This window comes from Geodermatophilus sp. URMC 63, from assembly GCF_053502565.1.
Genome location: NZ_CP199956.1, coordinates 1,420,310 through 1,477,479 on the forward strand (window position 1 = coordinate 1,420,310; position 57,170 = coordinate 1,477,479).

Annotated in this window: 53 protein-coding genes and 1 tRNA gene (2 of these 54 running past the window's edge); 37 read left to right on the forward strand and 17 right to left on the reverse strand. The window is 77.0% G+C overall.

Annotation, left to right across the window (positions count from 1 at the left end; translation table 11 throughout):
* Positions 1 to 160, reverse strand: partial view of an FhaA domain-containing protein gene (locus ACWIZO_RS06880; RefSeq protein ID WP_448641750.1) — the 5' end (the start) only. Its footprint begins 665 nt before the window's first position; 160 of the gene's 825 nt are visible here — the first part of the coding sequence; the start codon lies at positions 158 to 160; the stop codon falls past the left edge of the window.
* 207 nt (positions 161 to 367) lie between these two features.
* On the opposite strand from ACWIZO_RS06880, the gene ACWIZO_RS06885 reads away from it, so the two are divergent.
* A tRNA-Leu gene (locus ACWIZO_RS06885) sits at positions 368 to 450 on the forward strand.
* Between the two features lie 66 nt (positions 451 to 516).
* Here the strand turns inward: ACWIZO_RS06885 and ACWIZO_RS06890 are convergent.
* From ACWIZO_RS06890 to ACWIZO_RS06900, 3 genes are all read right to left on the reverse strand, one after another.
* Positions 517 to 912 (reverse strand): nuclear transport factor 2 family protein, encoded by a 396-nt coding sequence (locus ACWIZO_RS06890; RefSeq protein ID WP_448641751.1) that lies wholly within the window; start codon positions 910 to 912, stop codon positions 517 to 519.
* A 72-nt stretch (positions 913 to 984) separates the two neighbouring features.
* A complete protein-coding gene (locus ACWIZO_RS06895; RefSeq protein ID WP_448641752.1) occupies positions 985 to 1,440 on the reverse strand; it encodes a DUF1707 SHOCT-like domain-containing protein in 456 nt (151 codons plus the stop codon).
* 97 nt (positions 1,441 to 1,537) lie between these two features.
* Positions 1,538 to 2,701, reverse strand: a complete 1,164-nt coding sequence (locus tag ACWIZO_RS06900; protein WP_448641753.1) for an acyl-CoA dehydrogenase family protein — start codon at positions 2,699 to 2,701, stop codon at positions 1,538 to 1,540.
* 95 nt (positions 2,702 to 2,796) lie between these two features.
* On the opposite strand from ACWIZO_RS06900, the gene ACWIZO_RS06905 reads away from it, so the two are divergent.
* From ACWIZO_RS06905 to ACWIZO_RS06920, 4 genes are all read left to right on the forward strand, one after another.
* Positions 2,797 to 3,384, forward strand: a complete 588-nt coding sequence (locus ACWIZO_RS06905; protein ID WP_448641754.1) for a TetR/AcrR family transcriptional regulator — start codon at positions 2,797 to 2,799, stop codon at positions 3,382 to 3,384.
* Positions 3,385 to 3,783: 399 nt separating this feature from the next.
* The gene (locus ACWIZO_RS06910; RefSeq protein ID WP_448641755.1) at positions 3,784 to 4,053 is read left to right on the forward strand and encodes an RNA polymerase sigma factor; all 270 of its coding nucleotides are present in this window, start codon (positions 3,784 to 3,786) and stop codon (positions 4,051 to 4,053) included.
* Entirely contained in the window at positions 4,043 to 4,747 is a 705-nt protein-coding gene (locus ACWIZO_RS06915; RefSeq protein ID WP_448641756.1) for a hypothetical protein, read from the forward strand. The genes ACWIZO_RS06910 and ACWIZO_RS06915 overlap by 11 nt, the downstream gene beginning before the upstream one ends.
* A gap of 30 nt (positions 4,748 to 4,777) precedes the next feature.
* Positions 4,778 to 5,218 carry a hypothetical protein gene (locus ACWIZO_RS06920; RefSeq protein WP_448641757.1) on the forward strand — a complete coding sequence of 147 codons (441 nt, stop codon included), beginning with the start codon at positions 4,778 to 4,780 and terminating at the stop codon, positions 5,216 to 5,218.
* Positions 5,219 to 5,342: 124 nt separating this feature from the next.
* Here the strand turns inward: ACWIZO_RS06920 and ACWIZO_RS06925 are convergent, their stop codons facing one another.
* Positions 5,343 to 6,557: a DUF222 domain-containing protein gene (locus ACWIZO_RS06925; protein WP_448641758.1), complete on the reverse strand. Its 1,215-nt coding sequence runs from the start codon at positions 6,555 to 6,557 to the stop codon at positions 5,343 to 5,345.
* Between the two features lie 254 nt (positions 6,558 to 6,811).
* Here ACWIZO_RS06925 and ACWIZO_RS06930 point away from each other — a divergent pair, with 254 nt between their 5' ends.
* Genes ACWIZO_RS06930 through ACWIZO_RS06960 form a run of 7 tightly spaced genes read left to right on the forward strand, consistent with a single transcriptional unit; the run spans position 6,812 to position 12,547 of the window.
* Positions 6,812 to 7,210, forward strand: a complete 399-nt coding sequence (locus ACWIZO_RS06930; protein WP_448641759.1) for a DUF3224 domain-containing protein — start codon at positions 6,812 to 6,814, stop codon at positions 7,208 to 7,210.
* A 29-nt stretch (positions 7,211 to 7,239) separates the two neighbouring features.
* Positions 7,240 to 8,163: an aldose epimerase family protein gene (locus tag ACWIZO_RS06935; RefSeq protein ID WP_448641760.1), complete on the forward strand. Its 924-nt coding sequence runs from the start codon at positions 7,240 to 7,242 to the stop codon at positions 8,161 to 8,163.
* Between the two features lies 1 nt (position 8,164).
* A complete protein-coding gene (locus ACWIZO_RS06940; protein WP_448641761.1) occupies positions 8,165 to 8,881 on the forward strand; it encodes an MOSC domain-containing protein in 717 nt (238 codons plus the stop codon).
* Positions 8,882 to 8,896: 15 nt separating this feature from the next.
* Positions 8,897 to 9,112 carry an RNA-binding S4 domain-containing protein gene (locus tag ACWIZO_RS06945; protein ID WP_448641762.1) on the forward strand — a complete coding sequence of 72 codons (216 nt, stop codon included), beginning with the start codon at positions 8,897 to 8,899 and terminating at the stop codon, positions 9,110 to 9,112.
* The gene (locus ACWIZO_RS06950) at positions 9,109 to 10,590 is read left to right on the forward strand and encodes an RNB domain-containing ribonuclease (RefSeq protein ID WP_448641763.1); all 1,482 of its coding nucleotides are present in this window, start codon (positions 9,109 to 9,111) and stop codon (positions 10,588 to 10,590) included. The genes ACWIZO_RS06945 and ACWIZO_RS06950 overlap by 4 nt, the downstream gene beginning before the upstream one ends.
* On the forward strand, positions 10,590 to 11,795 hold the full coding sequence (locus tag ACWIZO_RS06955) for a pyridoxal phosphate-dependent aminotransferase (protein ID WP_448641764.1): 1,206 nt from the start codon (positions 10,590 to 10,592) through the stop codon (positions 11,793 to 11,795). Before ACWIZO_RS06950 ends, ACWIZO_RS06955 begins: the two co-directional genes overlap by 1 nt.
* Entirely contained in the window at positions 11,792 to 12,547 is a 756-nt protein-coding gene (locus ACWIZO_RS06960; protein ID WP_448641765.1) for a nitrilase-related carbon-nitrogen hydrolase, read from the forward strand. Before ACWIZO_RS06955 ends, ACWIZO_RS06960 begins: the two co-directional genes overlap by 4 nt.
* Before the next feature lie 27 nt (positions 12,548 to 12,574).
* On the opposite strand, the gene ACWIZO_RS06965 is transcribed toward ACWIZO_RS06960, so the two are convergent.
* On the reverse strand, positions 12,575 to 13,813 hold the full coding sequence (locus ACWIZO_RS06965) for a PRC-barrel domain-containing protein (protein WP_448641766.1): 1,239 nt from the start codon (positions 13,811 to 13,813) through the stop codon (positions 12,575 to 12,577).
* Positions 13,814 to 13,940: 127 nt separating this feature from the next.
* Here ACWIZO_RS06965 and ACWIZO_RS06970 point away from each other — a divergent pair, with 127 nt between their 5' ends.
* From ACWIZO_RS06970 to ACWIZO_RS06990, 5 genes are all read left to right on the forward strand, one after another.
* Positions 13,941 to 15,635 (forward strand): CYTH and CHAD domain-containing protein, encoded by a 1,695-nt coding sequence (locus tag ACWIZO_RS06970; protein WP_448641767.1) that lies wholly within the window; start codon positions 13,941 to 13,943, stop codon positions 15,633 to 15,635.
* Positions 15,636 to 15,747: 112 nt separating this feature from the next.
* A complete protein-coding gene (locus ACWIZO_RS06975) occupies positions 15,748 to 17,055 on the forward strand; it encodes a metallophosphoesterase (protein ID WP_448641768.1) in 1,308 nt (435 codons plus the stop codon).
* A 67-nt stretch (positions 17,056 to 17,122) separates the two neighbouring features.
* Positions 17,123 to 17,863, forward strand: a complete 741-nt coding sequence (locus ACWIZO_RS06980; protein WP_448641769.1) for a GntR family transcriptional regulator — start codon at positions 17,123 to 17,125, stop codon at positions 17,861 to 17,863.
* Positions 17,864 to 17,881: 18 nt separating this feature from the next.
* Positions 17,882 to 18,343, forward strand: coding sequence for an SRPBCC family protein (locus ACWIZO_RS06985; RefSeq protein WP_448641770.1), 462 nt, complete (start codon positions 17,882 to 17,884; stop codon positions 18,341 to 18,343).
* Between the two features lie 112 nt (positions 18,344 to 18,455).
* Positions 18,456 to 18,722, forward strand: coding sequence for a GlsB/YeaQ/YmgE family stress response membrane protein (locus ACWIZO_RS06990; protein WP_446758019.1), 267 nt, complete (start codon positions 18,456 to 18,458; stop codon positions 18,720 to 18,722).
* Positions 18,723 to 18,747: 25 nt separating this feature from the next.
* Here ACWIZO_RS06990 and ACWIZO_RS06995 read toward each other — a convergent pair whose 3' ends face one another.
* On the reverse strand, positions 18,748 to 19,386 hold the full coding sequence (locus tag ACWIZO_RS06995) for an MBL fold metallo-hydrolase (protein WP_448641771.1): 639 nt from the start codon (positions 19,384 to 19,386) through the stop codon (positions 18,748 to 18,750).
* A gap of 106 nt (positions 19,387 to 19,492) precedes the next feature.
* Here ACWIZO_RS06995 and ACWIZO_RS07000 point away from each other — a divergent pair, with 106 nt between their 5' ends.
* Positions 19,493 to 19,765, forward strand: coding sequence for a hypothetical protein (locus ACWIZO_RS07000; RefSeq protein ID WP_448641772.1), 273 nt, complete (start codon positions 19,493 to 19,495; stop codon positions 19,763 to 19,765).
* Here the strand turns inward: ACWIZO_RS07000 and ACWIZO_RS07005 are convergent.
* Positions 19,762 to 22,269: a LuxR C-terminal-related transcriptional regulator gene (locus ACWIZO_RS07005; protein WP_448641773.1), complete on the reverse strand. Its 2,508-nt coding sequence runs from the start codon at positions 22,267 to 22,269 to the stop codon at positions 19,762 to 19,764. The genes ACWIZO_RS07000 and ACWIZO_RS07005 overlap by 4 nt on opposite strands.
* 47 nt (positions 22,270 to 22,316) lie before the next feature.
* The gene (locus tag ACWIZO_RS07010) at positions 22,317 to 24,332 is read right to left on the reverse strand and encodes an Hsp70 family protein (RefSeq protein WP_448641774.1); all 2,016 of its coding nucleotides are present in this window, start codon (positions 24,330 to 24,332) and stop codon (positions 22,317 to 22,319) included.
* A gap of 283 nt (positions 24,333 to 24,615) precedes the next feature.
* On the opposite strand from ACWIZO_RS07010, the gene ACWIZO_RS07015 reads away from it, so the two are divergent.
* From ACWIZO_RS07015 to ACWIZO_RS07025, 3 genes are all read left to right on the forward strand, one after another.
* Positions 24,616 to 25,965: an IniB N-terminal domain-containing protein gene (locus ACWIZO_RS07015; protein ID WP_448641775.1), complete on the forward strand. Its 1,350-nt coding sequence runs from the start codon at positions 24,616 to 24,618 to the stop codon at positions 25,963 to 25,965.
* Between the two features lie 106 nt (positions 25,966 to 26,071).
* A complete protein-coding gene (locus ACWIZO_RS07020; protein WP_448641776.1) occupies positions 26,072 to 27,931 on the forward strand; it encodes a dynamin family protein in 1,860 nt (619 codons plus the stop codon).
* Complete coding sequence (locus ACWIZO_RS07025) at positions 27,928 to 29,556, forward strand: dynamin family protein (protein WP_448641777.1); 1,629 nt, start codon at positions 27,928 to 27,930, stop codon at positions 29,554 to 29,556. Before ACWIZO_RS07020 ends, ACWIZO_RS07025 begins: the two co-directional genes overlap by 4 nt.
* Before the next feature lie 587 nt (positions 29,557 to 30,143).
* Here ACWIZO_RS07025 and ACWIZO_RS07030 read toward each other — a convergent pair.
* On the reverse strand, positions 30,144 to 30,920 hold the full coding sequence (locus ACWIZO_RS07030; RefSeq protein ID WP_448641778.1) for an enoyl-CoA hydratase-related protein: 777 nt from the start codon (positions 30,918 to 30,920) through the stop codon (positions 30,144 to 30,146).
* 265 nt (positions 30,921 to 31,185) lie between these two features.
* Between ACWIZO_RS07030 and efeU the strand changes: the two genes are divergently transcribed.
* From efeU to ACWIZO_RS07055, 5 genes are all read left to right on the forward strand, one after another.
* Entirely contained in the window at positions 31,186 to 32,133 is a 948-nt protein-coding gene (gene efeU, locus ACWIZO_RS07035; protein ID WP_448641779.1) for an iron uptake transporter permease EfeU, read from the forward strand.
* Positions 32,126 to 33,271 carry an iron uptake system protein EfeO gene (gene efeO / locus ACWIZO_RS07040; RefSeq protein ID WP_448641780.1) on the forward strand — a complete coding sequence of 382 codons (1,146 nt, stop codon included), beginning with the start codon at positions 32,126 to 32,128 and terminating at the stop codon, positions 33,269 to 33,271. Before efeU ends, efeO begins: the two co-directional genes overlap by 8 nt.
* A gap of 96 nt (positions 33,272 to 33,367) precedes the next feature.
* Positions 33,368 to 34,705, forward strand: coding sequence for an iron uptake transporter deferrochelatase/peroxidase subunit (gene efeB / locus ACWIZO_RS07045; protein WP_448641781.1), 1,338 nt, complete (start codon positions 33,368 to 33,370; stop codon positions 34,703 to 34,705).
* A 218-nt stretch (positions 34,706 to 34,923) separates the two neighbouring features.
* Positions 34,924 to 36,651 (forward strand): serine/threonine protein kinase, encoded by a 1,728-nt coding sequence (locus tag ACWIZO_RS07050; RefSeq protein WP_448641782.1) that lies wholly within the window; start codon positions 34,924 to 34,926, stop codon positions 36,649 to 36,651.
* A gap of 73 nt (positions 36,652 to 36,724) precedes the next feature.
* Complete coding sequence (locus tag ACWIZO_RS07055; protein WP_448641783.1) at positions 36,725 to 38,221, forward strand: protein kinase domain-containing protein; 1,497 nt, start codon at positions 36,725 to 36,727, stop codon at positions 38,219 to 38,221.
* A gap of 37 nt (positions 38,222 to 38,258) precedes the next feature.
* Here ACWIZO_RS07055 and ACWIZO_RS07060 read toward each other — a convergent pair whose 3' ends face one another.
* Positions 38,259 to 39,047, reverse strand: coding sequence for a hypothetical protein (locus ACWIZO_RS07060; protein WP_448641784.1), 789 nt, complete (start codon positions 39,045 to 39,047; stop codon positions 38,259 to 38,261).
* Between the two features lie 309 nt (positions 39,048 to 39,356).
* On the opposite strand from ACWIZO_RS07060, the gene ACWIZO_RS07065 reads away from it, so the two are divergent.
* Positions 39,357 to 40,640: a competence/damage-inducible protein A gene (locus ACWIZO_RS07065; RefSeq protein WP_448641785.1), complete on the forward strand. Its 1,284-nt coding sequence runs from the start codon at positions 39,357 to 39,359 to the stop codon at positions 40,638 to 40,640.
* Between the two features lie 32 nt (positions 40,641 to 40,672).
* On the opposite strand, the gene ACWIZO_RS07070 is transcribed toward ACWIZO_RS07065, so the two are convergent.
* A complete protein-coding gene (locus ACWIZO_RS07070; RefSeq protein ID WP_448641786.1) occupies positions 40,673 to 40,966 on the reverse strand; it encodes a hypothetical protein in 294 nt (97 codons plus the stop codon).
* Positions 40,967 to 41,061: 95 nt separating this feature from the next.
* On the opposite strand from ACWIZO_RS07070, the gene ACWIZO_RS07075 reads away from it, so the two are divergent.
* Together ACWIZO_RS07075 and ACWIZO_RS07080 are read left to right on the forward strand one after the other, a co-directional pair.
* Positions 41,062 to 41,457, forward strand: coding sequence for an SRPBCC family protein (locus tag ACWIZO_RS07075; protein ID WP_448641787.1), 396 nt, complete (start codon positions 41,062 to 41,064; stop codon positions 41,455 to 41,457).
* 230 nt (positions 41,458 to 41,687) lie between these two features.
* Positions 41,688 to 42,902, forward strand: coding sequence for a DUF222 domain-containing protein (locus ACWIZO_RS07080; protein WP_448641788.1), 1,215 nt, complete (start codon positions 41,688 to 41,690; stop codon positions 42,900 to 42,902).
* A 400-nt stretch (positions 42,903 to 43,302) separates the two neighbouring features.
* Here the strand turns inward: ACWIZO_RS07080 and ACWIZO_RS07085 are convergent, their stop codons facing one another.
* Positions 43,303 to 44,121, reverse strand: coding sequence for a phosphotransferase (locus ACWIZO_RS07085; protein ID WP_448641789.1), 819 nt, complete (start codon positions 44,119 to 44,121; stop codon positions 43,303 to 43,305).
* A gap of 165 nt (positions 44,122 to 44,286) precedes the next feature.
* On the opposite strand from ACWIZO_RS07085, the gene ACWIZO_RS07090 reads away from it, so the two are divergent.
* From ACWIZO_RS07090 to ACWIZO_RS07110, 5 genes are all read left to right on the forward strand, one after another.
* The gene (locus tag ACWIZO_RS07090) at positions 44,287 to 45,915 is read left to right on the forward strand and encodes an acyl-CoA dehydrogenase family protein (protein ID WP_448641790.1); all 1,629 of its coding nucleotides are present in this window, start codon (positions 44,287 to 44,289) and stop codon (positions 45,913 to 45,915) included.
* A gap of 125 nt (positions 45,916 to 46,040) precedes the next feature.
* Positions 46,041 to 48,143, forward strand: coding sequence for a putative bifunctional diguanylate cyclase/phosphodiesterase (locus ACWIZO_RS07095; protein WP_448641791.1), 2,103 nt, complete (start codon positions 46,041 to 46,043; stop codon positions 48,141 to 48,143).
* Between the two features lie 238 nt (positions 48,144 to 48,381).
* Positions 48,382 to 49,071, forward strand: a complete 690-nt coding sequence (locus ACWIZO_RS07100) for an NYN domain-containing protein (protein ID WP_448641792.1) — start codon at positions 48,382 to 48,384, stop codon at positions 49,069 to 49,071.
* Positions 49,072 to 49,174: 103 nt separating this feature from the next.
* Positions 49,175 to 50,368, forward strand: a complete 1,194-nt coding sequence (locus tag ACWIZO_RS07105) for a diguanylate cyclase (RefSeq protein WP_448641793.1) — start codon at positions 49,175 to 49,177, stop codon at positions 50,366 to 50,368.
* Between the two features lie 91 nt (positions 50,369 to 50,459).
* Entirely contained in the window at positions 50,460 to 50,696 is a 237-nt protein-coding gene (locus ACWIZO_RS07110; protein WP_448641794.1) for a hypothetical protein, read from the forward strand.
* Between the two features lie 6 nt (positions 50,697 to 50,702).
* Here ACWIZO_RS07110 and ACWIZO_RS07115 read toward each other — a convergent pair whose 3' ends face one another.
* Both ACWIZO_RS07115 and ACWIZO_RS07120 read right to left on the reverse strand, forming a co-directional pair.
* The gene (locus ACWIZO_RS07115) at positions 50,703 to 51,146 is read right to left on the reverse strand and encodes a YdeI/OmpD-associated family protein (RefSeq protein WP_448641795.1); all 444 of its coding nucleotides are present in this window, start codon (positions 51,144 to 51,146) and stop codon (positions 50,703 to 50,705) included.
* A gap of 51 nt (positions 51,147 to 51,197) precedes the next feature.
* Positions 51,198 to 51,656, reverse strand: coding sequence for an ATP-binding protein (locus ACWIZO_RS07120; RefSeq protein WP_448641796.1), 459 nt, complete (start codon positions 51,654 to 51,656; stop codon positions 51,198 to 51,200).
* A 165-nt stretch (positions 51,657 to 51,821) separates the two neighbouring features.
* Between ACWIZO_RS07120 and ACWIZO_RS07125 the strand changes: the two genes are divergently transcribed.
* Positions 51,822 to 52,514: a GAF and ANTAR domain-containing protein gene (locus tag ACWIZO_RS07125; RefSeq protein ID WP_448641797.1), complete on the forward strand. Its 693-nt coding sequence runs from the start codon at positions 51,822 to 51,824 to the stop codon at positions 52,512 to 52,514.
* 6 nt (positions 52,515 to 52,520) lie between these two features.
* Here the strand turns inward: ACWIZO_RS07125 and ACWIZO_RS07130 are convergent, their stop codons facing one another.
* Complete coding sequence (locus ACWIZO_RS07130) at positions 52,521 to 53,480, reverse strand: nucleoside hydrolase (protein ID WP_448641798.1); 960 nt, start codon at positions 53,478 to 53,480, stop codon at positions 52,521 to 52,523.
* Between the two features lie 23 nt (positions 53,481 to 53,503).
* Complete coding sequence (locus ACWIZO_RS07135) at positions 53,504 to 54,919, reverse strand: APC family permease (protein WP_448641799.1); 1,416 nt, start codon at positions 54,917 to 54,919, stop codon at positions 53,504 to 53,506.
* Positions 54,920 to 55,296: 377 nt separating this feature from the next.
* Here ACWIZO_RS07135 and ACWIZO_RS07140 point away from each other — a divergent pair, with 377 nt between their 5' ends.
* Together ACWIZO_RS07140 and ACWIZO_RS07145 are read left to right on the forward strand one after the other, a co-directional pair.
* Positions 55,297 to 56,118 carry a hypothetical protein gene (locus ACWIZO_RS07140; RefSeq protein ID WP_448641800.1) on the forward strand — a complete coding sequence of 274 codons (822 nt, stop codon included), beginning with the start codon at positions 55,297 to 55,299 and terminating at the stop codon, positions 56,116 to 56,118.
* Positions 56,119 to 56,858: 740 nt separating this feature from the next.
* On the forward strand, positions 56,859 to 57,170 hold the 5' portion of the coding sequence (locus ACWIZO_RS07145; RefSeq protein WP_448641801.1) for a SpoIIE family protein phosphatase. It continues 1,773 nt past the right edge of the window; only the first 312 of its 2,085 coding nucleotides appear in the window; the start codon lies at positions 56,859 to 56,861; the stop codon falls past the right edge of the window.

The window sequence follows — 57,170 nt, forward strand, 5'->3', positions numbered from 1 at the left end:
CGAGGACCCGGCCCTCCCCGAGCACCGAGCGCTGCTCGTCGGCCTCGCGCTGCAGCGACTTGGCGATCTCGGCAGGATGGACCTTGCCCTTGAAGATGCGCGCGAAGGCGAAGCCGACCATGCCCTCGAGTCGTCGCTCGAAGCGCTGCAGCACGCCCACAGTCGCTCCTCCACGCTCGCCCGGACCGGTGACACTCCCGATGATCGTAGCCGGGTGACGGTGCCGCGACCGGCCAGGAACGCGTGACGCCCCGAGCCGGGTCGGCCCGGTCCGCCGTCCCCTGCCGGGAGCCCGCACGGCGCGTGCGGCGCCGCCCGACCCCTGCGCCGGCCTGCGCCCGGTGGCTGCTACTGTCCTTCCTCGCCAGGGCAAGTGGCGGAATGGCAGACGCGCACGGTTCAGGTCCGTGTGTCCGAGAGGACGTGGGGGTTCAACTCCCCCCTTGCCCACACCACGACGACGGCCCCCGGGGATCCCCGGGGGCCGTTCGCGTTCCCGGCTCGGTGTGTCGCGGCTCAGGCGGTGCCGGCGGTCTCCTGGAGGAAGGCGGCCGAGTCGTAGTACGTGCGGACGCCGGTGAGCTTGCCGTCGTCGGAGCCGTCGCCCTCGATGACGGTCACGCCGCGGTAGGTGAAGGGCTTCCCGTTGCTCAGGGTGCCGCGCGACTCCCACTCCAGCGCGGCCGTCTTCTCCCCGACGGTGTTGGAGGTGAACGTCGTCTCCAGGTCACCGAAGACGTTGCGGTAGTCCTCCCAGAACCGGCGGGCACCCTCGGGGCCGCGGGCCTCGTGGGTCTGGTTGAGCTTGACCAGGTCGGCGTCCTCACCGGTCAGGTCGACCATGGGCTGCGGGTCGCGCTCGGCGTCGAGGTGGTGCAGGGCGTCGGTGAAGCGCTCGGTGAGCGTGTGCACGGGGGTCCTCCCGGGGTGGGCTGCGGTCCCCCGGGGCTACCCGGCCGGTCGCGGACGCACCCGCACCGGATCTCAGGCGGTCAGCCGCCGCCGGTCGTCGTCGCGGCCGCGGCGCTCGCCGAGCGTGCGCGCCAGCAGGACGACGCCCCAGGGGCCGATCACCCACACCGGCCACGGGTACTGCAGGTCGCCGGTGGCCAGCATCGACACCAGCCAGATGCCGACGACGATGACGGCGGTGGTCAGCCAGCCGGTCCAGGCGGCGCGCAGGTCGTGCCCCCAGGCGCCGTGCCAGGCGCCGGCGTGGACGGCCTGGTGGACCGGCGACCGCCGCGGCTCGGTGCGGGCCGGCCGGGGGAGGTCGGCGGTGAGCTCGGCCAGCTCGCCGTAGGTGCGGGCGGCGTGGGCACGCGCCGCCCGGTCCTCGTACTCGGCCAGGTCCAGCCGGCCGTCGGCGAGGGACCGGTCCAGGGTCGTCGCGACGGCGGCGCGGTCGGTGTCGCTGGCGCGCAGGTGCGGCTCGGGCATGTCGGGCTCCTCGTCAGGCGGTGTGCCCCGAGTCTTTCCCGCGGTGGTGGCCGCCACCATTGACAGACGTCACGGATCCGCCGTGCGTCCTGCACCCTCAGCCGTTGGCCGGGGTGGCCTCCTTCGCCAGGTGCTTGCCGATGACCATGCGCTGGATCTGGTTGGTGCCCTCGAAGATCTGCATGACCTTGGCCTCGCGCATGTAGCGCTCGGTCGGGTGGTCGCGGGTGTAGCCGGCGCCGCCGAGGACCTGGACGGCGTCGGTGGTGACCTTCATCGCGGCGTCGGTGGCGACGAGCTTGGCGATGCTGGCCTGCCGCGAGTAGGGGAGCCCGGCGTCCTTGCGGCGGGCGGCGACCAGGTAGGTGGCGCGGGCGGACTCGACGGCGGCGGCCATGTCGGCGAGCAGGAAGGCCAGGCCCTGGTGGTCGACGATCCGCCGGCCGAAGGCCTCGCGCTCGCAGGCGTAGGCGACGGCCACGTCGAGGGCGGACTGGGCCAGCCCGACGGCGACGGCGCTGACCCCCAGCCGGCCGGAGTCCAGGGCCGACAGCGCGATAGCCAGGCCACGGCCGGGCTCGCCGACCATCCGGCCGGCCGGGACGGCGACGTCGTCGAGGCGCATGGCGGCCGTCGTCGAGCCGGTGAGGCCCATCTTCTGCTCGGGCGGCGCGGCGCCGAAGCCGGCGAGGTCGGGGGTCAGGTGGAAGCAGGAGATCGCGCGGTCGCCGTCGTCAGGGGTCCGCAGGAAGGTGGAGTAGAAGTCGGCGTGCCCGCCGTGGGTGACCCACGCCTTCTCCCCGGTGGCGACCCAGCCCTCGCCGTCGCGGACGGCGCGGGCGCGCATCGCGGCGGGGTCGGAGCCGGCGTGCGCCTCGGACAGGCAGTAGGCGCCGAGCAGCCGGCCGCCGACCATGTCGGGCAGCCACTGCTCGCGCTGCTCGGTGGTGCCGAAGCGGTCGACCGGGCCGCAGGCGAGGGTGTGCACGCTGACGCCCAGGGCCACGCTGGCCCAGCGCACGGCCAGCTCCTCGACCACCTGCAGGTAGACGGCGTAGGGCTGACCGCCACCGCCGACGTCCTCGCCGAAGGGCAGGCCCAGCAGGCCGACGTCGCCGAGCGTGGCGAACACCTCCCGCGGGAAGCGCTCCTCGCGCTCGTACTCCGCGGCCCGCGGCGCCAGCTCGGCGTCGGCGAGCTCGCGGGTGAGCGCGATCAGGTCGGCGGCCTCCTGTGTGGGCAGCTCCCGGTCGACGGCCACGGTGTCCCCCTCGGTGCGGACGGTTCGACAGTACCAATGACGGTACCTCAGTACGGTCTCCCGTCCAGGCGCATGCTGTCCGACCGGGAGGTGCGGTGACGACGACGGACAGCGGTGAGCGGCAGTTGACCGCCCGGCAGGCGCAGCTGCTCGACCAGCTCGAGGAGCTCTTCCTCGCCGAGGGCTTCGCCCGCTTCACCCTCGAGGACCTCGCCGTCCGGCTGCACTGCTCGAAGACGACGCTGTACGCGCTGGCCGACAGCAAGGAGCAGCTCGCCGTCCGGGTGGTGCGGCACTTCTTCCGGCGGGCCACCGAGGCGGTCGAGGCGCGGACCGCGGGGGAGGGTGACCCCGCGCGGCGGGTGACCGCCTACCTCGAGGCGGTGGCCCGGGCGCTGACACCGGCGTCGCGGGTCTTCCACCGCGACCTGGAGGCCTTCCCGCCGGCGCGGGCGGTGTACGAGCACAACACCGCCGTCGCCGCGCAGCGGGTGAGCGCGCTGATCACCGACGGCGTGGCCGCCGGGCGGTTCCGGGAGGTGAACGCGGCCCTGGTGGCCGACACCGTCACCACGCTGATGCTGCGCATCGGCCGTGGGGACACCGCCCGCGCCACCGGCCTGGACGACGCCGCCGCCTACCGCGAGCTGGCCGCGCTGCTGCTGCACGGCATCAGCCGGTGACCTGAGCCTCCCCGCCCCACGCCGGCCGGGCGCCGTGACCGTCGTCCCCGCCGGCGTAACGATCGGCCGGAGCCGGACATGAGGGGGTGTGATCGCGATGCACGGGCCGCCGCCGGCCACCGACGACCTCCCCGTGTCCGCGGGGGAACGCCTCGAGGCGGCCTACCGTGCCCCGGGCACCGCCGTGCTGGGCTTCGCGCTGCGGCGGGCGGCGTCCCGGGAGGGCGCTCGACGTGGTGGCCGAGACCTTCGCGACCGCCTGACGGCGGCGGGCCGACCTATCCACCGGCGTACGACGAGGTCCGGCCGTGGCTGTTCGGCATCGCCCGGCTGTGCCTGGCCAACGCCGCCCGCAGCAGCCGGCGCGCCGACCGCCTGGGGGAGCGGCTGGCGGAGGCGATGACCGACGTCGTCGTGCCCGACCCGGCGGCGGTGCACGAGGACGGCGCACAGCGCCGGCGGGTGCGCGGAGCCCTCGGCCGGCTCTCCGCCGAGGACCGGGAGCTGGTCACGCTGGTGGCCTGGGAGGGCCTCACCCCCGCGCAGGCCGCCGTCGCCCTCGGCATCGCGCCCGGTACCGCCCGGGTCAGGCTGCACCGGGCGCGGACGAGGCTCCGCGCGCTCCTCGGCACGCCCGACGACGTCCAGGAGGGCGACCGTGACAACTGACCGAGAGCTGGACGTCCTGCTCGCCGGTGCGGCCGGGGTGCGCGACGCCGACCTGCCCGACCTGCCCGAGGAGTTCCTCGACCTGGTGACGGCCGACGCCGGCCTGTCGCTCGTGGCGGACGAGCCGGCGTCGGTGGTGGCCGCGCGCCGGCTGGTCGCCGACGCACAGGCGGCCCGCAGCACACCTCGGCGGCGCCCGCGCCGGGGGACGCTCGTCCGCGTCACGACGGCGGTGCTCGTCCTCGCCGCGGCGTGGGCGACGGCCGTCCTGGTGGGCTCGCCGGGGACGCCGGCCGGACCCACGGCGACGCCGACCGCCCCGGCGCCGGGGACCCCGGGCGGGCTGCACGGCCGGATCGCACTGGTGGCGGCCGAGGAGGTCACGTTCCCGCTGTCCCTGGCCGAGGTGCCCGACGGCCTGACACCCCTGTTCAGCCGCCGCGGCGGGCTGCCGCGGTACGGGAGCACGCCGCCGTTCTTCGTCGCTGACTACGAGCCGACGTCCCTGGTGTCCGGGGACACCGGTCCCGCGGTGGCCGACCCGGGGCGGGTCCTGCTCGGTGTCTACCCCGAGGACCCGCGGTCGTCGGGGGAGTACGGCTTCCGGCCGGAGGGGGACCCCACCGGGACGGCGACGGTCCAGGGCGCCGAGGCCGGGGTGTGGCGCGAGCGGGGGACCGTCAGCCTGCTGTGACAGCGGCCGGACGGGCGGTGGGTCTCCCTGGTGGGGGAGGGCGCCCAGGCCGACACCGCGACACTCGTCGGGCTGGGCGGGTCGGTCGTCGACCGGCCGCAGCCGGTGGGCCTGCAGTTCGGGCTGGCGCCGGCCGGCTGGTCGGTCGGCGGCTACGGGGAGAGCCGGAGCCTGGACCTGGTCAGCGACACCGACCCTGACTCCCTGCTGCGGCTGAGCCTCGTCGGCCCGCAGTACGCCGGCACGCTCGACGAGCTGCTGGAGGGGACCCCGCTGGCCGGCCCGCCGGAGCCGGTGACGGTCCAGGGGCTGCCGGGTCTGCTCGCTGCCGTCGGCGACGCGGGCGGTCCGGGCTCCTGGACGCTGGCCGGCCAGCTCCCCAACGGCCGGTGCTTCCTGCTGCTGGCGCCGCAGGAGCTGACCCGGGAGCAGGTGCTGCAGATCGGTGACCAGGTGACCGCGCGCTCCTGACCGCGCGCTCCTGACCGCGGACTCCTGACCGCGGACTCCTGACCGCGGACTCCTGTCCGCACACGTCGACCCTCCCGCCGTTCCACGTGCAACGGCGGGAGGGTGCGGGACTGCGGGTGGGGGCTCAGGCGGCGGGTCGCAGCAGGGGTGGGCCGGTGCGGATCTCGGTGCCGTCGGGGCGCCAGGTGCGCCAGCGGCCGCCCGGTTGTCGTTCGACCCGGAACCCGTGGTGCACCTTCGTGTGGTGCCGTTCGCAGAGCAGGGCGGAGTTGTCCAGGTTGGTCTCGCCGCCGTCGAGCCAGTGCACGAGGTGGTGGACGTCGCACCAGTGGGTGGGGGCTCCGCAGCCGGCGAAGACGCAGCCGCGGTCGCGCAGCTCGGTGGCCTTGCGGAGGTGGCGGTTGGCCAGGCGCTGTTCGCGACCCAGCTCGATGGGAGCCCCGTCGGGGCCGAACACCACCCGGGACACCGCACCGTCGCAGGCCAGCCAGCGGGCGCGGGCAGCGGAGATCACCGCGCCGAACCCCATCCGCGCGGTGGCCGGGCCGGTGGTGGGGTCGGCCAGGTCGTCGAGGTCGATCACGACCGCGACGTGCGGCTTGACCGTGCGGAGTACCGGCAGCGTGCCGGACGCCAGCCGGTTGTCGCACAGCTGCACGAGGGCATCCCCCAGCCGCTGGGCGCGGGAGCGCTCGTCCCCGGCGGGGCGGTCGGCCTGCACGTGGGACTCCAGCGCGGCCTGCACCTTCTCCCCACCCACGGCGTCGAGCTCGGCGCGGATGGTCACCGACCCGTCGGCGTGCCGGGCGATGCTCAACCGCCGACCCTCGGTGGGATCGGGCTCCGGCCCGTCGGGATCCAGCCGCGCCAGGTAGCCGGCGACCACCTGCGCCAGCTCTGCATGCGGTCGGGTGGCGGCGATGACGGCCAGCGCGGCGTCGACCTCGGCCAGGTCGACGCCCTGCGCGGCAGCGGCCGCCACGTTGTCGGGCTCGGCGACCTTCGCGATCTCCCCGACCTGCCCGGCCGTGACCGTCCCCGCGGCGAATGCCGCCTCGACCGCGGGCAGCTGCTCCAGTGCACGCCCGGTGCGCACCACCCGGGCGGCCTCCGCCGGCGCCAGGTGCCCGTGCCCGCGCAGCCACGACGCCATGCTCTTCAGCCCGTCGTGCTCGGGCGCCTGCGCCAGCTCACCCTGGCGCACCGTGCGCGCCAGCAGGGCGGCCAGCTCGTTGCTGGCGGTCAGCAGACCGCGCACGCGGTCGTTGAGCTGCGGGCCGAACATCGCCGTGAGGTCGTCATCGGCGAGGGCGTCGATGGCCGCGAGCAGCTCGTCCACGACACCTCCCGATCGATCCGAACACGTGTACGAAGGATATCGCAATGGACAGGCCTCGGCGACTTGAATCCGCAGGTCAGAGCTCTGTCCACAGATCCGCCGGACCGCTTGACGTGAGTCGGCGCGCATGGCGGGGAAGGCCGCAGGAAGAACCCGAGCGCTGCTCGAGGCGCCGCTACCGGGAGCGGCGGGACGCGGACCGTCGGTGGGCTGGGGCAGGCTGCGACCACCGTCCCGACGTCCAGGAGGTCCGCGTGGGCACCGTCGTCCGCATCCCGTTCGAGGTGACCGGCTTCGAGCCGGAGCCGCTGGCGCTCGGCGAGCCCGGTCCGGTCGCCTTCGGGCGGGTGACGCTGCGCAAGACCTTCTCCGGCGCCCTCACCGGCACCAGCGTGGTGACCATGACGTCGGTCAGCGTGGGGGAGACACCCGCCGGCTACACGGCCGTCGAGCTGGTCACCGGCGCACTGGACGGTCGCACCGGCACCGTCGTCCTGCAGCACAGCGGCGTGGTCGACGGCGCGGAGTCCCGGGCGTCCGGCGTGGTGCTGCCCGGCACCGGCACGGGGGAGCTGGCCGGGCTGCGCGGCACGGTCGAGCTCACCCACGACGAGTCCGGTGCCGTCCTCACCCTCGACTACGAGCTGGGCTGACCACCACCGGGTGTGGTGGGCTTCCTGCCATGAGCATCCCGCCGATGACCGCCTGGCCGACCACCGAGCCGGCCGACGTCGAGCTGGTCAGCGGCGGCGCGCGGCTCGCCGTCGACCTGCGGGGTGGCGGGCTGCGCGCGCTGACCGCCGGCGGGTGGGACGTCCTCGACGGCTACCCGGCTGGCACCGTCCCCGTCGGGCGGCGCGGCGGCGTCCTGCTGCCCTGGCCCAACCGGCTGCGCGACGGGCAGTGGACGTGGGAGGGCCGGCAGCTGCAGCTCGACGTCGCCGCCCCCGGCAAGCCCGCCGCGCACGGGCTGGTCACCTGGCAGCGGTGGGAGGTGCTGGCCCGCCACTCCGACGCGCTCACCGTGGGCACCGTCGTCGAGGCACGGCCGGGCTACCCGTTCCGGCTGGCGGCCGCCGTCGACACGCACCTGGCCCCCGACCGGCTCACCGTCACCGTGCGGGTGCGCAACGCCGGTGACCGGCCGGCGCCGTTCGGCGCCGGCATGCACCCCTACCTGTCGGTCGGCGCCACCGAGGACGGCGGCATCGGCGACGCCGAGCTCACCGTCCCCGCCCGCACCGCGCTCGACCTCGACGGCGGCCTGCCCACCGGCACCCGCCGTCCCTTCGACGGCGCCGTGGGCCGGATCGGCGACCGGGCGCTGGACGACGCCGTCACCGACCTCGAGCGCGACGGCGACGGCTGGGCCCGGGTGCGGCTCCGGGGCAGCGCCGGTGAGCTCGAGCTCGCCGTCGACCGGGCGTGGCCGTGGCTGCAGGTCTACAGCGGCGACACGCTCCCCGAGGGCCAGCGCCGCCGCAGCCTCGCCGTCGAGCCGATGACCTGCCCGCCCAACGCGCTGGCCGACGGCGTCGACCTCGTCGTCCTCGACCCGGCCGAGACGTGGTCGGGGACGTGGACCCTCACCTGGACGGGAGCCTGACGTGCGCGTGCAGGAGCTGTGGCGCTACCCGGTCAAGTCGCTGCAGGGCGAGCGGGTCGACGCCGCCGACGTCGGGCCGGAGGGCCTGACCGGCGACCGGCAGTGGGCGCTGTTCGACCGGTCCACCGGCCTGGGCCTCACCGCACGCCGGGTGCCCGACCTGCTGTTCGCGGCGGCCCGCCTGTGCGACGACGGCGGGGTGGACGTCGTGCTGCCCGACGGGACGGTCACCGCCGACGACGCCGTCCTGTCCGACTGGCTCGGCCGGCCGGTGACCCTGCGCGCGGCCGGGGCCGAGCGCGGCCCGCGGCTGTACGAGGTCCCGGCGGTGGTCGGCGAGGACGACGAGTCCGACTGGGACGCCTTCGAGGGGGCGCGCGGGGCCTTCCACGACAGCTCCGGCATCCGCGTCTCGCTCGTCTCCACCGGCACGCTGGGCACCTGGGACCGGCGGCGGTTCCGGTCCAACGTGCTGCTGGCCGGCGACGGCGAGGACGGGCTGGTCGGGACGACGGTCCGGCTGGGGACGGCGGTGCTCGACGTCGTCGGGCCGGTGAGCCGCTGCGTCATGGTGACCCGGCCCCAGCCCGGCGGCATCGGCCGCGACACCTCGGTGCTCAGGACCATCCACCGCGAGCGCGACGGGGACCTGGCGATCGGCGCGCTGGTGCCCGTACCGGGCCGGGTGGCCGTCGGCGACGCGCTCACGCCGGCCTGAAGGCACCATGGCCGGGTGCGCACCGTCGAGCTCCGTCCCGGTGAGGAGTCCATCCGCCTCGGCCAGCTCCTCAAACTGGTCGACGCCGTCCCCACCGGCGCCCAGGTGAAGGACGTGCTGGTCACCGGTGCGATCCGGGTCAACGGGGAGGCCGAGGACCGCCGCGGCCGGCAGGTCCGCCGCGGCGACGTCGTGTCCATCGAGGGCGCCGAGGACGTGCGCGTCGCGTGAGTTCCACGTGGAACCGGGCCGAGGGGGCGACCGCCGGGGACGACGGCGTCCCGCTGCCGCTGGCGGTGCCGCGCTGGCCCGAGGACGCGCCGGCCGGGCCCGACTTCGCCGCCATCCGCGCGGAGTTCGACGTCCCCGAGGACTTCTCGCCCGAGGTGCTGGCCGAGGCCGGGCAGGCGGCCGCGGCCCCCGACCTGCCGGGGCTCGACGCCACCGAGCTGCCGCTGGTGACCGTGGACCCCGCCGGCAGCCGCGACCTCGACCAGGCGGTGCACCTGCAGCGCGAGGCCGGCGGCTACCTGGTCAGCTACGCCATCGCCGACGTCGGCGCGGTGGTCCGGCCCGGCGGCGCGCTCGACGCCGAGGCCCGGCGCCGCGGCCAGACCCTGTACAGCCCCGACCGGCGCGTCCCGCTGCACCCGCCGGTGCTCAGCGAGGGCGCGGCCAGCCTGCTGCCCGGCCAGGTGCGCGCCGCCGCCCTGTGGACCATCCGGCTCGACGCCGACGGCGAGGTCCGCGCGGTCGACCTGCGCCGTGCCCGGGTCCGCAGCCGGGCGCAGCTCGCCTACGCCGACGTCCAGGCGCAGGCCGACGCCGGCACGCTGCCCGACCCGATCGCCCTGCTGCCCGAGCTCGGGGCGCTGCTCGAGCGGGCCGCGGCCGCCCGCGGCGCGATCGAGCTGGGCACCCCCGAGCAGCAGGTCGTCCGGACCGACGGGGGCGGCTGGACGCTCGTCGCCCGCAGCGACCTGCCGGTCGAGGGGTGGAACGCGCAGGTCTCGCTGCTGACCGGCCGCGTCGCCGCGGGGCTCATGCTCGACGGCGGCGTCGGCCTGCTGCGCACGCTGCCGCCGGCCCGGCCCGAGGACGTCGCCCGGCTGCGCCGGCTGGCGCCCGCGCTCGGCGTCGACTGGCCGGCCGGCGCGGGTCCCGGCCAGGTGCTCGCCGGCCTCGACGTCACCGACGCCCGGCACGCGGCCTTCCTCGAGGAGGCGGCGGCCCTGCTGCGCGGCGCGGCCCACACCGCGTTCGACGGCGTCGCGCCCGAGCAGACCGGCCACGCGGGGGTCGGGGCGCCCTACGCCCACGTGACCGCGCCGCTGCGCCGGCTGGCCGACCGGTTCGCCACCGAGGTGTGCCTGGCGCTGGCCGCCGGCACCGGGCCCGACCCCGCCGTCCGGGCCGCCCTGCCGGAGCTGCCGGCGCTCATGGCCGCCTCCGACCGGCGCACCCGCGCGGTGGAACGCGCCGCGGTCGACGCCACCGAGGCGTGGCTGCTCGCCGGCCGCGAGGGCGCGCTGTTCGATGCGGTGGTGGTGGACGCCGACGGCGACCGGGGCACCGTCGTCCTGCAGGAGCCGGCCATCCGGGCCCGCTGCACCGGGGTCGGGCTGCGGGCCGGCTCACGGGTGCGGGTCCGCCTGGCGGAGGCCGACGTCGACCGGCGGACGGTGCGTTTCACGGTGGAGGGGGAGTGATGGCCGAGCCGTACCTGGCCGAGCGGCTGCAGGGTTTCGGGACGACGGTCTTCGCCGAGATGAGCGCGCTGGCGGTGGCCACCGGCTCGATCAACCTGGGCCAGGGCTTCCCCGACACCCCCGGCCCGGCCGAGGTGCTCGACGTCGCCCGGGCCGCGATCGGCACCCCCGCCGACCAGTACCCGCCCGGCCCCGGCACCCCGGAGCTGCGGACCGCCGTCGCCGCGCACGTGGCGCGCTTCCGCGGCCTGACCTACGACCCCGACACCGAGGTCCTGGTGACGGCCGGCGCCACCGAGGCGCTCACCGCGGCGCTGCTCGCGCTGGTCGAGCCTGGCGACGAGGTGGTGCTCCTCGAGCCCATGTACGACAGCTACGCCGCGGCGATCGCGATGGCCGGCGGCGTCGTCCGTCCCGTGCCGCTCACCCCGCCACCGGCCGACACCGACGGAACGGCCGACGGCGGCGTGTGGACCTTCGACCCCGCGGACCTGCGGGCCGCCGTCACCCCCCGCACCCGCCTGCTGCTGCTCAACACCCCGCACAACCCCACCGGCAAGGTGCTCGACCGCGCCGAGCTGGCCCTGGTCGCCGAGGTGGCGCTGGAGGCCGGGCTGCTGGTGCTCACCGACGAGGTCTACGAGCACCTGGTGTTCGCCGGCGCCGAGCACGTCTCCCTCGCCACGCTGCCCGGCATGCGGGAGCGGACGCTGGTCGTCGGCAGCGGCGGCAAGACGTTCAACACGACCGGCTGGAAGGTCGGCTGGATCTGCGGCCCGCCGCCGCTGGTGGCCGCCGTCCGGACCGCCAAGCAGTTCCTCACCTACGTCAACGCCGGCCCCTTCCAGCCGGCCATCGCCGCCGGGCTCGGGCTGCCCGACACCTACTTCACCGGCATCGCCGCCGACCTGCAGCGGCGGCGCGACGTCCTGGTCGCGGGGCTGCGCGGGGCCGGCCTGCCGACGGTCAGCCCGCAGGCGACCTACTTCGCCACCGTCGACGTCCGCGGGGTGCAGCCCGACGGCGACGGCCTGGCCTTCTGCCGCGAGTTACCCGCGCGGGCCGGCGTGGTCGCCGTCCCGTCGGTGGTCTTCTACACGCGCGGGCACGCCGACCTCGGCCGCCCGCTGGTGCGCTTCGCCTTCTGCAAGCGCGACGAGGTGCTGGGCGAGGCGGTCGCCCGACTGGGGAGGATGGCGGCATGAGGATCGGAGTCGTCCAGCACGACATCGTCTGGGAGGACCGGGAGGCGAACTACGCCCGGTTGGCGCCGCAGGTGGCCCGCGCGGCCGCCGCCGGCGCGGAGCTCGTCCTGCTCAGCGAGACCTTCTCGACCGGCTTCTCCATGACGCCGGGCATCGGCGAGCCCGAGGACGGCCCGTCCGCGGGTTTCCTGCGGGCGCAGGCCGCCGAGCACGGCGTCTGGGTGGCCGGCAGCTGCCCGGAGGTCGCCCCGGGGGAGGAGCTGCCGTACAACTCGCTCGTGCTCGCCGGGCCCGACGGCACGGTGCACCGCTACCGCAAGCTGCACCCGTTCACCCACGGCGGCGAGGCCGAGCGGTACCTCGGCGGCGACGCGCCGGTCAGCCTGGAGATCGGCGGCCTGCGGATCACGCCGTTCATCTGCTACGACCTGCGCTTCGCCGACGCCTTCTCGAGCGCGGCGGAGACCACCGACGTCTACCTGGTGACGGCGAACTGGCCGGCCGCCCGCCGCCACCACTGGACGACGCTGCTGCGGGCGCGGGCCATCGAGAACCAGGCCTACGTCGTCGCCTGCAACCGGGTCGGCACCGGCGGCGACGGCATCGAGCACGCCGGCGACAGCCAGGTCATCGACCCGATGGGCGAGCTCCTGGCCACCGCTGCGGGCGGGGAGACCCTCGTGCTGGCCGACGTCGACGCCGCCGAGGTGGCCGCGACCCGCAAGCGCTTCCAGTTCCTCGCCGACCGCTGACGGACCCCGCGTGGGCCGCCGAGCGCCTCAGCGGATTCGCTGGGTGGGGGTCGGCGGCACGGAGCCCTGGGGCGTCGGGTCCTGGGGCGCCGGGGCCTGGTGCCTCGGGCCCTGCTGCACGGGCGGCTGCTGCCCCGGGCCCTGCTGCACGGGCGGCTGCTGTCCCGGCGGCTGCTGCGCCGGGGTCTGGTCGACGACGATCTGCTCGCGCTGCAGCTGCTCGGTGATCCGCTCCTGCCCGCCGACCAGCTCGGTCCGCAGCCGGACGCGCTCGACCGGCACCACCTCGACGGTCACGACCGGGCGCTCGGCGTGCAGCACGATCTCCTCGGGCAGGCCGGCGCCGGTCCCCATCCCGGCCCCGCTGCCCGTCCCGGTCGGGGAGCCCGGCACGGCGGCGCCACCGGCGGGGGTCAGCGACTCGCCGGGCCCGGGGTCGGGGGCGTCGAGGGGCACCTCCTCGACCCGGACCTCCTCGCGGCGGATCGGCACGGTCACCTGCACCTCCTCGGTGACCACGTACTTGACCACCCGGACGCGGGTGGCGGCGACCTGCTCGGTGCCCACCCGCAGCTGCTCCTCGCTGCGGGTCATGGCCCCGTCGGTCGACCGCCCCGGCGCCGCGGCAGCCGGGGCCGCCCCCGCGGCAGGAGCTGCCGGGACCGTCCCCGGGACGGGGGCCGCCACCGGATCGATGGGGGTGGTCGGGGCCGCGAGACCCATGGTCGCGGTGTCGTCCCGGGCGGCGCTGTGCCGGGCGGCGCTGTGCCGGGCGGTGTCGTCGCGGGCGGTGTCGTCGCGGGCGGTGTCGTCCCGGGCGGCGTACGCGTCGTCGGCCGGGCGCTCGCCGGTCGCCGGGCCGCCGGCCCCGGTCGCCGGCACACCGGTGCCGAGCCCGGTGTCGGTGCCGCTGTCGACGCCGGTGCCGACGCCGCTGTCGACGCCGGTGCCGAGGCCGGTGCCGAGGCCGTAGTGCCGGCGCAGCTCCGCCTCCTCGTCCGGCCCCAGGTGGTCACCGCCGACGGCGGGGGCGTGCCGGACGACGTCCTTGCTCACGGGCACCCGCAGCACGCCGTCGGCGAAGGTGGCCTGCGTCGCGGGGACGATCGAGTGCCGTGTGCCGAACAGGCCGGTGCTGACGGCGACCCAGGTCGGGGCGCCGGTGCGGTCGTCGACGAAGAAGCTCTCGACGGTCCCGATCTTCTCGCCGTCCGGTCCCTGCGCCGTGCTGCCGATCGCTGCGGACAGGTCTCGCTCGCTCAACACGCTGCTCGCCTCCTCGCACGTCGCCTGCTCTGGCGTCGCTCAGGCGCAGGAGTGCCCGGTCTGACGTGCCCCGACACCCCCGTCACACCTACGGTCGGTCGAGGGACCACCGGCTGAGGAGGACGGCGTGAGCAGCGGACAGCTCGAGGTGGAGCGGAAGTTCGAGGCGGGACCGGACGCCGTCCTGCCCGACCTCACGGCCGTCGACGGCGTCGCCGCGGTGGGGGACGTCGTCACCCACGAGCTCGACGCCACCTACTACGACACCCCCGACCTCCGGCTGGCCCGCGCGCGGGTGACGCTGCGCCGCCGCACCGGCGGCACCGACGCCGGCTGGCACCTCAAGCTGCCCACCGCCGTCGCCGGGTCGCGCCGGGAGGTGCACTCCCCGCTCGGCCCGCGCCGCACCGTGGTGCCGCGGGCGGTGACCGAGCCGGTGACCGGTGTGCTGCGCGGGATCCGCCCCGTGCCGGTGGCCACGCTGCGGACCACCCGGCTGGTGACGCCGCTGCTCGACGCCGAGGGCCGCGTGCTCGCCGAGGTCGCGAGCGACACCGTCACCGGCACCGCGTTCGCCCCCGACGCGGACACCGCCTCGACGACCACCACGTGGCGCGAGCTCGAGGTCGAGCTGGTCGACGGCAACGAGGCCCTGCTCGACGCCGTGACCGCGGCGCTGACCGGCGCGGGCATCGCGCTCTCCGACTCCCCCTCGAAGCTCACCCGGGTGCTGGCCGACCGGCTCGCCGAGCTCACCCCCGCGCCGCCGCGGCCGCCGGCGGCCGACCACGGGGACGGCGGACCCGAGCGCGGCAAGAGCGCAAAGGGCGGCAAGGGCGGGAAGGCCCGCAAGGGCGGGAAGCGGGCGGACGCCGGACGGGCCGCGCCGACGGCGGCCGAGGTGGTGCTCGCCGCCGTCCGCAGGCAGGTCCAGGCCCTGCAGACCGCCGACATCGGCGTCCGCACCGGCGACCCCGAGGGTGTCCACGACCTGCGGGTCGCCTGCCGGCGGCTGCGCAGCATCCTGGCCGCGTTCCGGCCGGTGCTCGACCGCGCCGCCACCGAGCCGCTGCGCGCGGAGCTGCAGGTGACCGGCGCCCGGCTGTCGGCGGCCCGGGACGGCGAGGTGGCCCTGCAGCACCTGCGCGCGGTGGTGGACGCCGAGCCTCCCGAGCTGGTCCGCGGACCGGTGGTGGCGCGCCTGCGGTCGACCACCGTCGCCGACCACGAGAAGGGCCGCAGGGCCGCCGTCCGGGCGCTGTCGGACCGCCGGCACCTGCAGCTGCTCGACGCCCTCGACGCCCTGCTCGCCGACCCGCCGCTGGCCGAGGCCGCCGGGCAGCCGGCGCCGGCCGTGCTCGCCGACGCGATCCGGCGCACCGGCAAGCGGCTGCGGCACCGCACCGCCGAGGCGCGGGAGAGGGCGCAGCAGGAGACGGGGGAGGGGACCGGGACGGGCCGGCAGGAGACCGTGCCGGGCTCCTCCGAGGCGGAGGAGCACGCCCTGCACGAGGTGCGCAAGGCCGCCAAGCGGGTCCGCTACACCGCCGAGGTCGCCGCTCCGCTGCTCGGGACCCCCGCCGAGGCGCTGGTCGCCTGCGCGAAGCAGGTGCAGGACGTGCTCGGCGAGGCCCAGGACACCGTGGTCGCCCGGGCGGTGTGCACGCGGCTGGCCGCGGCGGCCACCGGCGCGGGGGAGGACACGTTCACCTACGGCCGGCTGCACGCGCTGGAGGAGTGGCGCGCCGAGCGGGCCGACCAGGCGTTCTGGGCGCTCGAGCCGTCGCTGCGGGCCGCCGTCCGCGCCGCCGCCCAGGCGTAACCTGTCCCCCGTCCGACCGGCCCCACCGGCGGCCCGCTCGCAGGGTCCGCCGCGGGGCCGGTGACGTGCCGGAGCGGCCCCCTCGCAGGGTCCCGGCGCGGCTTCGCGAGCGGTGAGGGGCGAGGGGGTCCTGACGCTGTCCCTCATCGGTCTGCTGGGGTTCGGCACGGTCGTCCTCCTCGCCCTGCTCGTCCTGCACGGCTACGTGTGGTGGCGGCTCGTCCGCGGCACCACCCGGCCCGGCCGCACCCGCCGGCGGCTCACGCTGCTCACCGCCGTCCTCACCCTGCTGCCCATGGGCGCGGTCCTGCTGCGGCGCGAGGACTCCGCCGTCAGCACGGCGCTCCAGTGGGTCGGCTTCAGCTGGCTGGGCACCGTCTTCTACCTGTTCCTGGCGCTGCTCGCCCTGGAGCCCGTGCGCTGGGGAGCCACCCGGGTCCTGCGGCGGGCCGGGCGGCGCGACGCCGCCGAGGAGCTCCGGGCGGTGCCCGCACAGCACCCGGCCACGGACGGCGACCCCGCCGCGGCCGGCACGGCACCGGGAGGCGGTGCGCCCCGGGAGGGGGACGGCGTCCCCGACCCGTCCCGCCGGCTGCTCCTGGCCCGCGGCCTGGCGCTGACCGCCGGCGCGGTGGCGCTGGGCACCGCGGGCACCGGCGCGTACCTCGCCAACGCCGCACCGGTCGTCCGCCGGGTCCCGATCACCCTCCCGCGTCTGGACCCGGCCCTCGACGGGCTGCGGATCGTGACCTTCTCCGACGGCCACCTCTCGGCCACCTACGGCGGACGGCGCTTCGAGCGGCTTGTCGAGACCGTCAACGCGCAGCGCCCCGACGTCGTGGCGATCGTCGGTGACCTCGTCGACGGCGACGTCGACCAGCTCCGCGAGGACGTCGCCCCCCTGGCCGACCTGGTCAGCGAGCAGGGCGTCTTCTTCGTGACCGGCAACCACGAGTACTTCGTCGACACCACCGCCTGGCTGCGCCACCTGCCCACGCTCGGCGTCGAGGTGCTGCGCAACGAGCGGGTGCCCGTCACGCGCGGCGGCGCGGCGTTCGACCTGGCCGGCATCGACGACCGGACGGCGGCCGCCTCCAGCCTCCCCGGCCACGGTGCCGACCTCGACACCGCCCTCGACGGCCGCGACGACGCCGTCCCGGTGGTCCTGCTGGCCCACCAGCCGGTCATGGTCGACCAGGCGCGGGCCGCCGGGGTCGACCTGCAGCTGTCCGGGCACACCCACGGCGGCCAGCTGTGGCCCTTCGACTACGCCATCCGCCTGGACCAGCCCGCCGTCGAGGGGCTCTCGCAGTACGGCGGCACGCAGCTCTACGTCACCGCCGGCGCCGGGTACTGGGGGCCGCCGATGCGGGTCGGTGCCCGCCCGGAGGTCACCGTGGTCGAGCTGCGCGCCCCGTGAGCGGCGCGACAGACGTCTCATACGACATGACGTCCGCAGACGTCTACCTGCGCCTACCCTGGCAGCCGTGACGGCGACGACGGCAGGACCGAAGTACCTCTCGGTCCGCGAGCACCTGCGGCGGCGGGTCGGCGCCATGTCCGAGGGGGCGCTGCTGCCCCCGGAGCCGACGCTGTGCGCCGAGTACGGCGTCAGCCGGATCACCCTGCGCCGCGCCGTCGACGGGCTGGTCACCGACGGCCACCTCGTGCGCGAGCAGGGCCGCGGCACCTACGTCACCCGTCCGGCGATCCGGCACGAGTACCGCGAGAGCTTCGTGCACCGCATCGCCGGGTGGAGCTCGGTGATGGCCGAGCAGGGCGCGCAGGTGGGGACGGCGGTGCTGCAGCAGCGCGTCGTCCCGGCGACGGCGGCCGTGGCCGCGGAGCTCTCCCTCGAGGTCGCCACCGACGTCGTCGAGCTCGAGCGGCTGCGCAGCGTCGACGGCGCCCCCAACCACGTGGCGCACAGCTTCCTGCCCGCGGCGCTCTACCCGCGCGCCGTCGAGGAGGACTTCACCGAGGGCTCGCTCTACGACTTCCTGCGCCGCGAGTACGGCGCCGACCTCGCCCACGCCCGGATCGTCGTCGACGTCGGCACCGCGGCCGCCGACGAGGCCGACCTGCTCCGGATCGCCGCCGGGTCACCGCTGCTCGTCGTCCGCACCACCGTGCGCGACAGCGCCGGCCACCCCCTGGTGCACAGCTTCTCCCGGCTGCGCCCGGACGTCAGCCAGGTCGAGTTCGAGGTCTCGGTCACCGGCCGCTGAGCCGGTTACCGTCGAGGGGTGACCACGGCCAGCGGCAGTCGGGAGGTGGCCGCCCCGCGCAGCCGGGTGTGGCGCGCGCTGGCGGTGCTCGAGCCCTACTGCGCGGTCTGCGACGTCTCCTACGTCGTCGACGGCGGGGCCGCCGGCCCCGGCACCACCTTCGTCTGCGTGCCGGGGACGCTGGCCGAGGGCCAGACCCCACGCGCCGGCGCGCCCCGCGGCGAGATCGTCGAGTGGGAGCCCGAGCGGGTGGTCACCACCCGCCTGGAGCTCACGCCGGAGACCTGGACGACGCGCATCGAGCTCGCCGACGCCGACGCCGGCGGCACGCGGGTCACCGTCACGCTCACGCACCAGCCGCGCCGCGTGCGGCTGGCCGACCGGCTCTCCCGCACGGCGCTGCAGCGGATGGTCCAGCGCACCGTCGACGGCGAGCTGGCCAAGCTCCCGGCGCACCTGGAGCAGGTCGCCGCCGACTGACGTGGTGCACCACACGGGGGACGGGAGCGTCACCAGGAGCGCCGCGGGTAGGGGAGGCTCAGGAGCGCCCGGCGACCGGCCGGGTGCCGCATCCCCTCATTGGAGGACAGTCGTGATCGGTTTCCTCGTCGCCGGGCTCGTCATCGGTGCCCTGGCCCGCCTCATCGTCCCGGGCAAGCAGAACCTCGGGATCCTCGCGACCCTCGCGCTGGGCGTCGTCGGCTCGCTCATCGGCGGGCTGATCGCCCAGTTCTTCCGGACGGGCTCCATCTGGGAGCTGAACGTGCTGGGGTTCGTGTGCGCCGTGATCGCCGCCGTCCTGCTCGTCGGCGTCGCCGAGGGCATCGCCGGCCGCAACAACCGCGCCATCCGGCGCTGAGGTCCGCCGGGGGAGCCGGCCGGCCTCACAGGTCGACCGACTCCCCCGGGGCCAGCCGGCTGAACGGGGTGGGCGTGCCGGGGCCGCGCTCGCCGAGCAGCCCGGTCACCAGGCCCAGCCCCGTGTCGTTGAGCAGGCCGTCGTGCACCGCGTACGCCTGGTCGGCGTCCACCGCCCGCACGTAGTCGATGAGCTCGGCGACCTTGGACCACGGCGCGTGCAGCGGCAGCAGCAGCGTCGGCACCGGCGTCCCGGGCACGGTGAGCGCGTCGCCGGGGTGGAACACCTGGCCCTCGACCAGGAAGCCCACGTTGCGCACCCGCGGCAGGTCCGGGTGGATCACCGCGTGCCACTCGCCGTGGACCTGCACCTCGAACCCCGCGGCGGTGATCGCGTCGCCGTCGCCCACTGCGTGCACCCGCGAGCCGAGCCCCTCGAACAGCGCGGCGACGGACGGGTTCGTCCACACCTCGAGCGCCGGGTCGGCCTCCAGCGCTGCCCGCAGCTGCTCGGGCACCAGGTGGTCGGCGTGCTCGTGGGTGACCAGGACGGCGGAGGCCCCCTGGAGCACCGCCGGGTCGGTCCACGCCCCCGGGTCGACGACCAGCCGCCGGTCACCGTCGCTGACCACCACGCAGGCGTGCCCCTGCTTCGTGAGCTCCATGGACCGCATCCTGCCGCCGCGGGCGGAGGGCCGCCGTCTCACCCGGAGGGGTGGTCCCGCGCCCCTCGGCCTCCCGCGGTGCCCGGCCGCTGCCGACCTCTCCCGCATGGCCGCTCCGACCGTCCCGACCAGCACCCCCACCGCGTTCGCGACCACCGCCTACGCCGCCGCCCGCAGCCGGGCGCACGGCCCCACGGCCGCCCTGTGGCACGCCGTGGAGCTGCACCGCCCGGCTCCCGAGGTCGACGGCGCCTGCGAGCTCACCCTCTGCGGCACGCTGGCGCGCGTCAGCCTCGACGAGGAGTGGCCGGCGTCGGCCCGCGACGTGTGCGCCCCCTGCACCGTCCTCACCGGCGGCCCGTCGACCGCGGGCCGCTAGGCGCCCTCGGCGAGCTCCGCGCGCAGGCGGGCCAGCAGGTCCGACCGCGTCCCGGCGCCCAGGCGCTGGCGCATCCGGGAGACGTGGTGCTCCACGGTCTTCGCGGAGATGTAGAGCCGCCCGCCGATCTCCCGGTAGGTCCGCCCCTCCACCACCAGCCGCGCCACCTGCCGCTCCCGGTCGCTGAGCGCACCGGGCGCCGCCGGCGTCGGCGCGGCGTCCTCCCCGCCCTCCGCGGGCGCCTCCCCGTCCGCCGGGTCGACCAGCGTGCGGGCGCAGGCCAGCAGCATCGACCGCACCCGCGGGTCGGTGACCCGCGCGGCGGCCTGTCCCGCCAGGCGTGAGCCGTCCCAGCCCAGCCCGGCCGCCCCGAGCGCCTCCGCCGCCGTGACGACCGCCGCCGGGTCGATCTCGTCGGTCAGGACGTGCAGCCAGCTGCGCCCGGCCTCGGCCAGCGTGGCCGCGTGCGGGGAGGTCCGTGCCGCGGCCACCAGCGCCGCGGCGTGCGGCCGCAGGGCGGCCGGGTCGTCGGTGATGATCGCCGCCTGGGCGCCGCTCCAGTGCAGCGGCGCCGCCCACAGCTCCGGGTCCCCCAGCCGGTGCAGCAGCTCCTGCGCCGCCGCGACGTGGCAGCGCAGCCGGTCGACGTCGCGCAGCCGCGCCGCGGCCACCACGAGCTCGCCCAGGGGCAGCAGCGTGAACAGGTCCACCGGGTGGCGGACCACCGCCTCGCGTGCCCGCACCCACGCGCGCACCAGCGCCGGGACGTCGCTGCTGCGGCGGGCCAGGCCGACCTCGAGGGCCTGCAGGAAGACCTCGTCGCGCGGCTCCAGCGCGCCGTCGCCGGTGTCCTGGGCCTCGGCCGCGAGCTCACGGGCCCGGGTCATCCGCCCGGCCAGCATGGCGATCCACGCCAGCAGCAGCAGGTGCCGGGGCCGGGCCGGACGGCCGCCCAGGTCGGTGTCGACGGCGCGCTGCAGCACGGACTCGGCGACGGTCAGCTCCCCACAGTGCAGGGCGACCAGGGCGGCCAGCGCCGAGGGGGTGTCGACCAGGAGGGCGGTCCGGCCGACCGGTTCCAGCAGCGCCGCGGCGCGGGTGAGCGTGGACAGCGCCGCGGCCACGGTGTCGCCGGCGTCCGTGCCTGACCGCAGCGAGGCGGTGACGCCCTCGGCCATCAGCTCCTCGCTGACCGAGACCATCGTCGGCACCGCGGCCACCGCGCCCCGGGCCTCGGCGACCACGCGGCCGGCGGCGTCGCGGTCCCCGGTGGCCAGCAGCGCCAGGGCCGCCGACCCGGCGTGCTCGGCGCCGGCCAGGCGGTAGAGCTCCGCGGCGCGGCCGAGCAGCCCGCGGCGGGCCAGCACCGCCGCGAGCACGCCGGCGGCGCGCGGCCGGTCCGCGGCGCCCGGGTCGGCGAGGGCGGCGTCGGCCCACCGCACCGCGCCGTCGAGGTCGCCGGTCAGGGCCGCGGCCTGCGCGCGGCGGGCGGCCAGCCCGGTCACCGGGGCCCCGCTGTCGGCGGCGGCCGCCAGCAGCTGCCCGGCCAGGGCGGGATCGGCGGAGAGCGCGGCGTCGGCGTGCCGTTCCAGCAGCGCCGCGGCACGGGGGTCGCGCACCCGCTCGGCGGCCAGACCCAGCGCCAGGTCGACCGGCTCCTCGCCGCGCTCGACGAGCAGCCCGAGCAGCGCCCGCCGGGTGCGCCGTGTGACGTCGGCGGGGGTGGCGGCCAGCAGCACCTCCCGCGCGAGCGGCACCGCCCGGCCGTCGGGCAGCAGCCAGCCGGTGGCCCGCCCGGCGGCGATGAGGTCGGCGACCCGCGCCTCGGGCACGTCCAGCAGCCCGCCGAGGACGCCGTCGTCGAGCGGTGCGCCGGCCGCGACGGCGTGCAGCAGGGCGCGGGTCGGCTCGTCCAGCCCGTCGAGGTCGGCGTGCAGCAGCGCGAGGACCTCCTCGGGGATGACGTCTCCCGCTCCGGGGCACCCGCCGCGGCGGGCGAGGGAGCGCAGCATGCAGTGCACCAGCGCCGGCAGTCCCCCGGTCCGGGTGAGGACGGTGTCGGCGAGCGCGGGTGTGGCGGCCGGACCCAGGCAGGCGCGGGTCCAGCCGGCCACGAGGGCGCGGTCGGCGTGGCCGAGGACCACCGACTGCCGGTCGCCCGGGACCGCCGCCGCGACATCGGCCAGGAGCGCCGTCAGCTCGGACGGCCGGGGCCAGGGCCGGGCGGCGAGGACGACGCGGCCGCCCGGGTGCTCGAGGGCGCGCCGGACGCGGTCGGCGACCTCGCCGGCCATCCGGTGGGCGTCGTCGACGACGAGGACGAAGCCGCCGGGGGCGCCGTCCGGGTCGGCGGTGCGCCCGTCGAGGACCGCCGTCCCGGCCCGACGGTGGGCCGCGGCGAGGTCGTCGAGCAGGTGGGTCTTGCCGGTCCCGGCCGGTCCGGTGACGACGACGGCGCGCGCCGCCGTGGCCCGGGCGACGGGCCCCGTCGGCTCGGATCCCACCGGGACCGGTGCGGACGGACCCGGGCCGTGGACACGGGCGCCGGCGCTCACGGGGTCCCCGACGTGGTGTCGCCGGTGCCCCCGGTGGCCCCGGTGGTCTCGGTGTCGCCGGTCGTCCCCGTGTCGCCGGTCGTCTCGCCGTCGGTTCCCGTGTTGCCGGTCGTCGGGGGGTCCGTCACCGGCTCGGGATCCGGCGTCGTCGGCTGGTCGGGGGTCTCGACCTGCGGCGGGTCGGGGGTCTCCTCCGGCGGCGTGGTCGTCCCCGGGACCGGGGTCGTGGTCGTCACCGGCGGAGCCGGGGTGCCGGTGTCCGGGGTGCTGCTGCCGGGGGCGCTGGTGCCGGTGGTGGTGCTGCCCGGGGTGGCGCCGGTGACCGGTGACGACGTCGTCCCGGGCGCGGTGGTCCCCGCGGGCGGCACCGTCCCCGCGGGCGGCACTCCCTGCCGACCCGCGGTGTCGCCCGGGGAGGCGGACGCCGGGGTGGTCGTGCCGCCGGCGGCCGACGCGGAGCTCGCGCTGCCGCGAGGGGCGACGGTGGTGCCGCCGGCCGACCCCGGCGCCGTCGCCTGCACCGTGCCGGCGTTGCCGGGAGCCGCGGCCGGGGCGTCGGTGGCCGTCCCCTCGCCCGTGGCGCGGGTGCGGCCGCTTCCCGCGCCGCCGCCCGGGGTGCCCCCGGGATCGACGATCGCGGCACCGGCCACCGAGAGGGAGTCCCCGGCGGGGGGCGCCGGGCCGTCCTCAGCGGTCTCCGCCTGGGCCGCCGGGACGTCCCCGGCGGCGGGCGCCGAGGTGTCCCCGGCGCCGAGCACCCCGGTCAGCGCCGGCGGCAGCACGAGCAGCGCCGTCACCAGGGACCCGACCACCAGCGCGCGCCGGGTGCGGCGGGACCGTCCGGGCCGCGCCGGGCCGGCGGCGGAGGGGCGGGCACCGGACGGGCCCCGTGGCGGGGCGGCGGGCACGCGGTGCGGCGGTCGGCCGGCGTCGACGGCGAGACCCACGGCGGGCACGGCCGGCACGTCGGCGACCGGCTCCTCGGCGGCGAGTGCGGCGGCGGCCAGGCCGGCCGCACCGAGCGCGGCGGTGAGCGCGGGATCCGCGCCGAGGACCAGCGGCCGGCCGAGCTCCCCGGACAGCACCTCGGCGACCAGGGGGATGCGGGACCCGCCGCCGGTCAGCACCACGGCGTCGAGGTCCGCGGGGCGCAGGCCGGCGGACTCCGCCGCGGCGGCCAGCCGCGCGGCCGACTCCCGCACGGGGCCGTCGACCAGCTCGTCGAACTCCTCCCGGGTGACCCGCACCGTCTCCGGTCCGGCCGTCACCCGCACGGCGGTCTCCTCCGCGAGCGCCTCCTTGGCGGCCGTGCAGGAACGCCGCAGTGCCGCGGCGGCCGGTCCGTCCAGCGCTGCGGTCAGGCAGCCGAGCACGTGGGCCACGAGCAGGTCGTCCACGTCGCGGCCGGCCCAGGGGTGCGGTGCGGGCGGGGTCGCGAGGTGCACGGGCAGCGCGGCGGCGGGGTCCCCGGGGTCGGGGCCGACGACGGCGACGTCGAGGGTGGCGGCGCCCAGGTCGTACACGGCGACGGCCGGCCGGTCCGGCAGCTCCCCGGCGGCGGTGTGCGCCGCGACGGCGGCGACGGCCGAGGACACCAGCGTGAACCGCGGCGTGCCCGCCTCCTGCAGCGCGGCGGCGAGGGCGCCCCGGCGGTGACCGGACCACGACGGTGGCACCGTGACGACGGTCCACCCGTCCGGTCCGCCCTCCTGCGCCCCGGCCGTCTCCCGCACCTGCCGGACCACCTCGGCCAGCACGGCCGCGGCGGGGACGGGGCGGCCCCCCAGGTGGAGCGGTGTCGCGGCGCCGACCCGCGCCAGGACGTGCGCCGTGCAGGCCCCAGCCGGCGCACCCAGACGGACGCCGTCGTCGGCGATCGTGTACGCGGCGGGGCCGGAGCCTCCGTCCCCCAGCGGGAGGGGCCGGACCTCTCCGGTGCCCGCGCGGGAGACCGCTGCAGCGACCGTCCCGTCCCCGATGTCGATGCCCAGCCCGTACTCGCCGTCGCGCACGGTTCCCCCCCGTCGCACCGTTGCCGGCCCCTGCCGGCGCCGGTACGTCGCAGGACCGTATGCCGTGGACGTCACACGCGTCCCGCTTCTCCCTCCCGTTCGGGCTTGCAGGGTGTGAGTGAGGGGTGACACCCCGGAGCCCCTAACGGTGAGTCAGCGGACACCCCCCATCGAGGTACCACGGGAGGGGCCGACACCCCCATGCCCGGTCCTCCCGGGGGCGGTTGGACTGCTGTCGACAGCCGGCCGACGGCGGACGGCTCACCGACACGGAGGACCAGCCATGACGGACATCGCGCACTCGCTGCTCGACTTCATCCTCGACCTGTTCCGCGACTCCGAGGCCGCCGACGCCTATGCGGCCGACCCGGTCGGCGCCCTGGCCGCCGCGGGCGTCGACGCCACACCGGCCGAGGTCGACGACCTGATGCCGATGGTCGCCGGGTACGCGCCGGTCACCTGGGGCGGGCACGGCGGTGGCTCCGCCCCGGCCGCCCCGGTCCACCACACACCGTGGCAGCACGGGCACTGCGACGACGACGAGGCGCCCCGCACCGCCCCCGTGGCGGACCACGACGACCACCACGCGCCGAGCACCCCGTCGGCCCCGGCCCCCGCGCCGACCACCGGCGGCGACCACCACGAGGACCACCACGAGGACCACCACCACGACCACCACGACGACGACCACGGCGGCGCCCCGGGCGGCGGCGGCGGCCCCGCCCCGGCACCCGCCCCCGCGCCCGTCCCGGCCGGCAGCAGCGAGACGGTGGTCATCACCCACCTGCAGAACATCTCGGTGACCTACACCGACGTCGACGTGGAGATCGACGCCTCGCACAGCATCTGGGTCAGCGGCGACGCGCAGGCGATCTTCGGCGACGACAACGTCGTGTCCGACGACGGCATCGCCGCCGGCGGCGACGTCGAGGGCGCCGAGGTCGACAGCAGCGACGACGACACCACCGTCACCGTGACCGACTCGGGCAACAGCTACGACGTCTCCGGCGACGGCAACGCCGTCGGCCGCGGCAACACGACCGACAACTCCGTCGACGACTCGGACAACTCGGTCGACAACTCCGACGACTCGGACCACTCGGTCAACGGGTCGTTCAACGGCAACGACCTGTCGGACGACTCCGGCCAGGACAACTCCGACAACTCGGTCAACGGGTCGTTCAACGGCAACGACCTGTCCGACGACGACGGCAACGGCTCCTTCAACGGCAACGACCTCTCGGACAACTCGGACAACTCGGTCGACGACTCCGACAACTCCGTCGACAACTCGGTGGACGGCTCGTTCAACGGCAACGACCTCTCGCAGGACCTCTCGCAGGACAACGACGGGGTCGACGACTCGCTCAACGGCAACGACCTCTCCGACGACGACGGGGTCGACGACTCGCTCAACGGCAACGACCTCTCGGAGGACAACGACGGCAACGGGTCGTTCAACGGCAACGACCTCTCGCAGGACAACGACGGGGTCGACGACTCGCTCAACGGCAACGACCTGTCCGACGACGACGGCAACGGGTCGTTCAACGGCAACGACCTCTCCGACGACGACCTGCTCGACGTCGACCACGCGGTGGTCGTCCCGGTCGAGGTGGACCCCGTCCCCTGATCCCGACGACCGCGCCCGGCCCCGGCGTCTCCCGCGCCGGGGCCGGGCTGCTCCCCGTCCGCCGCCGGTCCCCGTGGTGGGATGACCGGACGCCGAGGAGGTGACCGTGGCCACAGCGGAGCAGCTCGTCGACCGCGTGCTGGCCCTCGCCGAGGAGTGCGGGCGGCCCGACCTGCAGCGCCGGCTCACCCAGGTGCGCGGCAGGCACGCGGCCCCGGGTGTGCGCGTCCTCGTGCTGGGCGAGCCCAAGCAGGGCAAGAGCTCGCTGGTCAACGCCCTGACCGGGGTGCCCGTGTGCCCGGTCGCCGACGACGTCGCCACCGTCGTCCCCACGGTGGTGCGCAACGGGGACGCGCCGCGGGCCACGCTGGTGCGTGCGGTCGGGCCCTCGTCGGGGGAGCCGGGCGCCGAGCCGGCCACCGAGCGGGTGCCCGTACCGGTCGAGACGGTCGCCGCCCGCGTCGCCGGGGCCAGAGCCGGAGCAGGAGCCGGAGCCGGAGCAGGAGCCGGAGCTGGAGCCGAGCGGATCGTGCAGGCCGAGGTGGAGCTGCCGCGGCGGCTGCTCGCGGGCGGGCTGGAGCTGGTCGACACCGCCGGCGTCGGCGGCCTCGGGGTGGCGCACGCGCTGAGCACCCTGGACCTGCTGCCCACCGCCGACGCCGTCCTGTTCGTCTCCGACGCCAGCCAGGAGTTCACCGCGCCGGAGATGGCCCTCCTCGAGCAGGCCACCGCGCTGTGCCCGACGGTGGTCTGCGTCCTGACCAAGACCGACACCTGTCCCGACTGGCGGCGCATCACCGAGCTCGACCGCGGCCACCTCGCCGCCCGCGGCCTCGACGCACCGGTGTTCGCCGTCTCCTCGACGCTGGCGCTGCTCGCCGTGCAGCACCGCGACCGCGAGCTGCACGAGGAGTCCGGCCTGGCCCCGCTGGTCACCCACCTGCAGGACGAGGTGGCCGGCCGGGCCGCGACGCTGGCCCGCCGCTCCCTCGTGCACGACCTCACCGCCGTGACCGCCCACCTGTCGCCGGCGCTGCGGTCGGAGCTGCGCAGCCTGGAGGACCCCGCCTCGCGCGAGGCGCTGCTGGCCGAGCTGGAGGAGGCCCGCACCGCCGTGGACGAGCAGCGCCGCCGGTCCTCACGCTGGCAGCAGGTGCTGGGCGACGGCGTCACCGACCTCATGGCCGACATCGACCACGATCTGCGGGACCGCTCCCGGGTCGTCGTCCGCGAGGCCGAGGAGGTCATCGCCGCCCGCGACCCCGGCCCGGCCTGGCCGGAGATCACCGCCTGGCTCGATCAGCGCGTCGCCGCCGCGGTCGCCGACAGCTACGTGTGGGCCGAGCAGCGGTCCCGGTGGCTGGCCGAGCAGGTTCTCGAGCAGGTCGTCCGCGACGGCGGCGGAACGGTCCCGGCGCTGGAGGTCGGCACCGCCGGTGACGCGCTCTCCACCCTGGTCGACCTCCCCGGCATCGACGACGGTGCCATGACGCTGCGCGAGCGCGCGCTCATCGGCCTGCGCGGCTCCTACACCGGCGTGCTCATGACCGGCCTGGTCACCAGCCTGGCGGGGCTGGCCATCATCAACCCGTTCTCGCTGGCCGCCGGCGTCCTGCTGGGCCGCAAGGCCTACAACGACGACGCCAGACAGCGGCGGCAGCGGCGGGAGGCCGAGGCGCGCACCGTCGTCCGCCGGCACCTCGACGAGGTGGTCTTCCAGGTGGGCAAGCACCTCAAGGACCGGCTGCGCACGGTGCAGCGCACGTTGCGGGACCTGGTCGCCGACACCACCGACGAGACCGCCCGCACCCTCGCCGACGCCGTCAGGGCGGCCCAGCGGTCGGCGAAGGAGGCCACCGCCGACCACGAGGCCCGCATCCGCGCGCTGCGCTCCCGGCTCGAGCGCCTCGACCGGCTCACCGCCGAGGTCGCCCGGCTCGACCGGGCCCCGGTGCCGGCCCCGTGACGGACCACCCCCTGACCGACGACGTCCGGGCGCTCCTCGACGACGCACGGGTCCGCTGGGCGGGCGTGCCGGAGGCGGCGCGGCGGCTGGCTGCGGCCCGCCGGCGGCTGGACGGACCGCTGCGGGTGGCGCTGGTCGGCCGGGTGAAGGCGGGCAAGTCCACGCTGCTCAACGCCCTGGTGGGTGCCCGGGTCGCGCCCACCGACGCCGGTGAGTGCACCCGGGTGGTGACGGAGTACCGGCACGGCGCGGTGCCCCGGGTCGTGCAGCACGGCACCGACGGCGCCGCCCGCGACCTGCCCGTGCGGCGGGTCGGCGGCGGCCTGCGGCTGGACCTCGCCGGCACGCCGCCGGAGGACGTCGCCGCGCTGGTCGTGGACTGGCCCTCCCCGGACCTGCTCGGCGCCACCCTCGTCGACACCCCGGGCACCGGGTCGCTGTCGGCGGGCACCAGCGACCGCACGCACGCCTTCCTCGGCACCGGCGCCGGGCTCGCCGGCGCCGACGCGGTCGTGCACCTGACCCGCCAGCCGCAGCCCGACGATCTCGCCGTCCTGCGCGCCTTCCAGGCCGCCACCGGCGCCACCGGGACCCTGACGACGACGATCACCGTGCTGTCCCGCGCCGACGAGGTCGGCGCCGGGCGGATGGACGCGCTGCAGGCGGCCGCGGCGGTGGCCCGCCGGATGTCGGCCGACCCGCAGCTGCGGGCGGTCAGCTCCGCCGTCGTCCCCGTGGCCGGGCAGCTCGCCCTGGCCGGGCGGACGCTGCGGCACGGCGACCTCCTCGCCCTGCGCGCGCTGGCCGGCGCCGACCCGGCGGCGGTGACCTCGGTGCTGCTCACCGCCGACCGCTTCTGCCGGGCCGAGACCGCCGTCCCGCTGTCGGCGGAGGTGCGGACCTCGCTGCTCGAGCGGCTGGGGCTCTTCGGCACCCGGCTGTCGGTCGCGCTGGTCCGGACCGGGATCGACGACGCCGACGCGCTGGCCGCCGAGCTCCTGCGCCGCAGCGGCCTGACCGAGCTGCAGCGGCTGCTGCAGGTGCACGTCACCGCCCGCGGCGGGCCGGTCCGGGCGGCCGCGGCGCTGCGGCTGGTGGAGGAGCTGCTCGACGAGCACCCGGTCGGCGGCGCCGACGCGGTGCGGGCGGAGGTCGAGCGGATCCGGCTGTCCTCCGACGACGTCGCGGAGCTGGCGCTGCTGGCCCACACCCGGGCGCCCGGCGGTCCCCTGCCGGCCGCGTTGCTGACCGAGGGGGAGCGGCTGCTCGGCGTCGCGGGGACCACGCCGGCCGCGCGGCTGGGACTGCCCGAGGGCTCGCCCGAGGGGGCGCTGCGGGCCGCGGCCGTGCAGGCGCTGCGGCGCTGGCGGGAGGCGGCGGGCGACCCGCTGGCCGACCGGGCGGCCGCCGACGCCGCCGACGTGGTGGTGCGCTCCTGCGAGGGGGTCCTCGCCGCGCTCGCCGACGGGTCAGCGGGGGCGGGACCAGGCCCGGGCGGCGCGGGTGGACAGCGCCACCGGGACCAGCAGGAACAGGACGGCGGCGGCGAGCAGCGCGACGCGGTCGAGGTCGGCGTCCCCGGCGGCGGTGCTCTGCGCGACGCCGAGGACGAGCAGGGTCGGTAGCAGCAGCGCCGGCAGCAGCCGGCAGGCCCACGCGCGGCGCCGCAGGGCGAGGGCGGTGCCGGCGACCATGAGCGCGGTGACCAGCCCGACCGCGCCGCCGACCGCGGCGATCGTCGCGGCGACGGCGCCGGAGACCTCTGCGGCCGACGCGGCGGGATCGCCGGCGGTCGCGGCGGCGGTCAGCCGTGCGTCGAGCGCCGCGCGGTCGAGCAGCAGCGCGAGCAGGCCGGCGGCGGCTGCCAGGGCCCCGGCCCAGCACAGCAGGCCGGCGGCGCGGACGGCGCCCGGGCGCGGTGGCACCGCCGGGGTGAGCGGCGCGGCGAGGGCGCTGGTGAGCGGAGGCCGGGGCGGTGCGGGCCGGCCGGCGGGGCCGGGCGCCCGGACGGGCCCGCGGGGCAGCGGCCGTTCTCCGAGGGCGGCCTCCGTCGTCCCGGTCGAGCCTGCGTCCACCGTCGCTCCCCTCCGCTGGCGTGCGGGCAGGGTGTCACCGCGCCGGAGCCGCACCGGAGCGGCACCGGGCCGCCTGGGCGGTGACGGTCCGGGTGGCCCCGTGTCGGCGCCCTGCGTTGTGCGACGACAGCGTTGCGTCACCGACCGGTGAGCCTCGCCGGGCGCTTCGCGAGGAATGCCTCGACCGCCTCGCTGTGGTCGGCGGTCTGCCCGAGCTCGGTCTGCAGCCGCGCCTCGAGGGCGAGGGTCTCCTCCAGCGTGTCGGTGGGTGCGCCGGCCAGCACCGTCTTCAGCGCGCGGTAGGCCGCGGTCGGCCCGCCGGCCAGCCGCTCGGCCAGCGCCCGCGCCGCGCCGAGCACCTCGCCGGCGTCCACGACCCGGTGTACCACGCCCCACTGCAGCGCGGTCTCGGCCGGGAAGGCGTCGGGCAGCAGCAGCAGCTCGGTGGCCCGGCCGACGCCCACGGTGTGCACCAGCCGGGCCGCCAGCGCCGAGTCGCTGGACAGCCCGATGCCGGTGAACGCCGTCGTGAACTTCGCCCCCGCGGCGGCCACCCGCAGGTCGGCGGCCATGGCCAGCCCGAGCCCGGCCCCGGCGCACGCGCCGTTGACCGCGGCGACGACCGGCACCCGCAGCCCCGCCAGTGCCAGGACCAGCGGGTTGTACTCCTCCTCGACCACCGACAGCGAGGTGGCGGCGTCCCCGCGCAGGGACTCGACGTGCTCGGCGAGGTCCTGGCCCACGCAGAACGCCCGGCCGGTCCCGGTCAGCAGCACCGCGCGGACCGCGTCGTCGTCGGCGATGCCCCGCACGACGTCGAGCAGCTCCCGGCGCGCGACCCGCGTGAGCCCCGCCTGCCGCAGCGTCACGGTCGCGACGCCGCCGGCGTCCTCCCGGGTCACGGTCTCGGGCATCGTGTCCTCCTTCGTCCCTCGTCGTCGTCCCTCGTCGTCGGCCCTCGTCGCCGGCCGCCGTCCGGTCGGACACCGCCGTCCTCCCGCACCGCAGCGCGTCCTCCCTCACCGTCCACCATGGGGGAGGACACGCGACGATCAGGTTCCCTGGTCGTGGCCGCCCCCCTGTGACGGGTGGGAGGTGTGCGCTGCCAGGTGGCATGAGTAAGGTGTGCCTGCCCTTGGTCGAGCCGGGGGTGTCCCGCCCCCGACAGATGGGTCAGCCATGGGCCAGGCATTCCTCGCCAGCTACCTGATCGGCCTCCGCGAGGGGCTCGAGGCCACGCTCGTGGTGAGCATCCTCGTCGCCTACCTGGTCAAGTCCGGACGGCGCCGCCAGCTGCTGCCCCTGTGGGCCGGGGTGGCCGCGGCCGTGGTCCTGTCGGTGCTGTTCGGCGCGCTGCTGACCTACACCGAGACGACGCTGCTGGCCGACTACCGCTCCCGCGAGCTGTTCGAGGCGATCACCTCGGTGCTGGCCGTCGTCCTGGTCACCTGGATGATCTTCTGGATGCGGCGCACCGCGCGCCGGCTCAAGGGCGAGCTCACCGGACGGCTCGAGGCCGCGATCGGCGTGGGCACGCTCGCCGTCGCCGGCATCGCCTTCCTGTCGGTGGTCCGGGAGGGCCTGGAGACGACGCTGCTCTTCTACGCCGCCGCGCAGGGCGCCACGACGACGGCGACCCCGCTGGTGGCCATCTCCGCGGGCGTCCTGACCGCCGTGGTCGTCGGCATCGGGCTCTACGCCGGGGCCATCCGGATCAACCTGTCGCGGTTCTTCACCGTCAGCGGCGTGCTGCTGGTCTTCGTCGCCGCCGGCATCTTCAAGTACGGCGTCCACGACTTCCAGGAGGCCGGCGTGCTGCCCGGCCTGGACACCCTGGCCTTCGACGTCTCCGGCGTCCTGGACCCCAACAGCTGGTACGGCGCCACGATCGCCGGCGTCCTCAACATCACCGCCACGCCGACGGTGCTCGAGATGGTCGCCTACGCCGCCTACCTGGTGCCGGTCCTCGCCGCCTTCCTCTGGCCGGCCCGCACGCCCGCACCGGCCCCGGCGCCCAACGTGGTCGCCGACGCACCGCGGACCGGCGCCCCCACCCCGTCCTCCGGTGCCACCCCGGCCCGGACCACCTCCTCGCAGTCGGAGTCCACCCAGCATGTCCGTGCGTGACCGCCGCCTCCCCCTCCTCACCGCCGGCCTGCTGGCCGCGCTGACCACCGCCGCGTGCGGCGCTGCCGACGGCGGCACCGCCGCGGACGCCGGCGGGGAGGCCGCCGACACGGTCACCGTGGCGGCCACCGACGACGCCTGCGACGTCGCCAGCTCCGGCTTCCCCGCCGGGACCCACCAGTTCCAGGTGACCAACAGCGGCAGCCAGGTCACCGAGTTCTACGTCTACGCCGACGGGGACCGGGTGATGGGCGAGGTGGAGAACATCGCCCCGGGCCTGACCCGCGAGCTGCTCGTCGAGCTGCCCGCCGGCACGTACGCGGCCACCTGCAAGCCGGGCATGGTCGGCGACGGCATCCGCAGCGACCTCACCGTCACCGGCGAGGCGGCGCAGCTGTCGGAGGACGAGACCCTCTCCCAGGCCGGCACCGACTACCAGCGCTACGTGCAGAGCCAGACCGGCGCGCTGCTGGAGCAGACCACCGCCTTCGTCGACGCGGTCAAGGGCGGCGACGTCGAGGGCGCCAAGGCGCTCTACCCGGTGGCCCGCACCTACTGGGAGCGGATCGAGCCGGTGGCCGAGAGCTTCGGCGACCTCGACCCGATCATCGACGGCCGCGAGGGCGACCAGGCCGAGGGCGAGGACTTCACCGGCTTCCACCGCATCGAGCAGGCGCTGTGGGTGGGCGGCACCACCGAGGGCATGGCGCCCTACGCCGACGAGCTGCTGGCCGACGTGCAGCAGGTCGTCGACCGCGCCAACGGGACGACGCTGGAGCCGCTGCAGCTGGCCAACGGCGCCAAGGCCCTCCTCGACGAGATCGCCACCGGCAAGATCACCGGCGAGGAGGAGCGGTACTCCCACACCGACCTGTGGGACTTCGCCGCCAACCTCGAGGGCTCCGAGGCCGCCGTCCAGGCGCTGCGTCCCTACCTCGAGGAGGCCGACCCCGACCTGGTCGCCCAGCTCGACGAGCGGTTCGCCGCCGCCGAGGCCGAGCTCGAGCAGTACCGCACCGACGGCGGCTGGACGCTGCACGACCAGCTCACCGAGGACCAGCTGCAGGGGCTCTCGGACCGCATCACCGCGCTGAGCGAGTCGGTCGGGCAGGTCGCGGCGGTCGTCGCGGACCAGTGACGGCCGACCGGTGACCGGCGCGACACCTCCCGGGGGACGCCCCCGCGTCCGGGGAGCGTTGACAGCAGGGCCGCCCGTCCTCGCGTGGGAGAAGTCGTGACCGAGCCGACCGCACACCAGCCGACCGTGCCCGAGCCGACCGGGCCGGCCGGGCCCCGGCGCTCGCCGGGGATGTCCCGCCGCCGGCTGCTGGGCTTCCTGGGCGCCGGCACCGCCGGGGTGCTCGCCGGCGGTGCCACCGGCGGGGTCATCGGCCGCGCCACCGCCGACGACGCCGCCCCGGCCGCCCCGGCCGCGACCGACGCCGTGCCGTTCCACGGCGCCCACCAGGCCGGGATCGTGACGCCGGCGCAGGACCGGCTGCACTTCGTCGCCCTCGACGTCACCACCGACAGCCGCGACGAGCTCGCCGCGCTGCTGCGGGACTGGACCGCCGCCGCCCGCCGGATGACCGCCGGCCGGGACGCCGGGGAGGTCGGCGCGGTGGCGGGGTCGCAGTACGCCCCGCCCGACGACACCGGCGAGGCGATCGGCCTGCCGCCGTCCGGGCTGACCGTCACCGTGGGCTTCGGGCCGACCCTGTTCACCACCGCGGACGGCGTCGACCGCTTCGGCCTGGCCGCCCGCCGGCCCGCGCCGCTGGCCGAGCTGCCCGCCTTCCCCGGCGACCAGATCGACCCGGCGATCAGCGGCGGGGACCTGTGCATCCAGGCCTGCGCCAACGACCCGCAGGTGGCCGTGCACGCCGTCCGCAACCTGGTCCGGATCGGGGCCGGCCGGGTGAGTGTCCGCTGGTCGCAGCTGGGCTTCGGCCGGACGTCGTCGACGAGCACCGCGCAGGCCACCCCGCGCAACCTGTTCGGCTTCAAGGACGGCACCGACAACCTCAAGGCCGAGAACACCGCGACGCTCGACCGCTTCGTGTGGGTCGGTGACGGTGACGACGGTGCCGACTGGCTGTGCGGCGGCTCCTACCTGGTCACCCGGCGCATCCGGATGCTCGTCGAGCCGTGGGACAGCTCCTCGCTCGACGAGCAGCAGCGCACCATCGGCCGCACCAAGGGCAGCGGCGCCCCGCTCGGGCAGCAGGCGGAGTTCGACCCGGTCGACTTCACCAAGCAGGTCGACGGCGAGTTCGCCGTCCCCGAGACCAGCCACGTCTTCCTCGCCCACCCGACCAACGCCGGGACGGCGATCCTGCGGCGCGGCTACAGCTTCGTCGACGGCTCCGACGGGCTCGGCCGGCTCGACGCGGGGTTGTTCTTCATCGCCTTCCAGCGCGACCCGCAGACCGGGTTCGTCCAGGTGCAGCGCAACCTGCGCCTCGACGCGATGAACGAGTACATCCGGCACACCTCCTCGGCCGTCTTCGCCTGCCCGCCGGGCGTGCGCGACGACGCCGACTGGTGGGGCCGGGCGCTCTTCGAGGGATAGCGGCCCCTCCCACACCCGGGCCGGCCCTGCCGCGCCGCCGTCCGTCCCCCGCCGTATCGCCGAGTCGTTGCCGAGCCGTGACGCACGGGACACCCCGGACGGGTGGTGCTCCTGGGAGTATGTGTGGTCTCGGAAGACGCGGGCTATCCCGGCGGTGGGGAGCCGCGTCTCCGGTGTGGGGACGCGGGTCGAGGGCCCGCAGGGAATGGAGAGCTCCCGTGGTGGAACCGGGTCGCCGGATGCTCGGTGACCGTTACGAGCTCTCCGCGCTCATCGCCTCCGGTGGCATGGGCCAGGTCTGGCGCGGCACGGACGTGCTGTTGCACCGCCCGGTCGCGGTCAAGGTGCTGCGCAGCGAGTACACCGGCGACCCGACCTTCCTCGCCCGCTTCCGCGCGGAGGCGCAGCACGCCGCGGCGCTGAGCCACCCCAACATCGCCGCCGTCTTCGACTACGGCGAGACCGAGGCCGCCGACACCGGCGAGCAGCTCGCCTACCTGGTCATGGAGCTGGTCGAGGGGCAGCCGCTGTCGGCACTGCTGCGCACCGAGGGGAGGCTGGACACCTCCACCACGCTGTCGGTGCTGTACCAGACCGCCGCCGCCCTCGCCGAGGCCCACCGCGCCGGCCTGGTGCACCGCGACGTCAAGCCCGGCAACATCCTGGTCCGTCCCGACGGCAGCGTGAAGATCACCGACTTCGGCATCGCCTGGTCGGCCGCGAGCGTGCCGCTCACCCGCACCGGCCAGGTCATCGGCACGCCGCAGTACCTGTCCCCGGAGCAGGCCGAGGGGCACCTGGCCACCCCGGCCAGCGACGTCTACGCCCTCGGCCTGGTGGGCTACGAGTGCCTCACCGGCCACCCCGCCTTCGACGGCGACAACGCCGTCACCATCGCGCTCAAGCAGCTGCGCTCGGACCCCGAGCCGCTGTCCGACGACCTGCCCGGCGGCGTCCGCACGCTCATCCGGCGCGCGCTGTCCAAGGACCCGGCCGCCCGCATGCCCGACGGCGCGGCCTTCGTCGCGGCGGTCGAGGACGCCCGCGCCGGCCGGCTGCCGGCCGACCCGCCTCCCGCCCCCGCGACCCCGGCCCGCGCCGTCGTCGACCCCGGGCCGGCCACCCAGGCCGCGCCGCTCCCGGCCGGGGTCCCCGGACCGCACGCCGCGGGCTCCGCGCCGCACCGGAACGGCCCGCCGGCGGCCCCGCGGCGCCGGGCCGCGGCGGTCCTGGTGCCGCTGCTGGCCCTGCTGCTGGGCGCCGGGCTGGCCGGCGCCGCCTTCGCCGCCCTCTCCGACGGCGCGGAGGCGCCCACCGTCGTCGCCGCCCAGACGCGCGACGGCGAGGACGACGGCGTCGAGCTCGCCGCCGAGGACTACCTCGGCCGGCCGGTGGAGGACGTCGCTGCGCAGCTCTCCGCGCTCGGCCTGGGCGTCCAGCGCCGCGAGCAGGTCACCGGCGACTCCGTCCCCGGTCTGGTCGTCGACGTCACGCCCACCGGCCGCCTCCGGCCGGGCGACGAGGTCGTCGTCACCTCCTCCGTCGCCCCGCCCAGCCGCGACACCGGCGACGGGGACGGGGACGGCGGGGTCAGCGGCGACCGGGGCGGCGTCTCACCGGTCACCGGCGCCTCGGTGCCCGAGCAGGTCGCCGAGCCGGTCCCGACGGTGCCGCAGACGGCGGCGGCCGGCTCGGCCCCCCCGGCCCCGGCGACGTCCTCGGCGCCGGCCGCCGACGCGAGCCCGTCGGGGAGCACCACCAGGACCCCGGCGGCCACCCCCACGGACACCCCGACCCCCTCCGTGACGCCGTCGCCGGACCCGACGCCGACGACCACGCCGGCGACGAGCGCCACCACCACGACGGACCCGGCCGCCCCGAGGTCCCCGACCGCGCCGGCCTCGGCCGACCGCTGGCCGACCGCGGGGGCGTACCCGAGCAGCTGACCCGGCGCGGCGACCATGGTGGGTCCGGCGCGGCGATGAGAAGGTGGGGCTCCGCCGTCGACGGGAGGTGGGGATGGCCGTGAGCCCGGTACGCCGCGTCCTGGCGGGCCGCTACGAGCTGACCGGACTGATCGCCACCGGTGGCATGGGCCAGGTCTGGCGCGGCCGCGACGTGCTGCTCGACCGCGCCGTCGCGGTCAAGGTGCTGCGCAGCGAGTACACCGGCGACCAGACCTTCCGCACCCGCTTCCGCACCGAGGCCCAGCTCACCGGACGGCTGCTGCACCGCAACATCGCCGCGCTGTACGACTACGGCGAGGTGGTGAGCGACGACGGTGAGCCGTGCGCCTACCTGGTGATGGAGCTCGTCGACGGCGAGCCGCTGTCGGCGCTGCTGGAGCGGGAGCCGCGGCTGCCGCCGGAGCGGGTGCTCGACGTCGTGGGCCAGACTGCCGCCGCGCTGGCCGTCGCGCACGCGGCCGGGGTGGTGCACCGCGACGTCAAGCCGGGCAACGTCCTGGTCGGCCGGGACGGCGTCGTCAAGATCACCGACTTCGGCATCGCCTGGTCGGCCGCCAGCGCCCCGTTGACGCGCACCGGACAGGTGGTCGGCACCGCCAGCTACCTCTCGCCGGAGCAGGCCGGCGGGGGCAAGGCCGGCCCGGCCAGCGACGTCTACGCGCTGGGGATGGTCGCCTGGGAGTGCCTGGCCGGCCGGCGGGCCTTCGACGGCGAGCACCCCGTGCAGGTCGCGCTGCGGCAGCTGCGCGAGGAGCCCGACCCGCTGCCCGCCGACGTGCCCGAGCCGGTGCGCACCCTGGTGGCGCGGGCGCTGGTCAAGGACCCCGCCGCCCGCTTCCCCGACGGCGCCGCGCTGCTGGCCGCCGTCGAGGACGTGCGCGCCGGCCGGTCGCTGCCGCCCCCGCCGACGGCGGCCACCACGCCGCTGCCCCTCCCGGACGCCGGTGCCGCGCGCCTGCCCGCCGTCCCCTCCCTGGCCGCCGCCGGGGCGTCGGCGGTCCCGCAGCGGCGCCGGGGGAGCCGGGTGCTCGCCGGGATCGCCACCCTGGCCGCCGGGGCCGCGATCGGCGTGGGCGCCCTCCAGTTCGCCGGCACGAGCGCGGGGGACCAGCCGGCCGTCGTCACCGGCGCGACGCCCTCGGCCGCCGACGTCCGCTGGGCCGACCTGGTGGGCCGCCCCGCCGACGAGGTCGAGGAGGAGCTGGGGCAGGCCGGGTTGCGGGTGACCCGGACGACGGAGGAGAGCGCCGACGTCGTGGCCGGCCTGGTGACCGCCGTCGGCCCGACCGGCCGGCTGACGCCGGGCGAGGTGGTGACCCTGACCGTCGCCGTGGCGCCGCCGACGCCGTCGTCCCCGGCGCCGTCGACGGAGGTCCCGCCGGTGGCGAGCACCGCGCCGCAGGCCACCGAGGCCGCGCCGACGCCCGACCCGGCGCCGCAGGTGCCGGTCCCCCAGGGCACCTGGAACGGCAACGCCGGCGGCAACGGCAACGGCAACGCCGGGGGGAACGGCAACGGCAACGGGAACGGCCGGGGGCGCAACGGCTGACCGCGCCGTCCGGCCCCGGGGCGCTGTGCCCCGCGGGTCAGCGCCGGCGGGCCGGCGCCAACCAGAGCGCGACGCCCAGCGCCGCCAGGGCGGCGGTGAGCAGGAACCCGCGGTCGGTGTCGGCGTTGGGCAGCCCGACGAGCAGCCAGAAGACCCCCAGCCCGGTGAGTCCGCCCAGCGCCACCTTCTCGGCCGTGGCCGCACCGCCCGGCAGCGGCAGGCGCGTCGCGAGGGGCAGCGCGCCGACGAGCACGGCGAGCGTGGCGAACGCCGACCACAGCGGGGTGACCGACCACAGCGGCTCCCCGCCGAGGTCCAGCGCCAGGCCCAGCTGGAGCAGCAGCAGGCTCAGCGCCACGAGGCCGGCGCCGGTGAGCAGCGCGCGGTCACGGGGCCGGCGGGGTGCGCGTCGCGCGGTGGCGCCGGGCTGGGGCGCGGGTTGCTGGGACACGGGGGGCTGCGGCGCGGGGGGCTGCGGCGCTGGGGGCTGCGGCGCGGCGGGGTCGGGCTGCGGGGCGTCCTCGGGACCGGCGTGAGGCGCGGGAGGAGGTGTCGCGGGGCCGGCCGGTGGTGCCGACGGCGCGCCGAACCACGAGTCCAGCGGGCCGGTCGGCTGGGCGGCCGCCGCGTGCGTCGCGGTGTCCTCGACGCGCGGCTGGACGGCGGTGGTGACGGTGCCCGGTGCCGGGGGCGGCGGGAGCGGGGGAGCCGCGGGGTGCGGCGGGGCGGGCTGGACCTCCTCGGCCGCCCCGGCCGCCGTCGCCCCGGCCGGGGCGAGCGGGATCTCCTGGGTGCGCGGGCCGGCCGGCGGGTGCGGGGCGGTCACGGTCGTTCCTCCTCGTCGGACGGGTGGGCCCTCGAGGGAGCCGGTCTCCGTCTGCACGCTAGCCGCGCGGCGCCTCCGGGCCGGGGAGGTCCGCGGCGGGTCACCCGGGACGGATCCGTCCGTCCCTGCCGCCGTCGCCCCGCCGCCGTGGCTCCGCCGCCGTGACCCGCCGCCGTGACCCGCCGCCGTGACCCGCCGCCGTGACGTGCCGCCGTGGCCCGTCGCCGTGGCCCGTCGCAGGGTCCTGCCGGAGGTCCCATCGCGGGCCGGCGAGGGGCGGGGGGCAGGAGGTCCTTCTAGGGTCGAGCGGTGGACACGCGCGCGGGCATCGTCGTCACCGGCACCGAGGTCCTGACCGGCCGGGTCGCCGACCGCAACGGGCCCTGGCTGGCCGAGGAGCTGCGGCGGGCCGGCGTCGACGTCGGCACCGTGCTGGTGGTCGGCGACCGGCCCGAGGACATGCGCGGCGCGCTGGAGTACCTCGCCGGTTCCGGGGTGGAGCTGGTGATCACCTCCGGCGGGCTGGGCCCCACCGCCGACGACCTCACCGCGGCCGTCGTGGGCGAGGTGCAGGGCCGCCCGCTCGACGTCGACCCCGAGCTGGAGCAGCGGGTCGCCGCCGTCGTCGAGCGGTTCATGACCCGGCGCGGCTGGCGGGCCGACCCGGAGGCCACGGCGGCCGGCGTCCGCAAGCAGGCGATGGTGCCCGCGGGTGCCACGGTGCTCGAGCCGGTCGGGACGGCGCCCGGTCTCGTCGTCCCGCCGGCCGACGGCCGCGGCGGGCCGGTCGTCGTCGTGCTGCCCGGGCCGCCGGCGGAGCTGCAGGGCATGTGGCCGGCCGCGCTGGCCGCCGGGCCCGTGCGCGAGGTGCTGGCGGGGGCCACCGAGCTGCGGCAGGAGACCGTCCGGCTCTGGGGCACGCTGGAGGCCCAGCTGGCGGCGACCCTGCGCGCGCACGAGTCCGAGCTGGACGGCCTGGAGATCACCACCTGCCTGCGCGAGGGCGAGCTGGAGATCGTCACCCGCTTCGCGCCGGAGGCCCAGCCGGCCTACGACCGGCTCGTCGCCGTCCTGCGCGAGGAGTACGCCGCCACGCTGTTCTCCACGGGCCCCACCCTCGACGACCTCGTCGCCGGCGCGCTGGAGGACCAGGGGCTGACCATCGCCACCGCCGAGTCGTGCACCGGCGGGCTGCTCGTCGCCCGGCTGATCGCGCGGCCCGGGTCCTCCGCGTGGGTGCTCGGCGGGATCACCTCCTACGCGAACTCGGCCAAGGAGCAGCTCGTCGGCGTGCCGGGGGAGGTGCTGGCCGAGTTCGGCGCGGTGAGCCCCCAGGTCGCGCTGGCGCTGGCCGAGGGCGCGCGGGCCCGGTTCGGGACCGATGTCGGCGTCGGCATCACCGGCATCGCCGGCCCGGGCGGCGGGACACCGGACAAGCCCGTCGGCACCGTGCACCTGTGCGTCCTCGGCCCGGCCGGACAGCAGGCGCGATCGGTGCATCTGCACGGCTCCCGGACGGCGGTGCGCGAGCGCTCCGTCGTCCTCGCGCTGCACCTGCTGAGGCAGCTGCTGCTCGGCGGCCCGCCGGCGTGAGGGTGCTCTCCCTGCCGTCCGGTCCGCTGACGTCAGCCCCGGTCGAGCAGGACGCCGGCGACCTCGGCCCGGTCGGTCCAGCCGTTGACCATGCCGTTGTCAGCCGCGACCAGCGCTCGGCCGTCGGCCTCGTCGACGACACGGTGCAGCCACCACCGGCCGCCGACGCGGACCAGCACCACCTGGCCGGCCAGCTGCTCCGCGGCCTCCGGTGGGCGCAGCCGCACCCGCTGGACGGCGCGGACGGCGGGGCGCATGGACGTGCCGATGGCGGTGAACCAGTCCTCGGCCGCGCCGGCGCGCAGCCTGCGGGCGACGGCGGCCATCACCCGCTGGCTCGCCGGCCGTGGTCCCCGTGGTCCCCGCACGACGTGATCATCCCGCGAGCGTGCGGTCGGCCCGCAGCGGGCAGGGGGGCGGGATGACGACCGTGACGCTGCACGCCACCGGGCCGATCGCCCCCGCGGAGGCCTGGGAGCGCTACGCCGAGCCGGCCCGGTGGCCGACCTGGGCGCCGCAGATCACCGGCGTCGAGGTGCCGGTGCCGCGGCTGGCGGCCGGCGTGCGGGGCCGGGTGCGCGGGCCGCTGGGGGTGACGCTGCCGTTCGTCGTCGAGACGGTGGACGAGACGGCGCGGCGCTGGTCGTGGACGGTGTCGGCCGGCCCGGTGCGGCTGCACCTGCTGCACTGGGTGGCCGAGGGGCCGGACGGCGGCAGCACCACCGGCCTGCGGATCCGCGGCCCGGCCCCCGTGGTGGTGGGCTACGCGCCGCTGGCCCAGCTCGCGATCGGCCGGCTGGTCCGGCCGCTGCACTGAGCCCGTCCCCGTCTCCCGTCTCCGGCGGCGGCCCGGGGGCTGCGGCCGTCGTGGCACCCGGGTGGGCGGCGCAGTCCGGGAGGGCAGGCCGTGGTCACGTCGGGGAGTCATCGAGCAGTGTCAAGACGTCCTCGTGTCCTGTGGACAGCGTCCTGAGCTGGGGAAACGTCGCGCGCCCTCCTCTCCGCCGCGGTAGGATTCGAACAAGTGATCGAGTAGCGGGAGGTGTCGTGGACGAGCTGTTCGCAGCGATCGACGCGCTCGGCGACGACGACCTGACCGCGATGTTCGGCCCGCAGCTCAACGAGCGGATCCGGGTGCTGCTCGCCGCGGCCAACAAGCTGGCCGCGCACCTGGCGCACGCGGTGCGCCAGGGCGAACTGGCCTCCGCGCCGGAGCACGACGGGCTGAGGTCCATGTCGTCGTGGTTGCGCGGGCACGGCCACCTGTCCCCGACCGAGGCCGCCCGGCTGGTGCGCACCGGCCGGGCGCTCGAGCAGCTGCCGGCGGTCGCCGCCGCGTGCGCCGAGGGCACGGTCACGGCCGGTCAGGCCGCCGAGATCGCGCAGGTCGTCGAGCCGGACAACGCCGCGGCCGCGGCCGACCAGGGCGTCGACCTGATCGAGGTCGACGCCGCGATGGCCGTGGTGGCCGCGCGCACGCCGCACAGGGAGCTGGCCGAGGTCGTCGCCGGCTACCTGGCGCGGCTGGACCCCGACGGACCCGAGCCCGATCCCACCGACGGCCGGCGGCTGCACCTGACCCGGCACGCCGACGGATCGGTGTCCCTCCGCGGTGAACTCGACGCCGTGGGCGGGGAGAAGCTGCAGGCCGCTCTGGAGCCCTATGTGCAGACCGGCCGGTCCGCCGCCGAGGAGCGCTCCCGTGCCCGACAGCTGGGTGACGCGCTCGTGCAACTGGCCGACAACGTCCTGGCCGCCGGATTCCTGCCGTTGCTGCGCCGCAACAAGTCCCAGCTCCTGGTGACCATCGGCGTCGCCGACCTGGCCGACCCCGCCACCGGACCGGCGGCCGCGGCGATGGGCTCCGGCGCGGTCGTGTCCGCCGCCCGCGCCCGCTGGATCGCCTGTGACGGCGAGGTCACCCGCATCGTGATGGGTCCCGACGGGCAACCGCTGGACTACGGCCGTGCCACCCGGTTCTTCCCGCCGCACGTCCGCCGCGCCCTGGACGTGCGTGACGGCGGCTGCGTGTTCACCGGCTGCGACGCCCCGACCTGGTGGTGCGACGCCCACCACCTGTTGGAGTGGGTCAACGGCGGGGCCAGCGACATCGACAACGCCGCGCTGCTCTGCGAGCGGCACCACACCAAGGTGCACCACGGCTTCCGGGTCGAACGACAACCCGATGGCACCTGGCGCACCTGGCGACCCGACGGCACCGAGATCCGCACCGGACCATCCCTGCTGCAACCCGCCGCCTGATCCCACCAGCGGGCGCCTCCTGGTTCGGCACCCTCCTCCCGTTCCACGTGGAACGGGAGGAGGGCAGTCGTGCGTGACCGCCCGGCTCGTGGTCGGCCACTCGGTCGAGCCGTCGTCGAGGGTGACGGGGCGTAGGTGGCTGGAGAGGAGATCGGGCGCAGGTCCCCGACGGAGCGGCCTCCGCGGTGGCCTTCGGGCGGTGGCCTTCGGGCGGTGGCCTTCGGGCGGTGGCCTTCGGGCGGTGGCCTTCGGGCGGTGGCCTTCGGGCGGTGGCCTTCGGGCGGTGGCCTCCGCGGTGGCCTTCGGGCGCTGGCCTTCGGGCGGTGGCCTTCGGGCGGTGGCCTTCGGGCGGTGGCCCTCAGCGCCCTGTGCCGGACACCCTGCGGGTTCCGTCACCCGGTCATCGAGGTCCAGCGGCTGCTGTGGGTGGCCGCCAGAAGGACTCCGGGAGCTCCTCGACCTGCTGCGCGGACCGATCCAGGTCGTCGGCCTGGCCGCGGAGCGCCTGGAACACCGGGTCACCGCCGTCGGCGAGCCGGCGGGTCACCTGGGCGTTCCTCCGGGCACGTGTGGCCACGGCCTCCCGAAGCGCCGCACGGTCGCCGTCGTACCCGTAGGCGTCCAGCAGCAGGTGCACGCGGCGGTGGCGCTCCTCCACGGAACGGGAGGCGAGCGGCCAGGCGGACCCAGGGGCGAGCAGAGGCACCCACATCAGCGCCGAGTACGCGAGGTCGAACTCCCGCGAGGAGGGCCCCGCGAGGTCCCAGTCCACGAACCCGACCAGCCGGCCCTGCCGCCAGACCGCGTTGTACGGCGCCGCGTCGTGGTGCCCGATGACCAGACCCGGTCGCCAGGACCTGCCGGAGAACCACACCGCGTCCTCCGGCGGCACGAAGTCGACCGTCGCGTCGTGCAGCCGCCGCAACCAGGAGCCGACCTGGGGCAACGCCTCGTCGGAGGACACCCACGCCGGCCAGGGCGCCTCACCGGCCGTCTCCCCCTCCAGGTAGGTGAGCACCTCGCGACCCGCGTCGTCGAACCCGAGCACCCGGGGCGCCCCGGCGAACCCCACCCGCTCCAGGTGCCGCAGCACCGCGTGCACCGACGTCGTCGACCGGCGGACCGGGCGGCGCACCGTGCCCCCGATGCGGACGACCCCGGGCGAGGTCCTGCCCCCGGCGAGCCGTTCCCCGCCCGTCGCCGCAGCGTCCTCGGCCATGACCAGCCCCGTCCCTCGGGAGTCTCCGGGCGCCAGACTGCCGCCGACCACGTCCCGCTGGCCACTGGATTGCCGTGGCGCGCTCGCTGCGATGACAGGGACCTCGCGGTCGCCGCAGTCCCCACGATGACCAGATCCCACCCGGCCGGTCGTACGGTGCCCGTCGTGAGCGCCACGCACGAGGTCACCAACCAGGTCCCGCCGCTGGTCGGGTACGACCCGATCGCCGGGGACACCGCACTGGCCGAGGCCTGCGTCCGGCACGCGGACGAGGCCACGCTCGCCTCGCTGGCCGACCTCGGCGCCCTGGCCGGCAGCGAGCAGGCCCGCGAGTGGGGACGGCTGGCCGACGAGCACCGCCCGGTCCTGCGCACGCACGACCGCTACGGCCACCGCGTCGACGAGGTCGAGTTCCACCCGGCCTGGCACGAGCTCATGGGCGCGGCCTTCGCCCACGGCCTGGCCGGTGCACCCTGGGCGGCGGCCGACGCCGGCGACCCGCACGCCCACGTGCGCCGCGCCGTCGGCTACCTCGGCTGGACCCAGGTCGAGGCCGGCCACGGCTGCCCGGTGACCATGACCTACGCCGCCGTCCCCGCGCTGCGCGCCGCCCCGGAGCTCGCCGCCCGCTACGGGCCCGGCCTCACCGGCAGCGGCTACGCGTTCGGGCTCACCGACCCGTCGGCCAAGCCCGGCCTGGTCGCCGGCATGGGCATGACCGAGAAGCAGGGCGGCTCCGACGTCCGCAGCAACACCACCCGCGCCGTCCCGAACGGCGACGGCACCCACGCGCTCACCGGGCACAAGTGGTTCACCAGCGCCCCGATGAGCGACCTGTTCCTCGTCCTCGCCCAGCTCGAGGAGGGGGTGTCCTGCTTCCTCATCCCGCGGGTCCTGCCCGACGGCACCCGCAACGTCTTCCGGCTGCAGCGCCTCAAGGACAAGCTCGGCGACCGCGCCAACGCCTCCGGCGAGGTCGAGTTCGACGGCACCACCGGCTGGCTGGTCGGTGCGCCCGGCCGCGGCGTCCCGACGATCATCGAGATGGTCAACGCCACCCGCCTGGACTGCGTCATCGGCTCGGCGGCGACCGTGCGGGCCGCGCTCACCCAGGCCCTCCACCACGCCCGCCACCGCCGCGCCTTCGGCGCCCTGCTCGCCGACCAGCCGCTCATGCAGAACGTCCTGGCCGATCTCGCCGTCGAGAGCGAGGCGGCGACGGCGCTGGCCGTCCGGCTGGCGGCTGCGGTCGACGCCGGGGAGACGGCGTTCCTCCGGCTGGCCGGCGCCGCGGCCAAGTTCCTCGTCTGCAAGCGGACGCCGGCCGTCGTGGGCGAGGCCCTGGAGGTGCTCGGCGGCAACGGCTACGTCGAGGAGTCAGGCCTCCCGCGGCTGTACCGGCAGGCACCGCTCAACAGCATCTGGGAGGGCTCGGGCAACGTCATCGCCCTCGACGTCCTCCGCGCCCTGGGACGCTCCGGCGAGTCGCTGGCCGCTGTCACCGCCGAGATCGGGCTCGCCCGCGGCGCCGACGCCCGGTTCGACGCCGCCGTCGGGCGGCTCTCCGCCGAGCTCGGCGATCCCGAGGCACTGCCGGTGCGCGCCCGCCGGGTCGCCGGCCTGCTCGCGCTGTGCCTGCAGGGCTCGCTCCTGCTGCGCCACAGCCCGCCCGAGGTGGCCGACGCCTTCTGCGCCACCCGCCTCGGCGGCGACTGGGGCACGGTCCTGGGCACGCTCCCGGCCGGCGTGCCCGCCGCCCGTCTCGTCGAGCGGTCCACGGTCTCGGCTGCCTGACCCCCGACGGCTCCACTACTCTCGGGTAGGCGTCGCGTACGGACCGACTTCCCACCCGTCCCGGTCCGGATGCCGAGGACCGCCTGGGCGGGTCCCGGCGTGCGGCGGCAGGGGGAGAGAGACGCGTGCACCGAACCGACCAGGCCAGCCTGCCGGCGCCGCCGGACCTGCTCGACAGCGTCCCGGACGCCGTCTGCCGGCTCGACGCCGAGTGGCGCTTCACCTGGGTGAACGCCGCTCTGGCCCAGCTGCTGCAGCGGCCGCCGGAGCGCCTCCTCGGCCGGCTGGTGCGCGACTGCTTCCCCGACGTCCTCGGCTCGGCGCTGCAGAAGCACGTGCACGCCGTGCTCGCCGACGGCCGGCCGCGCGCGTTCGAGTACCTCTACGCGCCGCACGACCGGTGGTTCGAGGTCCGCGCCTCCGCCGACGCGCAGGGCGGCGTGGTGGTCTTCCTGCGCGACGTCGATTCCCGCCACCGCGCCCACGTCGCGCAGACCCGCGAGCTCCAGCAGACCACCGCCGTCCTCGACGCCCTGCCCTCGCCGACCGTGCTGGTCGACGAGGAGGGGCGGATCCGCACCGCCAACCGCATCTGGGCGGGCAACACCGACCTGGTGCGGCAGAGCGGCTGGGAGCCGGCGCAGGTGGGGGACGACTACCTCGCCCGCGTCTCGCAGGGGCTCGATCCCGCCGACCTCGCGCGGGTCGCCGAGGGGCTAGACCAGCTGCGCGCGGGGTCCGCCGACGGGGCGCCGCGCACCTTCGCCCACGACTACGCCCATGACCTGGCCGGGACCACCACGTGGTGGCGGCTGCAGGCCGCGCGCGTGGACGACACCCGGCAGCTGGTCATCACCCACACCGACATCACCGAGCGGGCCCTCGTCGAGCAGCGGCTGGCCTGGCAGGCCACCCACGACGACCTCACCGGCCTGCCCAACCGGGTGCGCCTGCTGGAGCTCATCGGCGAGGCGCTCGCCGACGAGGGCTCCCGCACCGCGCTGCTCTTCCTCGACCTCGACGGCTTCAAGACCGTCAACGACTCGCTCGGTCACGGCGTCGGCGACGAGCTGCTGCGCCAGGTCGGCGCGCGGCTGATCACGCAGATCCGTCCCGGGGACGCCGTCGGCCGGCTGGGCGGCGACCAGTTCGTCATCCTCGCCCGGTCCTGCGACACCCCGGAGGCGGCGGCGCTGGCCTTCCGCCTGCAGCGCTCCTTCGGCCGGCCCTTCACCGCCGGCGGCCTGTCGGTGCCGGTGTCGGCGAGCATCGGCGTCGCCGTCTCGCAGCCGGGCCTGCGGCACGCCCACCAGCTGCTCAGCGACGCCGACGCCGCCGGGTACGCGGCCAAGGCCGCCGGCCGGGACCGCGTGCACCTGTTCTCCCCCGGCCTGCGTGACGCCGCCCGCTGGCGGATGGACGTCGCCACCCGCCTGCGCGACGGCGCCCTGGACCAGTTCGTCGTCCACTACCAGCCGGTGGTGCGGCTGGACACCGGCGAGGTCGAGGGCGTGGAGGCGCTGCTGCGCTGGCAGCACCCCGAGCGGGGTCTGCTCGCGCCCGACGCCTTCCTCTCCGTCGCCGAGGAGACCGGCCAGCTCATCCCGATCACCCGCTGGCTGCTGCGCGAGACGACCCGCCAGGCCGCCGAGTGGGCCGCCCAGGGCCTGTCGCTGCGCATGGCGGTCAACATCAGCGCCCGCCACTTCTCCGCCGAGACGCTGGTGCGCGACGTCCGGACGGCGCTGCGCGACTCCGGCCTCGCCCCCGAGCAGCTCATGCTCGAGCTCACCGAGACCACCGTGGCCGAGGACCCGACCCGCGCCGAGGACCAGCTCGCCGTCCTGCGCGGCTTCGGGGTCCGAGTGGCGATCGACGACTTCGGCACCGGGTGGTCCTCGCTGGCCCAGCTCATGGCGCTGCCGATCGGGACGCTCAAGATCGACCGCTCCCTGATCACCGCGGCCGAGCGGCTGGCCACCGCGGGCACCGGAGCCGTGCTCGGCGCCATCGTCGAGCTCGCGCACAGCCTGGGCATCCGGTCGGTGGCCGAGGGCGTGGAGACCGCCGAGCACCTGCGGATGGTCCGCGAGGCCGGCTGCGACCTCGCCCAGGGCTACCTGCTGGCCCGCCCGATGGCGTCGGGCGACGTTCCTCGCTGGGCCGACCGCGTCCGGGCCGGCGGCGGGGACTCCTGCGCGCTCGCCCTCGCCGGGCAGCTGCGCTGAGGCAGGGCGGGTGACCGGTCCGGGACGCCGCCACGGCGTCCGCCGGGCGACGTCGCCCGCCGGGCCACCGGCACCCCTGCCCGCCGGCCCGCCCGCTGCCGACCCCGCCGGGCCGCCCGCTGACGACCCCGCTGTCGACCCCGCCGGCGATCCGGCGGGCGCCCCCGACGCGGGCCCCGGTCCCGGAGCCCCTCCCGCCGCGGTCACGGGCCCGGGAACGAGCAGGCAGACTGCCCCCGTGACCGAGACCAGCGGTGCGGCAGTCCTGGTGTCCCCCGACGAGCTCGACGGCCGCGGCCGGCCGGCGCTGGACCTGCTCATCTGGGACGCGCCGAACATCGACATGACCCTGTCGACGGTCATCGGCGCCCGCCCCACCGCCGCCTCCCGGCCGCGCTTCGACGCGATCGCCGCCTGGTTCGTCGACGGCGCCGGCGACCCCGGCGCGCCCGACGCCCCGGAGGTCGAGGCGTGCGTGTTCGCCAACATCCCGCCGGTGGTCGGCTCGCTGCAGCGCTGGGTGGAGGCGCTGCGCGGCTTCGGGTTCGCCGTCTTCGCGCGGCCGAAGTCCCAGCCCGACGACGACATCGACCAGGCGATGCTCGACCACATCGAGGTGCGCACGCACAGTCACCGGCTGCGGCGGCTGGTCGTCTTCTCCGGGGACGGCCGCAACTTCGCCGAGCCGCTGGAGGAGCTGGCCCGGTCGGGCACCCAGGTGGTCGTCGTGGCGTTCAGCGAGGTCGCCGGCTACGCCATCAGCTCCGACCTGCTGGAGTTCATCGACATCGAGGACGTGCCCGGGGCCTTCGCCGCCCCGCTGGACCGGGTGCGGCTCGACGCGCTCCCGCCCGACGGCGCGTGGCTGCGGCCCACCCGGAGCCTGCGCGACTTCGTCTCGTCCTGGACCGCCCGCCGCAACGCCTGAGGACCCGCCGCGGCGGGGTGCGCCCGGCCGGCTCGTCACCCGGACGGGTGAGGGGTGGTTGCGTCTCGCTCAGTGCGCCGGTGCGCGGCGCCGATGGGTCGCCGTGGCCATCTCCCTCCTGCACCGCGAGACCGCGGGCCGGCGCGACCGCCGGGCAGCCGACCGTCCCGGACCGGTGGTGGCCGCCGACGACCCCGAGGTCGTCGCCGAGCTGGGCCGCCGTGCCCGCTCGTCGGGCATCGTGCTCACGGTCACGGCGATGATCGTCCTGCCGGCCTGGGCGCCCCTCGACCTCTACCTCGAGCCGGAGCGCGCTGGCCTGTTCATCCCCGTCCGCCTGCTCGCCCTCGTGCCGATGGCCGTGGCCCTCTGGGTGCTGGTGACCCGGCCGCTTGGCCGCAGCCGGCCGGAGCTGGTCACCACGGTCCTGGTGCTCGGCGCCGTCCAGGTCGACGTGTCGTGGATGCTCGCGCAGGTCGACCACCCCGTCGCCTACGCGCTGGGTCTGGCCCCCGCCCTGTTCGGCGCCGGGGGAGTGCTCTCCGGCCGGGCCCAGTGGACCCTCGGGCTGAGCGCGGCCACCTGGGCCGCGCTCGTCGTCGTCGCGCTCGTCGCGGCGAACGACCTCCCCGGCGACGAAGTGGTCACCGTGGCCGTGCACCTGGCCACCGCCACGGTGATCGCCTGCGTCATGCACGCCGTCCGCCAGAAGCTGTCGGTGCGGGAGGTGCGCACCACCGTCGGGCTGCACCGCGAGCAGGACCGCACCCGCCTGCTCCTGGCCCGCCTCGAGCGGCTCTCGGAGGAGGACCCGCTCACCGGGCTGGCCAACCGCCGCCGCTGGGACGCCGAGCTCGACGCCGCCTGCGCCGTCTCCCGCCGGTCGGGGCAGCCGGTCGCCGTCGTCCTGGTCGACCTCGACCGGTTCAAGCAGGTCAACGACCGCCACGGCCACGCCGGCGGCGACACCGCCCTGCGCGCGGTCGCCGACCTGCTGCGCGCCGCCGTCCGCACCGGGGACGTCGTGGCCCGGCTGGGCGGCGACGAGCTCGCCGTCCTGCTGCCCGGCGGCCCCGAGGAGCGCGCGATCGCGCTCGCCGAGCAGGTCCGGCTGGCGACCCTCGCCCTCCAGCTGCCCGGGTTCGAGCCCGGCGAGCTGACCGTCTCCCTCGGCGTCGCGGCGGCCGGCGGGCCCGACGCCGCGCCCGCCGTCCTCACCGCCCGCGCCGACGGCTGCCTCTACGCCGCCAAGGCGACCCGCAACGCCGTCGGCACCACCGCCCGCCTCAGCGCCTGACCGCCCGTTCCGCGACGCGCCCGGACGGCGGTGTCCGCGCCCGCCGGCCGGGGAAGGGACCCGGCCACGGCGACACCGGCGAGGAGGGGCCATGGCGGTCTGCGAGGTCTGCGGCAACGACTACGACATGAGCTTCGAGGTGGTGGCGCAGGGCGCCCGGCACACCTTCGACAGCTTCGAGTGCGCCATCCACCGCATGGCCCCGGTGTGCGAGCACTGCGGCGTGACGGTGATCGGCCACGGGGTCGTGGTCGAGGGGCAGTTCTACTGCTGCGCGCACTGCGCCCGCGCCGAGCACGACGGCGCGGCGGTCGTCGACCACGCCTGAGGGCGGTCAGCTGCCCTCGCGCAGCATGCGTACGGCCGCGGCGATCCGCCGCTGCCGGGTCTCGGCGGCCTTGGCGCCCTCGACGGCCAGCACGTGCCGCTGCCGGTGGCTGTAGGGGAGCGCCGCGAACGCCCGGGCGGCCTGCGGGTCGTCGGCCAGGGCCGCGGCCAGGTCGGCGGGGACGGCGACCTCGCGCGGCTCGGTGTCCAGCGCCAGCTCCACGTCGACCTCGTCGCCGGCCGACACGCCGGCCGCCGCCCGGTTCTCCGCGCTGAGCGGCAGCACGAACGACCCGCCGCGCGAGGCGACGGTGCTGCGGTAGGTGTGGCCCTTCAGCGTCACGCAGACCGCGGGTCGGCGCCCGGCGCCCAGGGCCTCCACCACCGCGTCGGGGACGGGCAGGCCGGTGGCCGACCTGCCGTGGAGCTCGACCGTCGTCCGGAACCTCATGGCGGGGCAGTGTGCCGCGCCCGCGCGGGAGGGGCCAGCGGCCTCACCCGGTCAGTCGCGAGGCGCCTCGGGCGCCCGGGGGGCGGGGACCTGGTCGCTGAAGCCCTCGATCGGCTCGAGCCCCGAGGGCAGCCGGGACCACACGTGCTTGCGGCCGGGCCGGCGCTCCCAGCCGTAGTCGACCGACAGCTGCGCCACCAGGTGCAGGCCCATCCCGCCCAGGGAGGGGTCGCGGTCGACGGCCGGGATGGGCGGGCGGTCCGGGGCCTCGTCGCTGAGGTCGAGCAGCCAGCCCGCCGGGCTGGCCACCACGAGCGCCCGCACGTCGCCGCCGCCGTGCCGCAGCGCGTTGGACGCCAGCTCCTCGAACACCAGCAGCAGCCCGTCCCGGGCGTCGTCGGTCGACGACGAGCTCACCGAGGGGTGGGCGATCCGGGCACGGAGGTCCGAGCGGACCCGGGAGACGACGTGCATGGCCTCCAGCTGCCAGTGCCAGACGTCGCCGGCCACGGACGGAACCGGAGCGCTCGGCCACGTCTCCCGCCCCATCGCCACCCCTCGCGTCCGCTCCGCGGTCTGTCGATCCGTGTCCATCCTGACCGAAACCCGCAGCGGCTGCAGCAGCGGTCCCCCGACCGGCCCCGCGCGCCGGTCCGCGCCGGGCACAATGCACCCGTGGAGGCCCTGTGGCGCGCGCTCAGCCGGGTTCAGCTCGCCGACCGCGAGCTCGCCGACGTCCTCGGGGAGGTGACCCGGCTGGCCGCCGAGCACGTGCCCGGCGCGGAGTCGACGTCGATCACCCTCGTCCGCGGCGACACGCCGACGACGGCGGCCCACCACGGTGACATGGCGTCGGCCGCCGACGAGCTGCAGTACGAGCGCGGCTACGGGCCCTGCCTGGACGCCGGGCGGGCCGGTGTCCAGATCCGCATCGACGACATGGACACCGAGCAGCGCTGGCCCGACTACACGGTGCGGGTCGTCGAGGTCGGCGTCCGCAGCTCGCTGTCCACCCCGCTGCCCTACCAGGGCAGTTCGATCGGGGCGCTCAACATCTACTCGACCCGGCCGGCCGCCTTCACCTCCGAGTCCTCGCTCGAGGCCGCCCGCGAGGTCGCCGAGGCGGTCGCGGTGGCCGTCGCCAACGCCGACGCGCACGCCCAGCTGACCGACCACGCGCGCAACATGCAGCTGGCGATGGAGTCGCGGGCGGTCATCGAGCAGGCCAAGGGGGTGCTCATGGCGCAGCGGCACGTCGACGCCGAGGGCGCCTTCGACATGCTGCGCGACGCCTCGCAGCGCTACAACCGCAAGCTGCGCGACATCGCCACGGGCATCGTGGCCTCCACCCAGCAGCCCCCGCGCTGAGCCGGCTCAGCCCACCGTCGCGGCGAGCGCGGCCAGCCGGCCGACCAGGAACTCCACGGCGGCCGGGCTGTCGACGGTCTCGGCGACGTCGACCGCCGTCGGGGAGTCCGACACCGACCGCCGGTCGACCAGCGTCTGCCCGCGCCCGGCGCCCCGGGTGGTGTCGACGACGACGTCGCGGCGGACGGTGCCCAGCGTGCCGGGCACGATCGCCTCGGTGAGCGCCAGGGCGTCGTGGACGACGACGCCGGTCGTGCCGTGGGAGGACCGCGCGTGGTCGAGGTACTGCTGCACGATCGCCGCCGCGGTGGCCCCGACCGGCCCGGCCGCGGCGACGCGGGCGATGCCGTCCTCGTCGAGCACCGTGGGCAGCGTGACGTCGAGGCCGACCAGCACGGTCGGGACCGTCGAGCCGAGCACCCGCGCGGCGGCCTCCGGGTCGGCCCACACGTTGAACTCCGCGGCCGCGGTCACGTTGCCGCCGCGGGCGGCCGAGCCGCCCATGAGCACCAGCCGGCCGATCCGCGCCGCCGCCTCGGGGTAGGTGGCCAGCAGCAGCGCGATGTTGGTCCACGGGCCGATCCCGGCCACCGTCACCGGGCTCGGCGCCGCCAGGAGCAGCTCGGCCAGCGCGACGACGGCCGGCCGCGGGTCGACCGCGGCGGGGGAGGGCGGCAGCTGCACCCCGCCGAGGCCGGTGGTCCCGTGCACGTGCCCGGCCCGCTCCGGCTGGGGGTACACCAGCGACTCGGCGGCGCCGGCGGCCACGGGGACGTCGGAGCGGCCAGCGAGGTGCAGCACCCGCAGCGCGTTCTCCGTCGTCTGCGGCAGCTCGACGTTGCCGTGCACGGTGGTGACCAGGCGCAGGTCCACCTCCGGGCTGGCCAGCGCGAGGAGGATCGCGAGCGCGTCGTCGATGCCGGGGTCGGTGTCGATCACCAGGGGCGTCGCCGGGGGGACGGTCACCCGGCCATCCTCCCAAGCAGGGGTCAGCCGACCGGGGCGTGCTCCCGCTCCCGGGCCGCGGCGCGGCGGCGCGGCACCGCGGTGACCAGGTAGAGCACCAGCCCGACGGCCAGCAGGACGCCGGCGAAGCCCCAGGTCCGCGCCTCCTGCTGCGAGAACAGCAGGAGGCAGGAGGCGATGCCGAGCACCGGGACGACGGCGGGCACGCGGAAGTGCGGCGCCGCCACGCGGTCGCGGCGCAGCACGAGCACGGCGGTGTTCGTGCTGAGGAAGACGACCAGCAGCAGGAGCACCACCGTGTTGGCCAGCGTGGCCAGGTCACCGGCGAGGGCCAGGCCCATCGCCACCGCGGTGGTGACCGCGATGGCCACCCACGGGGTGCGCCGGCGGGGGAGCACCCGGCCGAGGACGGCGGGCAGCAGGTGCTGCTCGGCCAGCCCGTAGGCCATGCGGCTGGCCATGATCATGGTGAGCAGCGCGCCGTTGGCGACGGCGACGAGGGCGACGGCGCTGAACAGCCAGTCGGGGATGCCGGCGTCGGCGGCGCGGACCACCTCGAGCAGCGGCCCGGTGGAGCCGGCCAGCTCGGCGGGCGGCAGCACCACCGCCGCGGCCAGGCCGACCAGCACGTACACCGCGCCCGCCGTGAGCAGCGCCCCGAACAGCGCCCGCGGGTAGACCCGCCGCACGTCGCGCACCTCCTCGGCGACGTTGGCCGAGGTCTCGAACCCGACGAAGGAGTAGTAGGCCAGCAGGGCCGCCGAGAGCACCGCCGTCGCCGCCGACACCCCCGGCGGGAACTCCAGCGCGCGGCCGGGGTCGCCGTCGCCGCGGCCGAGGACCACCGCGCCGAGGACGACCACGAGCACCAGCCCGGAGGTCTCGACCAGCGTCATCACCAGGTTCGCGCGCAGCGACTCCTGGATCCCGCGGGCGTTGAGCAGCGCCACCGCGAGCAGGAAGACCAGCGCGGCCGGCGCGGCGGGCACGTCGAGGAAGACCCCGAGGTAGTCGCCGGCGAAGGCCAGCGCCAGCCCGGCCGCGCTGGTCACGCCCGCGGCCAGCATGCAGAAGCCGACGAGGAAGGCGACCAGCGGCGAGCGGAACGCCCGCTCGGCGAACAGCGCGGACCCGCCGGCGCGCGGGTACTTCGTCACCAGCTCCGCGTAGGAGCCCGCCGTCAGCAGGGCCAGCACCAGCGCCGCCAGCAGCGGCACCCAGATGGCGCCCCCGACCTCCCCGGCCACCTCCCCGACCAGCGCGTACACGCCGGCGCCCAGGACGTCGCCGAGGATGAACAGGTACAGCAGCGGGCCGGTGACGGCGCGGCGCAGCCGGGTGTCGGGGTCGGTCCCGTCGGGCGCTGCGGAGCCGGCCGGGGAGGTCGCTGGGGAGGTCGCCGGGGAGGTCGAGGCGCCCCCGGTGGGCTGGTCGTTCACCTCCCGAGTCTGGGCAGGCCCGCAACGGCCCGGCAACCGGGACGGCGGGCACCGCGGGACGGCGGCGCGCGCCGCGACGGCCCGCGACGGCTGCGACGACCCCCCGGACACGGCGCGACACGCGGGCGCGCCGGGTCGTGTCGCGGCGTGACCGCAGGCCCCCCGAGCGGTTCCCACGCTCGGGGGCCACCGGCTTGTCGACAAGTGCTCGGCGGCAGCGCCGGGTCGCCGAAGCGCTGGTCAGGGGCCTGCAACGGTTCCGTCACGGGCGCTCGGAGGAGTGCCCCGGAGTGCCGTCCGGAGGCCCCGTCGTCCCTACCTTTCTCCTCGTCCGCGGCACCTTCCCCGGCCGCGGACACAGACCCCAGGAGGACGGCATGGCGATCGACCGGGCACCCGCTCCGTCGTCGGCGACCCTGCCGGACGACCTGACGCTGGCGGTCCTCCTCGGCCTGCTCGACGCGGCCGAGGAGCTGCCGCACCGACGGCGTCCCCGCCGGGCGGCCGCGACCCGCTCGCCCGGCGCGGCCCGCGCCCTGCGGCCGCTGCCGGTGGCCCGCCCGGTGCCGTCCCTGCGGCCCCGGCCGGCGGCTCCCGCGGCCGCACCGGCCGCACCCGCGGTCCCGGCCGCGGCCACCCCACCGCCGGTCTCCGGTGCGAGCGGGGCCGTCCCCGGCTCGCGGCTGCGGGCCCGGCTGCGCGCCGCCACCCGGCGCCTGGCGCTGTGGGGCGCCGGCCCCGACGGCGCGCACGCGGCGTGGCCGACGGCGCCGGTCGTGGTGCCCCCGGCCCGCCCCGGCGCGCTGCGGCGGCTGGCGCTCTGGGGTGCCGGCCCCGACGGCGCACACCTGGCCTGGGGCCGCCCCGCCCACCTGGCGCCGGCGTCCCCGGACGGCCCGCCGCCGGCGTCCCCCGACGGCCCGGTCGTGCTCACCGAGCTGCCCAGCACCCCCACGGTCCGGCCCGCGGCGTCTTCCCCCGCCGCGGCGCTCCCTCCCGCCGGCGTCGTCCGGCGGGTGTCACCTCCCCGCACCGGCGGGCCCGGCCCGGGGCTGGCCCCCGCCGGCTGGCCCGCGCGGCCGGCGGCCGCCGAGGCGCGGGCCGGCCCACCCGCGGTGTCCGGGTCGGCGCGGGCCCGGGGCGACCCGGTGCCCGTGGTGGCCCGGGGCTCCCCCCGGCCACCGCCCTCCCCCGACTGACCCGCAGCGCGCCCCCTCCCCGGGGACGCCGTCCGACGCCTCGCCGACGAGGTCGACGGGCCCGGCCACCACTTCCCCCTCGGGTGGCCGGGACCGCCGGTCCGGTCCGTGCGCAGCTCTCCACCTCCCGGCCGCTCGCGGCCGCCCACTGGCCCTCCCCGCGGCACCCCGCCGCCGACAGACCTCTCCGCACGACGGTTCTCGCCTCGACCTCCGCCGACTGCTCCGCACCCAGGACAGCGCGCGGTCCCTCCAGGGAGGCGCAGACGGCACGGTGCGGCGCGGCCTGACGGCAGCGGCAGCCGCCGGAGGCGACCCCCAGGCCCTGCCGGTGCCCGGGGAGGGACGTCCCTCCCCCGGTCTCCGACCGGCACGACCTGGCCAGACCGGGCGCCGAGGGACCGGTGCCGGCCCTCGCGGGCCGCGCCCGAGGTGCAGCGCGCCGTCGACCGGCCGCGGTCCGCCTGGCCCGGCGCCGCCGGCACCGGCGACGACGATGCGTCCCGCTCCGGCGGGCGCCGCGCGTCACGACCCTCGACGGGCGCTCCCGACGAGCCCGCTCCGGCACCGCCGCCGGAGCCGGGCCGCCGGGGGCGCCCGTCCGGCGTCCCCGGACCCGCCGGAGGCGTCTCGCACACACCGTTCCGGTGTCGACTCGGGCACACCGGCTGGAACCACGCCCCCCGACGTGAGACAAAGGACGGAACCCGCCGCCCCCGCACGAGATGAGCCCGCCCCGCGTGACCGTCCCCGAGCAGCGTCCGGGGACGCCGGGAGAGGCGTCCGCCGGGCGGCTGCCGACCCTCCCCGACGACCCCGAGGTCAGCCGGCTGCGCTTCGAGCTGGCCATCGACGCCGCCGGCATCGGCAGCTTCGACTGGGACCTGGCCACCGGCCGGCTCGCCTGGGACGACCAGCTCCAGGAGATGTTCGGCTTCCGCGCGGGCGAGTTCGCCGAGACGATCCAGGCCTTCGCCGCGCGGATCCACCCCGACGACCGCGAGCGCACGCTGCAGGCGTTGCAGGAGGCGATCGACACCTGCGGCGAGTAC

Coding starts and splice junctions, on each gene's coding strand:
- ACWIZO_RS06895 (WP_448641752.1), bottom strand. CDS start 1,440: ATGCCCGAGCCGCACCTGCGCGCCAGCGACACCGACCGCGCCGCCGTC.
- ACWIZO_RS06910 (WP_448641755.1), top strand. CDS start 3,784: ATGACCGACGTCGTCGTGCCCGACCCGGCGGCGGTGCACGAGGACGGC.
- ACWIZO_RS06935 (WP_448641760.1), top strand. CDS start 7,240: ATGAGCATCCCGCCGATGACCGCCTGGCCGACCACCGAGCCGGCCGAC.
- ACWIZO_RS06955 (WP_448641764.1), top strand. CDS start 10,590: ATGGCCGAGCCGTACCTGGCCGAGCGGCTGCAGGGTTTCGGGACGACG.
- ACWIZO_RS06960 (WP_448641765.1), top strand. CDS start 11,792: ATGAGGATCGGAGTCGTCCAGCACGACATCGTCTGGGAGGACCGGGAG.
- ACWIZO_RS06995 (WP_448641771.1), bottom strand. CDS start 19,386: ATGGAGCTCACGAAGCAGGGGCACGCCTGCGTGGTGGTCAGCGACGGT.
- ACWIZO_RS07000 (WP_448641772.1), top strand. CDS start 19,493: ATGGCCGCTCCGACCGTCCCGACCAGCACCCCCACCGCGTTCGCGACC.
- ACWIZO_RS07015 (WP_448641775.1), top strand. CDS start 24,616: ATGACGGACATCGCGCACTCGCTGCTCGACTTCATCCTCGACCTGTTC.
- ACWIZO_RS07030 (WP_448641778.1), bottom strand. CDS start 30,920: ATGCCCGAGACCGTGACCCGGGAGGACGCCGGCGGCGTCGCGACCGTG.
- efeU (WP_448641779.1), top strand. CDS start 31,186: ATGGGCCAGGCATTCCTCGCCAGCTACCTGATCGGCCTCCGCGAGGGG.
- ACWIZO_RS07055 (WP_448641783.1), top strand. CDS start 36,725: ATGGCCGTGAGCCCGGTACGCCGCGTCCTGGCGGGCCGCTACGAGCTG.
- ACWIZO_RS07070 (WP_448641786.1), bottom strand. CDS start 40,966: ATGGCCGCCGTCGCCCGCAGGCTGCGCGCCGGCGCGGCCGAGGACTGG.
- ACWIZO_RS07075 (WP_448641787.1), top strand. CDS start 41,062: ATGACGACCGTGACGCTGCACGCCACCGGGCCGATCGCCCCCGCGGAG.
- ACWIZO_RS07085 (WP_448641789.1), bottom strand. CDS start 44,121: ATGGCCGAGGACGCTGCGGCGACGGGCGGGGAACGGCTCGCCGGGGGC.
- ACWIZO_RS07110 (WP_448641794.1), top strand. CDS start 50,460: ATGGCGGTCTGCGAGGTCTGCGGCAACGACTACGACATGAGCTTCGAG.
- ACWIZO_RS07115 (WP_448641795.1), bottom strand. CDS start 51,146: ATGAGGTTCCGGACGACGGTCGAGCTCCACGGCAGGTCGGCCACCGGC.
- ACWIZO_RS07140 (WP_448641800.1), top strand. CDS start 55,297: ATGGCGATCGACCGGGCACCCGCTCCGTCGTCGGCGACCCTGCCGGAC.